This window comes from Mesorhizobium sp. LSJC285A00 (assembly GCF_000503155.1).
Classification (GTDB): domain Bacteria; phylum Pseudomonadota; class Alphaproteobacteria; order Rhizobiales; family Rhizobiaceae; genus Mesorhizobium.
On sequence record NZ_AYVK01000033.1, the window covers coordinates 1 to 55,803 of the forward strand.

Annotated in this window: 55 protein-coding genes and 3 pseudogenes; 32 read left to right on the top strand and 26 right to left on the bottom strand. The window is 63.0% G+C overall.

Annotated features, from left to right (window positions below; all coding sequences use genetic code 11):
• Positions 1 to 195: pseudogene (locus tag X726_RS1000000169530) on the bottom strand (lytic transglycosylase domain-containing protein); the annotation flags it as partial.
• 258 nt (positions 196 to 453) lie between these two features.
• On the opposite strand from X726_RS1000000169530, the gene X726_RS145765 reads away from it, so the two are divergent.
• Positions 454 to 1,035, top strand: a complete 582-nt coding sequence (locus tag X726_RS145765) for a methylated-DNA--[protein]-cysteine S-methyltransferase (protein WP_023671959.1) — start codon at positions 454 to 456, stop codon at positions 1,033 to 1,035.
• A gap of 148 nt (positions 1,036 to 1,183) precedes the next feature.
• Here the strand turns inward: X726_RS145765 and X726_RS145760 are convergent, their stop codons facing one another.
• Positions 1,184 to 1,510: a hypothetical protein gene (locus X726_RS145760; protein WP_023689728.1), complete on the bottom strand. Its 327-nt coding sequence runs from the start codon at positions 1,508 to 1,510 to the stop codon at positions 1,184 to 1,186.
• Positions 1,511 to 1,808: 298 nt separating this feature from the next.
• Between X726_RS145760 and X726_RS145755 the strand changes: the two genes are divergently transcribed.
• Together X726_RS145755 and X726_RS145750 are read left to right on the top strand one after the other, a co-directional pair.
• Positions 1,809 to 2,021, top strand: a complete 213-nt coding sequence (locus tag X726_RS145755; RefSeq protein WP_015316174.1) for a cold-shock protein — start codon at positions 1,809 to 1,811, stop codon at positions 2,019 to 2,021.
• Positions 2,022 to 2,251: 230 nt separating this feature from the next.
• Complete coding sequence (locus X726_RS145750) at positions 2,252 to 2,452, top strand: hypothetical protein (protein ID WP_023671961.1); 201 nt, start codon at positions 2,252 to 2,254, stop codon at positions 2,450 to 2,452.
• Positions 2,453 to 2,553: 101 nt separating this feature from the next.
• Here X726_RS145750 and X726_RS145745 read toward each other — a convergent pair whose 3' ends face one another.
• Entirely contained in the window at positions 2,554 to 3,414 is an 861-nt protein-coding gene (locus X726_RS145745) for an EAL domain-containing protein (RefSeq protein WP_023671962.1), read from the bottom strand.
• Positions 3,411 to 4,310 (bottom strand): EAL domain-containing protein, encoded by a 900-nt coding sequence (locus X726_RS145740; protein ID WP_023671963.1) that lies wholly within the window; start codon positions 4,308 to 4,310, stop codon positions 3,411 to 3,413. The genes X726_RS145745 and X726_RS145740 overlap by 4 nt, the downstream gene beginning before the upstream one ends.
• Positions 4,311 to 4,584: 274 nt before the next feature.
• On the opposite strand from X726_RS145740, the gene X726_RS145735 reads away from it, so the two are divergent.
• A complete protein-coding gene (locus X726_RS145735) occupies positions 4,585 to 5,787 on the top strand; it encodes a pyridoxal phosphate-dependent aminotransferase (RefSeq protein ID WP_023671964.1) in 1,203 nt (400 codons plus the stop codon).
• 60 nt (positions 5,788 to 5,847) lie between these two features.
• Here the strand turns inward: X726_RS145735 and X726_RS145730 are convergent, their stop codons facing one another.
• Positions 5,848 to 6,243 (bottom strand): cupin domain-containing protein, encoded by a 396-nt coding sequence (locus X726_RS145730; RefSeq protein WP_023671965.1) that lies wholly within the window; start codon positions 6,241 to 6,243, stop codon positions 5,848 to 5,850.
• A gap of 48 nt (positions 6,244 to 6,291) precedes the next feature.
• Complete coding sequence (locus tag X726_RS145725; protein WP_031215284.1) at positions 6,292 to 6,843, bottom strand: isoprenylcysteine carboxylmethyltransferase family protein; 552 nt, start codon at positions 6,841 to 6,843, stop codon at positions 6,292 to 6,294.
• A gap of 147 nt (positions 6,844 to 6,990) precedes the next feature.
• Here X726_RS145725 and X726_RS145720 point away from each other — a divergent pair, with 147 nt between their 5' ends.
• The 3 genes from X726_RS145720 to X726_RS145710 all read left to right on the top strand — a co-directional run bounded on the left by X726_RS145720 (position 6,991) and on the right by X726_RS145710 (position 11,373).
• Positions 6,991 to 7,851, top strand: a complete 861-nt coding sequence (locus X726_RS145720) for an alpha/beta hydrolase (RefSeq protein ID WP_023671967.1) — start codon at positions 6,991 to 6,993, stop codon at positions 7,849 to 7,851.
• A 247-nt stretch (positions 7,852 to 8,098) separates the two neighbouring features.
• A complete protein-coding gene (locus tag X726_RS145715; RefSeq protein ID WP_023683761.1) occupies positions 8,099 to 10,150 on the top strand; it encodes an elongation factor G in 2,052 nt (683 codons plus the stop codon).
• A gap of 725 nt (positions 10,151 to 10,875) precedes the next feature.
• Complete coding sequence (locus X726_RS145710; protein WP_023671969.1) at positions 10,876 to 11,373, top strand: isoprenylcysteine carboxylmethyltransferase family protein; 498 nt, start codon at positions 10,876 to 10,878, stop codon at positions 11,371 to 11,373.
• A gap of 22 nt (positions 11,374 to 11,395) precedes the next feature.
• Here X726_RS145710 and X726_RS145705 read toward each other — a convergent pair whose 3' ends face one another.
• A complete protein-coding gene (locus X726_RS145705) occupies positions 11,396 to 12,292 on the bottom strand; it encodes a LysR family transcriptional regulator (protein WP_023671970.1) in 897 nt (298 codons plus the stop codon).
• Between the two features lie 80 nt (positions 12,293 to 12,372).
• Positions 12,373 to 13,347: a thioredoxin-disulfide reductase gene (gene trxB / locus X726_RS145700; RefSeq protein ID WP_023671971.1), complete on the bottom strand. Its 975-nt coding sequence runs from the start codon at positions 13,345 to 13,347 to the stop codon at positions 12,373 to 12,375.
• A 256-nt stretch (positions 13,348 to 13,603) separates the two neighbouring features.
• Here trxB and X726_RS145695 point away from each other — a divergent pair, with 256 nt between their 5' ends.
• Positions 13,604 to 14,080 (top strand): Lrp/AsnC family transcriptional regulator, encoded by a 477-nt coding sequence (locus X726_RS145695; RefSeq protein ID WP_023671972.1) that lies wholly within the window; start codon positions 13,604 to 13,606, stop codon positions 14,078 to 14,080.
• 422 nt (positions 14,081 to 14,502) lie between these two features.
• Here the strand turns inward: X726_RS145695 and X726_RS145690 are convergent, their stop codons facing one another.
• The 5 genes from X726_RS145690 to X726_RS145670 all read right to left on the bottom strand — a co-directional run bounded on the left by X726_RS145690 (position 14,503) and on the right by X726_RS145670 (position 19,167).
• Entirely contained in the window at positions 14,503 to 15,483 is a 981-nt protein-coding gene (locus X726_RS145690) for a phosphodiester glycosidase family protein (protein ID WP_245260033.1), read from the bottom strand.
• Between the two features lie 206 nt (positions 15,484 to 15,689).
• Positions 15,690 to 16,343 carry an HAD family hydrolase gene (locus tag X726_RS145685; RefSeq protein WP_023671974.1) on the bottom strand — a complete coding sequence of 218 codons (654 nt, stop codon included), beginning with the start codon at positions 16,341 to 16,343 and terminating at the stop codon, positions 15,690 to 15,692.
• Positions 16,336 to 16,908, bottom strand: a complete 573-nt coding sequence (locus tag X726_RS145680; protein ID WP_023671975.1) for an SIS domain-containing protein — start codon at positions 16,906 to 16,908, stop codon at positions 16,336 to 16,338. Before X726_RS145680 ends, X726_RS145685 begins: the two co-directional genes overlap by 8 nt.
• 8 nt (positions 16,909 to 16,916) lie before the next feature.
• On the bottom strand, positions 16,917 to 18,410 hold the full coding sequence (gene rfaE1 / locus X726_RS145675) for a D-glycero-beta-D-manno-heptose-7-phosphate kinase (RefSeq protein WP_023671976.1): 1,494 nt from the start codon (positions 18,408 to 18,410) through the stop codon (positions 16,917 to 16,919).
• Between the two features lie 124 nt (positions 18,411 to 18,534).
• Positions 18,535 to 19,167, bottom strand: coding sequence for a LysE family translocator (locus X726_RS145670; RefSeq protein ID WP_023671977.1), 633 nt, complete (start codon positions 19,165 to 19,167; stop codon positions 18,535 to 18,537).
• 134 nt (positions 19,168 to 19,301) lie between these two features.
• Between X726_RS145670 and rfaD the strand changes: the two genes are divergently transcribed.
• Genes rfaD through waaC form a run of 3 tightly spaced genes read left to right on the top strand, consistent with a single transcriptional unit; the run spans position 19,302 to position 22,203 of the window.
• Complete coding sequence (gene rfaD, locus X726_RS145665; protein WP_023671978.1) at positions 19,302 to 20,252, top strand: ADP-glyceromanno-heptose 6-epimerase; 951 nt, start codon at positions 19,302 to 19,304, stop codon at positions 20,250 to 20,252.
• Positions 20,225 to 21,232, top strand: a complete 1,008-nt coding sequence (gene waaF / locus X726_RS145660; protein WP_031215287.1) for a lipopolysaccharide heptosyltransferase II — start codon at positions 20,225 to 20,227, stop codon at positions 21,230 to 21,232. Before rfaD ends, waaF begins: the two co-directional genes overlap by 28 nt.
• Positions 21,229 to 22,203: a lipopolysaccharide heptosyltransferase I gene (waaC, locus tag X726_RS145655; protein WP_023671980.1), complete on the top strand. Its 975-nt coding sequence runs from the start codon at positions 21,229 to 21,231 to the stop codon at positions 22,201 to 22,203. The genes waaF and waaC overlap by 4 nt, the downstream gene beginning before the upstream one ends.
• 24 nt (positions 22,204 to 22,227) lie before the next feature.
• Here the strand turns inward: waaC and greA are convergent, their stop codons facing one another.
• Both greA and X726_RS145645 read right to left on the bottom strand, forming a co-directional pair.
• A complete protein-coding gene (gene greA / locus X726_RS145650) occupies positions 22,228 to 22,701 on the bottom strand; it encodes a transcription elongation factor GreA (protein ID WP_023671981.1) in 474 nt (157 codons plus the stop codon).
• A 288-nt stretch (positions 22,702 to 22,989) separates the two neighbouring features.
• Entirely contained in the window at positions 22,990 to 23,526 is a 537-nt protein-coding gene (locus tag X726_RS145645; RefSeq protein ID WP_023733325.1) for a tetratricopeptide repeat protein, read from the bottom strand.
• 227 nt (positions 23,527 to 23,753) lie between these two features.
• Between X726_RS145645 and X726_RS145640 the strand changes: the two genes are divergently transcribed.
• From X726_RS145640 to X726_RS145630, 3 genes are all read left to right on the top strand, one after another.
• Complete coding sequence (locus X726_RS145640; RefSeq protein WP_023683751.1) at positions 23,754 to 24,179, top strand: DUF3775 domain-containing protein; 426 nt, start codon at positions 23,754 to 23,756, stop codon at positions 24,177 to 24,179.
• A 186-nt stretch (positions 24,180 to 24,365) separates the two neighbouring features.
• Complete coding sequence (locus tag X726_RS145635) at positions 24,366 to 25,442, top strand: extensin family protein (RefSeq protein WP_023748179.1); 1,077 nt, start codon at positions 24,366 to 24,368, stop codon at positions 25,440 to 25,442.
• Between the two features lie 132 nt (positions 25,443 to 25,574).
• Positions 25,575 to 26,369, top strand: coding sequence for an extensin family protein (locus X726_RS145630; protein WP_023671985.1), 795 nt, complete (start codon positions 25,575 to 25,577; stop codon positions 26,367 to 26,369).
• A 20-nt stretch (positions 26,370 to 26,389) separates the two neighbouring features.
• On the opposite strand, the gene X726_RS145625 is transcribed toward X726_RS145630, so the two are convergent.
• Positions 26,390 to 27,079, bottom strand: coding sequence for a gamma-glutamylcyclotransferase (locus tag X726_RS145625; protein WP_245272151.1), 690 nt, complete (start codon positions 27,077 to 27,079; stop codon positions 26,390 to 26,392).
• Positions 27,080 to 27,221: 142 nt separating this feature from the next.
• On the opposite strand from X726_RS145625, the pseudogene X726_RS01000000167325 reads away from it, so the two are divergent.
• Positions 27,222 to 27,934: pseudogene (locus tag X726_RS01000000167325) on the top strand (LssY C-terminal domain-containing protein).
• Between the two features lie 70 nt (positions 27,935 to 28,004).
• Positions 28,005 to 29,315: a hemolysin family protein gene (locus X726_RS145620; protein ID WP_023671989.1), complete on the top strand. Its 1,311-nt coding sequence runs from the start codon at positions 28,005 to 28,007 to the stop codon at positions 29,313 to 29,315.
• 28 nt (positions 29,316 to 29,343) lie between these two features.
• On the opposite strand, the gene X726_RS145615 is transcribed toward X726_RS145620, so the two are convergent.
• Entirely contained in the window at positions 29,344 to 30,222 is an 879-nt protein-coding gene (locus X726_RS145615) for a DMT family transporter (protein WP_023671990.1), read from the bottom strand.
• Positions 30,223 to 30,480: 258 nt separating this feature from the next.
• Between X726_RS145615 and X726_RS145610 the strand changes: the two genes are divergently transcribed.
• The gene (locus X726_RS145610) at positions 30,481 to 31,776 is read left to right on the top strand and encodes a glucoamylase family protein (protein ID WP_023671991.1); all 1,296 of its coding nucleotides are present in this window, start codon (positions 30,481 to 30,483) and stop codon (positions 31,774 to 31,776) included.
• A gap of 166 nt (positions 31,777 to 31,942) precedes the next feature.
• Here X726_RS145610 and X726_RS145605 read toward each other — a convergent pair whose 3' ends face one another.
• Positions 31,943 to 32,548, bottom strand: coding sequence for an NADPH-dependent FMN reductase (locus X726_RS145605; RefSeq protein WP_023671992.1), 606 nt, complete (start codon positions 32,546 to 32,548; stop codon positions 31,943 to 31,945).
• An 89-nt stretch (positions 32,549 to 32,637) separates the two neighbouring features.
• On the opposite strand from X726_RS145605, the gene X726_RS145600 reads away from it, so the two are divergent.
• Complete coding sequence (locus X726_RS145600) at positions 32,638 to 33,006, top strand: helix-turn-helix domain-containing protein (protein ID WP_023671993.1); 369 nt, start codon at positions 32,638 to 32,640, stop codon at positions 33,004 to 33,006.
• A 500-nt stretch (positions 33,007 to 33,506) separates the two neighbouring features.
• Here the strand turns inward: X726_RS145600 and X726_RS145590 are convergent, their stop codons facing one another.
• The gene (locus tag X726_RS145590; RefSeq protein WP_023671995.1) at positions 33,507 to 33,902 is read right to left on the bottom strand and encodes an acyl-CoA thioesterase; all 396 of its coding nucleotides are present in this window, start codon (positions 33,900 to 33,902) and stop codon (positions 33,507 to 33,509) included.
• A gap of 223 nt (positions 33,903 to 34,125) precedes the next feature.
• On the opposite strand from X726_RS145590, the gene X726_RS145585 reads away from it, so the two are divergent.
• Genes X726_RS145585 through X726_RS145575 form a run of 3 tightly spaced genes read left to right on the top strand, consistent with a single transcriptional unit; the run spans position 34,126 to position 37,867 of the window.
• Positions 34,126 to 35,742, top strand: a complete 1,617-nt coding sequence (locus X726_RS145585; protein WP_023671996.1) for a GMC family oxidoreductase N-terminal domain-containing protein — start codon at positions 34,126 to 34,128, stop codon at positions 35,740 to 35,742.
• Positions 35,739 to 36,953 (top strand): mandelate racemase/muconate lactonizing enzyme family protein, encoded by a 1,215-nt coding sequence (locus tag X726_RS145580; protein WP_023671997.1) that lies wholly within the window; start codon positions 35,739 to 35,741, stop codon positions 36,951 to 36,953. Before X726_RS145585 ends, X726_RS145580 begins: the two co-directional genes overlap by 4 nt.
• On the top strand, positions 36,950 to 37,867 hold the full coding sequence (locus X726_RS145575) for an NAD(P)-dependent oxidoreductase (RefSeq protein WP_023671998.1): 918 nt from the start codon (positions 36,950 to 36,952) through the stop codon (positions 37,865 to 37,867). The genes X726_RS145580 and X726_RS145575 overlap by 4 nt, the downstream gene beginning before the upstream one ends.
• Positions 37,868 to 37,959: 92 nt before the next feature.
• Here X726_RS145575 and X726_RS145570 read toward each other — a convergent pair whose 3' ends face one another.
• Positions 37,960 to 38,898 carry a diacylglycerol kinase family protein gene (locus X726_RS145570; RefSeq protein ID WP_023683740.1) on the bottom strand — a complete coding sequence of 313 codons (939 nt, stop codon included), beginning with the start codon at positions 38,896 to 38,898 and terminating at the stop codon, positions 37,960 to 37,962.
• 774 nt (positions 38,899 to 39,672) lie between these two features.
• Here X726_RS145570 and X726_RS1000000171895 point away from each other — a divergent pair.
• Complete coding sequence (locus X726_RS1000000171895) at positions 39,673 to 39,873, top strand: hypothetical protein (protein ID WP_023672000.1); 201 nt, start codon at positions 39,673 to 39,675, stop codon at positions 39,871 to 39,873.
• Positions 39,874 to 39,910: 37 nt separating this feature from the next.
• Here the strand turns inward: X726_RS1000000171895 and X726_RS145565 are convergent, their stop codons facing one another.
• Entirely contained in the window at positions 39,911 to 40,543 is a 633-nt protein-coding gene (locus X726_RS145565; RefSeq protein ID WP_023807272.1) for a hypothetical protein, read from the bottom strand.
• A gap of 286 nt (positions 40,544 to 40,829) precedes the next feature.
• Between X726_RS145565 and X726_RS145560 the strand changes: the two genes are divergently transcribed.
• Both X726_RS145560 and X726_RS145555 read left to right on the top strand, forming a co-directional pair.
• Positions 40,830 to 41,345 (top strand): hypothetical protein, encoded by a 516-nt coding sequence (locus X726_RS145560; protein ID WP_023672002.1) that lies wholly within the window; start codon positions 40,830 to 40,832, stop codon positions 41,343 to 41,345.
• 101 nt (positions 41,346 to 41,446) lie between these two features.
• Positions 41,447 to 41,941 (top strand): DUF2314 domain-containing protein, encoded by a 495-nt coding sequence (locus X726_RS145555; RefSeq protein WP_023691555.1) that lies wholly within the window; start codon positions 41,447 to 41,449, stop codon positions 41,939 to 41,941.
• Positions 41,942 to 42,057: 116 nt separating this feature from the next.
• Here X726_RS145555 and X726_RS145550 read toward each other — a convergent pair whose 3' ends face one another.
• Both X726_RS145550 and X726_RS145545 read right to left on the bottom strand, forming a co-directional pair.
• Complete coding sequence (locus X726_RS145550) at positions 42,058 to 43,026, bottom strand: DUF3137 domain-containing protein (protein WP_023672004.1); 969 nt, start codon at positions 43,024 to 43,026, stop codon at positions 42,058 to 42,060.
• A gap of 46 nt (positions 43,027 to 43,072) precedes the next feature.
• Complete coding sequence (locus X726_RS145545) at positions 43,073 to 44,119, bottom strand: CapA family protein (protein WP_023672005.1); 1,047 nt, start codon at positions 44,117 to 44,119, stop codon at positions 43,073 to 43,075.
• A 147-nt stretch (positions 44,120 to 44,266) separates the two neighbouring features.
• On the opposite strand from X726_RS145545, the gene X726_RS145540 reads away from it, so the two are divergent.
• The 4 genes from X726_RS145540 to X726_RS1000000171240 all read left to right on the top strand — a co-directional run bounded on the left by X726_RS145540 (position 44,267) and on the right by X726_RS1000000171240 (position 51,001).
• Entirely contained in the window at positions 44,267 to 45,532 is a 1,266-nt protein-coding gene (locus tag X726_RS145540; protein ID WP_023672006.1) for a hypothetical protein, read from the top strand.
• 122 nt (positions 45,533 to 45,654) lie between these two features.
• A complete protein-coding gene (uvrB, locus tag X726_RS145535; RefSeq protein WP_023672007.1) occupies positions 45,655 to 48,813 on the top strand; it encodes an excinuclease ABC subunit UvrB in 3,159 nt (1,052 codons plus the stop codon).
• A gap of 339 nt (positions 48,814 to 49,152) precedes the next feature.
• Positions 49,153 to 50,679, top strand: a complete 1,527-nt coding sequence (locus X726_RS145530; RefSeq protein ID WP_023672008.1) for an ABC-F family ATP-binding cassette domain-containing protein — start codon at positions 49,153 to 49,155, stop codon at positions 50,677 to 50,679.
• Between the two features lie 148 nt (positions 50,680 to 50,827).
• Entirely contained in the window at positions 50,828 to 51,001 is a 174-nt protein-coding gene (locus tag X726_RS1000000171240; RefSeq protein WP_023672009.1) for a hypothetical protein, read from the top strand.
• Positions 51,002 to 51,049: 48 nt separating this feature from the next.
• On the opposite strand, the gene X726_RS145525 is transcribed toward X726_RS1000000171240, so the two are convergent.
• On the bottom strand, positions 51,050 to 51,664 hold the full coding sequence (locus X726_RS145525) for a glutathione S-transferase (protein WP_023672010.1): 615 nt from the start codon (positions 51,662 to 51,664) through the stop codon (positions 51,050 to 51,052).
• A 200-nt stretch (positions 51,665 to 51,864) separates the two neighbouring features.
• Between X726_RS145525 and X726_RS145520 the strand changes: the two genes are divergently transcribed.
• Together X726_RS145520 and X726_RS1000000169545 are read left to right on the top strand one after the other, a co-directional pair.
• A complete protein-coding gene (locus tag X726_RS145520) occupies positions 51,865 to 52,293 on the top strand; it encodes a glyoxalase/bleomycin resistance/extradiol dioxygenase family protein (protein WP_023672011.1) in 429 nt (142 codons plus the stop codon).
• 71 nt (positions 52,294 to 52,364) lie between these two features.
• Positions 52,365 to 52,694: pseudogene (locus X726_RS1000000169545) on the top strand (DUF1428 family protein); the annotation flags it as partial.
• A gap of 30 nt (positions 52,695 to 52,724) precedes the next feature.
• Here the strand turns inward: X726_RS1000000169545 and X726_RS145515 are convergent.
• A complete protein-coding gene (locus X726_RS145515; protein WP_023672012.1) occupies positions 52,725 to 54,359 on the bottom strand; it encodes a sulfotransferase in 1,635 nt (544 codons plus the stop codon).
• Between the two features lie 203 nt (positions 54,360 to 54,562).
• Positions 54,563 to 54,745, bottom strand: coding sequence for a hypothetical protein (locus X726_RS145510; protein WP_023683727.1), 183 nt, complete (start codon positions 54,743 to 54,745; stop codon positions 54,563 to 54,565).
• Positions 54,746 to 55,068: 323 nt separating this feature from the next.
• On the opposite strand from X726_RS145510, the gene X726_RS145505 reads away from it, so the two are divergent.
• Both X726_RS145505 and X726_RS145500 read left to right on the top strand, forming a co-directional pair.
• On the top strand, positions 55,069 to 55,338 hold the full coding sequence (locus X726_RS145505) for a hypothetical protein (RefSeq protein ID WP_023672014.1): 270 nt from the start codon (positions 55,069 to 55,071) through the stop codon (positions 55,336 to 55,338).
• Positions 55,335 to 55,601 (top strand): hypothetical protein, encoded by a 267-nt coding sequence (locus X726_RS145500; protein ID WP_023672015.1) that lies wholly within the window; start codon positions 55,335 to 55,337, stop codon positions 55,599 to 55,601. The genes X726_RS145505 and X726_RS145500 overlap by 4 nt, the downstream gene beginning before the upstream one ends.
• The last annotated feature ends 202 nt before the right edge of the window (positions 55,602 to 55,803 follow it).

Consider the following 55,803-nt stretch of genomic DNA (forward strand, 5'->3'; position numbering starts at 1 on the left):
AAAGGCCGCGGTCGCGGCAACCGGCTGCGCAGCGGCATCGAGCGCTGGCGTGGCCGGCGCCGCTTCGGCCGCCTGGACGGGTGTTATGCCCGAGGATTGCGGCAGCACCGAAACCGTATCGGGCAGCGGCACGGTAAAGCCGGCATCGCTGCCGGCAGCGGTCGCGGTTTCGGTCAGCGCAGGCGTGGCCTTCATCTGCGAGGTCGATTGGCAGCCGCTGAGGGCAGCTGCGCCGACGATCACAGAGATCGCGAAAAGGTTGAATTTTGCTGGCAAGCCGCGCGGGTCCGATTTGTCGGTTGTTAAGAAGTCCTTACACCAGCGATTCCTGGTGGGCAATCGGGACCATCTGGTGGTTTTCGGGTGGCGAGAGCCGGGATCAGATGCCATATTGTTCTGCATATGTACCGGTTGGCATCCCGGTTTTCGCCGCTTTGCGGAAAGGAGCGCATCATGGAAACGGCATCTTCGATCACAGCCGGCCACGCAGTGTTAGAAACAGTGATCGGCTTCATGGGCATCGCCTGGAGCGAAAAGGGCCTGATCCGGCTCTGCCTGCCCGAAAGGAGCCGCGAAGCGGTGGAACGCCGGCTGATGCGGCATGCCGGTGTTGCCGCCAATACGACTGCGAACATTGGGCAGCCGCAATGGGTGGTCGAGCTGATCGCCTCGATCAAGGCGTATGCGTCAGGCGAGGACGTCGATTTCTCCGGTGTGCCGGTCGATCTCGACGGCGTCGACGACTTCCGTCTCGCCATCTACGACGCGGCGCGGAAACTGCATTACGGCGAAACCACCACCTATGGCGAACTGGCCAAGCGCGCCGGCCAAGCCGGCCTGCCGCGCGAAACCGGGGCAGCGCTGGGCGCCAACCCGGTGCCGCTGGTCATCCCCTGCCATCGGATACTAGCCGCGGGCGGCAAGATCGGCGGCTTCTCGGCGCCCGGCGGCTCGGCCACCAAGGAAAAGATGCTGGCCATGGAAGGCGTGCGCGTCGGCCCGCCGCCGGCGGCGCAGGTCTCGTTCGGGTTCTAAGAGCTTGAATGGTATGCCGGCTGGGTATGTTGAGATTCAGGTCAGGCCGCACCGAGAACTATGGTCTTCGAGAACCGGAGCGGAGCGTACTTAATGTACGTGGGCGCCGGAAGCGCAGAAGACCGGCCTCACTTGAATATCAATATGCCTAATGACGGCGCAGGAAGCGGCGGTGAAAATGGTCGTTCTCGATCCGCTTGCAGAGATAGACCGGGCAGGATTCGGTATCGGCGCTCGGCACATAGGCGCGCTTTCTGACCTCGCCGACATTGCAGAATTGCTGGCTCTGCACATAGCGGTCGAAGAGCGGCAGCCCCGGCACGCGCCTGGACTGATAGCGCAGGATGACCGCGCCCTGGCGGGCGATCGTGCCTTGCACCCTGTCGCAGCTCATACGAGTGGGGTCGTAGCGCGAGATCGCCTGCGCCTCGGCGGCCGCCAGCGTCAGGCAGGCGGCAAGCAGAATGGTTTTCACAACCGTTTTCATGACAGTCTCCCAAAACCGGACTAACGCCGTCGGGCGTCCCGATCTTCCCGATTGCTCGACGCTTTCATGCGATTGGGGCGGCCTTTGGGCGGCGCCACCGCAACGCCATTTTTCGAGCCATCTTGTTTTTGGTGCGAAACCCGCCTATATCAGCTCCATTGATATTTCGGCCGATCGATCCGGGCCTCGCGATCTTCGCGTTTGCTGACGTCTATCTCCAAAATCTCGATACAAACCGGCTGAACCTCGGTTCGGTCAAACCAAAGCAAATGCGAGGACTATTCATATGGCAACTGGTACGGTCAAGTGGTTCAATGCCACCAAGGGCTTCGGCTTCATTCAGCCTGATTCGGGCGGTGCGGACGTTTTCGTTCACATCTCCGCTGTCGAGCGCGCTGGACTGTCGACCCTGGTCGAAGGCCAGAAAATCAACTTCGAGATCGAGCAGGACCGCCGCACAGGCAAGTCGTCCGCTGGTTCTCTGAGCAAGGCAGCCTGATTTTGCGATAGCGCGCGCCGGACGAGAGTTCGGGGCGCGCGGCAAGTCACGGATGTACTGACGGTCGCGCGAGAAGCGCGCTGGAGCAGAAAGACCCGACAAGCTGGATCAGCAGATAGCTGCCGGCCCGGACTTAAAGCTCCGATCAGGCTACCGAAAATGGGAAGGCGGGATTTATCCCGCCTTTTTGTTTGTCTGGAATTGGACGATGGCCATGCTAGTTTCGCCCCATGACCAAGCTCGAACAGATTGAAAGATCCATCGCAGCCCTGAACACCAAAGAACTAAAGGCCTTTACCAAATGGTTCGCAGCGTATCAGGCAGAGGTGTGGGATATGCAGATCGAGGCGGACGCCAAGGCTGGCCGGCTGGATAAGTTTGCCGAGCAGGCTTTGGCTGAACTTCACGCGGGCCGAGTTCGCCCTCTTTGAATGCGCGCTACGGCCGAAGGCCGCAAGCCCAACCGGGCATCGCGCCCGTTGGCGTCCCGTCCGGAACGAGCCGCGAAGCGGCGGCAAGCGTGAGGACAAAATCAGCGCCGCAGATGCAGCGGCACCACCTTGTTGTCGGCGCCAAGCAGCGCCTCGATCGACAGCGGCTCCCGGTTGAAGATCGTGCCGGCCAGCGCCGGGCGGCCGAGATGGAACCCCTGTAGCAGGTCGACGCCGCCATCCAGCGCGACGCGCAGATGCACGGATTGCTCGATGCCTTCCACCAGCACCTTGGCGCCGCGATCGTGCAGCGACGAGACGAGCGGCCGGAAGAAGCGCTCGGCGGCAGCGTGGCGGCAGAATTCGGCGAACCAGCCGCCGTCGATCTTCACAATATCCGGTTGAAGCAGGCTCATCCGCTCCGCGGTCGAGTGGCCGGTGCCGAAATCGTCGATGGCGATGCGGATGCCGTGGCGCCGCATCTCGCGCACCAGCGGGGCCAGCACATTATCGTCGGCCGCCTGTTCGGTGATCTCGCAGACCAGCATGGCGGCATGCAGGTCGAGATCGCCGAGATGCCGCGTCATCAGCCGGATCTCGGCCAGCGCCCGCCCGAGATGATCGTTGATCATCGGGTTGTAATTGAAGAACAGGCCGAGCCCGTCGACGCCGATGTTGCGGAAGTTTTTCAGATGCAGCATCCGGCACATCGTCTCGACAAACAGGCGGTCGCCCGGCGCAACACTGTCGAAGAACATGGCGGGTGCAACCGGCATGGAAGCGCGCTGCGGTTCGATCAGCGCCTCGACTGCAACCGCGGCCAACGCGCCGCCGCGTGGCGCAAAGATCGGCTGGTAGGCGCTCTTCAGCCGGAACGTGCCGTAGACGCCGTATTCGATGCCGACCTCGTCGGCAAAGATCGCTTCGCCGATATCGCGACGCCTCTCGCGCTGCCCGGTCATGGCCCGGTCCTGCGCCCGAACACCCTGCCCGGCCGCGCCGGAGGCGCTGCAGTCGGGCCGGCAGGCGTCTTGCCAGGCTCGGCCGCCGCGACAGACGGCTGCCCATCCTTGCCGAAAGCGCGAAAGCTGGTCGGCGCCAGTTCCGGCTTCGCCAGCACGAAGCCCTGCACCATCGATGCGCCGGATTTCTCGGCCAATTCAAGCTGCCAGCCTTCCTCGATGCCTTCGAACACGGTGCGGATGCCCTGTAGTTCGAAGTTCGTCACCATGGCAGTCAGCAGGGCAAAGCCGGCGCCGGATTCCATGAGCTGCGTGATCCAGTGCGCATCGAATTTGACGATGTCGGGCTTGAGCTCCTTGATGCGGTTGATGTCGGATTCATCGGCGCCGTAATCGTCGACGGCAATGCGAAAGCCATTGGCCCGCAGCGCCTCGACAAAGCTGTAGAGCGTTTCCTGCGACGCCGACTTCTGCTCGGTCACCTCGCACACGATGCGGCGCGGATCGATCCCGGCTTCGTGCAGCACCAGCCGCATGTCGCGCAGCGCGTTATCGGCGATGGAGCGCTCGGTAAACACCGACGGATCGAAATTGACGAAGATCGAAGCTTCTTGCGGCAGGCAGGCGCCGGCGTTGAGCAAATGCAGCGTGCGCGTCAGCGCCTCGATGTGCAGGCGGTCGCCGGCCGGACAGGTGCGGAAGAAGTTCATTGGCGATTGCGGCTCGCCGTCACGAAACGGCCGGATCAGCCCCTCGAACGCTGCGATCGAGAGCTTGCTCTCCTTGAAGGCGAAGATCGGCTGAAAGGCGCTCTGCAGCGTGTAGGGACCCCAGACACCTGAAACGGTGCCGTCATCGTGACGGATGATGTGGGCAAGCCCGGTGCTGCGCGACAAGGGTCCCTCGCTCCGCGAGACAGGCGAAATGGCTGGCGATCCTGCCGTCAAAGGTTTTAGCGGCCGTTGATGAATTTAGTCTTGCTGGGGATAGGCGTCGATTGCAGAGCCCGCAACGCAGAGTGAAACCGTCATGCACGCGCTCCAAAAAGGCATCTTCACAGGTCCTTGAGCCCTGGCTCATCCGACAATGCTTGCACTTGCCGGGTCGATGCGACATGAGAAGCGCCGCAGCTGTTTGCGGTTGCGCCGACCCCTCTGGAGATATCTGGTCATGGCCTTTCTTGCCGACGCCCTTGCCCGCGTAAAGCCTTCCGCCACCATCGCGGTGACGCAGAAAGCCCGCGAGCTGAAAAATGCCGGCCGCGACATTATCGGCCTCGGCGCTGGCGAACCGGATTTCGACACGCCCGACAACATCAAGAATGCGGCGATCGAGGCGATCCGCCGCGGCGAGACCAAATACCCGCCGGTTTCGGGCATCGCGCCGCTGCGCGAGGCGATCGCGAAAAAATTCAAGCGCGAGAACAATCTCGACTACAAGCCCGAGCAGACCATTGTCGGCACCGGCGGCAAGCAGATCCTGTTCAACGCCTTCATGGCGACGCTGAACCCAGGCGATGAGGTCATCATCCCCCGCCCCTATTGGGTGAGCTATCCCGAAATGGTGGCGATCTGCGGCGGCACCTCGGTGTTCGCCGACACCTCGATCGACAATGGTTTCAAGCTCACTCCCGCCGCGCTGGAAAAGGCGATCACGCCGAAGACAAAATGGCTGCTGATGAACTCGCCGTCGAACCCGTCCGGCGCCGCATACACGGAAGCCGAGCTGCGCGCGCTGGCCGACGTGCTCTTGAAGCATCCGCATGTCTGGACACTGACCGACGACATGTACGAACACCTGACCTATGGCGACTTCGTCTTCAGGACGATCGCCGAGGTCGAGCCGAAACTCTACGAGCGCACGCTGACCATGAACGGCGTCTCGAAAGCCTACGCCATGACCGGCTGGCGCATCGGCTATGCCGCGGGTCCCGTCCAGCTGATCAAGGCGATGGACATGATCCAGGGCCAGCAGACCTCGGGCGCCTGCACCATCGCGCAATGGGCCTCGGTCGAGGCGCTCAACGGCCCGCAGGATTTCGTCGCCAGGAACAAGGCGATCTTTCAGGGCCGTCGCGACCTCGTCGTGTCGATGCTCAACCAGGCGCGCGGCATAACCTGCCCGTCGCCGGAAGGCGCCTTCTATGTCTACCCGTCCTGCGCCCAGCTGATTGGCAAGAAGACCAAAGCCGGCAAGATAATCGACACCGACGAGACTTTCTGCTCCGAATTGCTCGAAGGCGAGGGTGTCGCAGTGGTGTTCGGCTCGGCCTTCGGCCTCGGCCCCAACTTCCGCATCTCCTACGCCACGTCGGAGACGCTGCTGGAGGAAGCCTGCGCCCGCATCCAGCGGTTCACGGCATCGCTGACCTGAACTGGCGGCACCGAGACGTGAAACCCGGCTTCGAGCCGGGTTTTTTGTCAGGAGCAGACCTCAGCCGCCACACTGCTCGCTGGTGACCGCTTCCATCCAATCGGCATGGACGCCGTCCAGCGCTTCCTGCATGGCGACGTGGGTCATTGTCGTCTTTGGACCCGCGCCGTGCCAGTGCTTCTCGCCGGGCTCGAACGAGATCACGTCGCCCGCCTTGATCTCCTGGATCGGCCCGCCCCATGTCTGCGCAAGGCCGGCGCCCGACGTGACATAGAGCGTTTGGCCGAGCGGATGCGTGTGCCAGTGGGTACGCGCGCCAGGCTCGAAGCTGACCAGCGTGGCCCGCAGCCGCGCCGGCGCTTCCTTCTCGATGATGGGCGTCTGCAGCACGCGGCCGGTGAAATACTTCTCCGGTGCGATGATGGTCGGCACGCTGCCGCAGGCAATGATCTTCATCTCTGGTGACCCCTGAGTTCAGTAGAACCTACCCTGCCCCGGTGCTCGCTACCACCCCAGCCGAGGCCAGAACAGGCCGGCACGTACGCGATAGTCCGCGTAGGCTCCGGCCAGCGGCGTGCGCGAAAATTTCTTCTCTTCGTCCAGCGCCGCAAACACATAGAGGATAGCGATCACGGCGACCGGCACCAACGCCCAGACCGACCAGGTCGCGATCCCCCAGCCGATCCAGAAGACGATGTAGGACGTATAGAAGGGGTGGCGGACATGGCCGTAGGGGCCGTCGGTCAGCAGGCTGTGTGGATCGTCGGGTGCGAAGGCGAAGCGCAATCGCGCCTTGCGCGACGTGACAATCGCCCACCAGAACAGGGCAGAGCTCGCCAGTTCGACGGCAAGTCCGGTGAGCTTTGCCGAACCCGGCTGCGATTGGATCCAAAGGATGGCGAGAAGGAACAGCGCCGTGGCGATGACCGCCGCCGAAATCACCATGGCGCCTGGAGACATCGCCTGCGATTGGAAATGCGCCCGCATCGACCAGACATATTGGCCAAGCGTCGCGATGCTGCAGATCGAGACAAGAAGATCAAGGACTGGTTCCATTGTCGGGATTCCGCGCGTGATTGCCATGGAGCCAGCGATCGTGCCGGCTATCTCTTTAGAAATCCTTTCTTAACCACATGTTTAAAGAACATATAGAGCCAGCGATGCGATGTTGGCGGTCAGGCAAATCTCAAGGTCTAATCCAGCATGAGCATCACTCACCGCACCATCCGCACGCCGCAGGCCGACTTGCGCCTCAGCCAGTCGTCTGGGTCCGGCATGCCCATCGTCATGATCCATGGGTCGGGCAGTTCGCGCGCCGTGTTTGCCCGTCAGTTCGACAGCCCGCTTGCCGACGGCCATCGGCTGATCGCCTTCGACCTTCCCGGCCACGGCGAGTCCTCCGATGCCCGCGACCCGGCGACCGCCTATACGATTACCGGCCTTGCCCAGACCACAGCCCGGCTTCTCGACGCTTTGGGCATCGGCCACGCCATCATCTTCGGCTGGTCGCTCGGCGGCCATGTGGCGGTCGAACTGGCCAGCTTTCACCATGCGGTCAGCGGCCTGGTGCTGACCGGAGCGCCGCCGGTGTCGCGGGGGCCGCTTGGCATGCTGCGCGGCTTTCACGCCAACTGGGACATGCTGCTGGCCTCCAAGAAGGTCTACTCCGAACGCGACATCGAGCGCTTCGAGGCGCTTTGCTTCGGCGATACCGCCAGTCCGTCTTTCCGCGAAGCCATAAGGCGCACCGACGGCAGGCTTCGCGCCGGCGTGGCGCGCAGCATGTTTGCCGGCAAGGGCGCCGACCAGAAACAGGTGGTCGAGCACGCCCCGTTCCCGGTTGCGGTGATCAATGGAGAGCATGATCCGCTGGTGCGGCTGAGTTACTTCGAGACGGTGGCCTATGGCTTGCTGTGGGAACAATGCCATGTCATATCAGGCGCCGGCCATGCACCGTTCTGGGAACGCCCAGACCTGTTCAACCCGTTGCTGTCGCGCTACGCCGAGATGGTGGTGAAGCAGAGTGCAGCCGCCACGCCCACGCGCCGCACCCAGGCAAGCTGAAATCGCCGGACGGTTCTGATCCCGGGGTCTTGCCTCGGCCGCCTGACGGCGCACCGGATTCCTATTTTCCTTGCCCTGCCGGCTAACCCGTGGGACGATGGGCTTGGGCAGGTGGCTAAGAGAAACAACCCCGCCCCGCGACGGTCGAACAGGCCGGCCGCCGCTCACGACAGGGTGCGATCGGCGCAAAACCGTTTCCACTTTTGCTGATCGCACTCCAAGGGCCAAGCCTGAGTGGAGGTCAGCCATGGGTACTCGCGCCGGAGGACGACGCACGGGACCGAAATGCATTGCCATAGTCGGTCCCTTTGCAAGCGGTAAGACGACACTTCTCGAAGCCATCCTCGCCCGTACGGGCGCCATCCCCCGCCAAAATCCCGTTTCATCGGGAAGCACCGTTTCCGATCATTCGCCCGAGGCGCGGGCGCACGCCATGAGCGTCGAGGCGACCTTTGCCACCACCGAATTCATGGGCGAGCAGATCACCTTCGTCGACTGTCCCGGATCGATCGAATTCTCCTTCGAGGCCGAGCCGGTGCTGGCAGCCTGCGATCTCGCGGTGGTCGTCGCCGAGGCCGACGAGAAGAAGATCCCAGCCTTGCAGCTCATCATGCGCAAGCTCGACGATCTCGGCGTGCCGCGCATCCTGTTCCTCAACAAGGTCGACAAGGCAATCGCCGGCGTACGCGATACGCTGAAGATGCTGCAGCCGACGAGCGCGGCGCCGCTGTTGCTGCGCCAGATTCCGCTGCGCAAGGACAATGTGGTGATCGGTTCCATCGACCTGGCGCTAGAGCGCGCCTACATCTACCGCGAATATGCCGAAAGCCAGGTTGCCGAAATTCCAACTGACGACAAGGCGCGCGAACTGGAGGCTCGCTTCTCCATGCTGGAGACGCTTGCCGACCATGACGACCAGTTGATGGAGCAGTTGCTGGAGGAGATCGAGCCGCCGAAAGACGCGGTCTTCGACGATCTGTCCGCCGACCTGCGCGCCGGCGCCATAACGCCGGTGCTTATCGGCACCGCCGAAAAAGGCAACGGCGTGCTGCGCCTTTTGAAGGCGATCCGCCATGACGCACCGGATGTCGAGGCGACGCGCAAACGGCTCGGCGTCCCCGACGGCAATCACACCGTGGTCCAGGTGATGAAGACCATCCACACCGCGCATGGCGGCAAGCTGTCCGTGTCGCGCGTACTCTCCGGCCAGATCGCCGATGCAGCCGAACTCTATTTGTCGAATGGCGAGACGGCGAAGGTCTCCGGCATCTACAAGATGCTCGGCAAGGACCAGTCCAAGCTCACCGCTGCCAAGGCCGGCGACACGGTGGCGTTGGGCAAGCTGGACGAGGTCAAGACCGGCCAGACGTTGAGTTCCACGAAGGGCGGTATCAAGCCGCTGGTCACGCTTACGCCGCCGCAGCCGGTCTTTGCCTTTGCGCTACGGCCGAAGGAGCGCAAGGACGAGGTCAAAATGTCGGCGGCCATCCAGCGCCTGGCCGAGGAAGATCCCTCGCTCACCTTGCGCCACAACCAGGACTCGGCCGAGACCGTGCTGTCCGGCCATGGCGAGATGCATCTGCGGGTCGTGCGCGAGCGGCTGGAAGGCAAGAATCAGATTCCGGTCGAAGGCCATGCGCCTGCCGTCCCCTATCGCGAGACGATCCGAAAGACGGTGCAGCAGCGCGGCCGCCACAAGAAGCAGTCCGGCGGCCATGGCCAGTTCGGCGATGTGGTGATCGAGATCAAGCCGCTGCCGCGCGGCTCCGGCTTTCAGTTCTCGGACACCATCACCGGCGGCGTCGTGCCCAAGACCTACATCCAGTCGGTCGAAACCGGCGTGCGCGATTATCTGAAATCCGGCCCGCTCGGCTTCCCTGTCGTCGATGTCGCCGTCAACCTCTCCGACGGCTCCTACCACGCCGTCGATTCCTCCGACATGGCTTTCCAGATGGCGGCCAAGCTGGCCATGAAGGAAGGCATGGCGGCCTGCTCGCCGGTGCTGCTCGAGCCGGTCATGAAGGTCGAGATCGTCACGCCGTCCGAAGCCACTTCGAAGATCATCGCGCTGATCCCGCAACGGCGCGGCCAGATCCTTGGCTACGACGCGCGGCCTGACTGGCCGGGATGGGATGTCGTGGAGGCGACCATGCCGCAGGCCGAGATCGGCGACCTGATCATCGAACTGCGCTCGGCGACCTCCGGCGTCGCCAGCTATCGTTGCGCCTTCGATCACATGGCCGAGCTGACCGGTCGGTTGGCCGACGAGGCGATGAACGCCAACGGCAAGGCTGCCTGACAGGCCGAAGGATGATCCGCACAAAAAACGGCGCCCGGATGACCCGGACGCCGCTCTTATTGCGGACCGTCTTCTTGGGAGGAAAACGGCAGGTCCGCCGCACGTATCCGCCGCGCCATGCGGCACTGACAGACGAATAGGTTCGGACGCGGTAGCCGCCTGAGCCCGGATCTTCCGAGTGATGCCCCCATCTCCCGGTCGAACCACACCGCGTCCTATGATCTGCTTAAACGATGAATCGCGCCTGCGGCATGTTACCTGAGGTTACATGTCACTGTTACGCGGCGATTTTGCTCGATTTTTCGCTGGCTACGGCAGGCCCGGAAACAAAAAAGCCGGATCAATGAAGATCCGGCTGAGTTTGATTGGAAGTGCCTGTTAAGGCTAACCTCCAGAGGGGAACACTCGAGGGCGCTAATGGGAGGAGAACGCGCCCAGGAGATGATCTATATATGTGCTGTTCATGCCCAAGAAACAAGCATCTATTTTGCAACACACGCATGCAAAAAGGTACAGGCTGTGGTCTAACCCATGTCTAGGGGCCATAGGACCACGAAAAGTTGCCAAATGAATGGCGCGACCGTGCGGTTGCCTTCGCAGAACCGCAAGTCGGGCTGATTCTCGCGCTCGCGGGCAAAAAGCCGAATGACGTTGAATCGGGCAGCAGGCGTTTATTTTTGCGGCAGCGGGATGGGAAGGGTCGGCCGGAAGAAGGGAGACCTGACATGCGGACACCCCAGGCGATCGCCGGCAGCGCGGTCTTCTTCATCGCCGCACCTTGTGTCGTGGCCGGGCTGGTGCCCTGGCTGCTGACGGACCGCTACCGTCTGCCGCTGTCGACGGTGCCCGGCTTCGTGCCGGCTGGCTCCATCCTAATCGTCGCGGCCATCGCCCTGCTCGTCCATTCCTTTGCCCGCTTCGCGCTCGAAGGCATGGGCACGCCGGCGCCTGTAGCACCCACCGAGAGACTGGTGATCGGCGGCGTCTACCGCCATGTCCGCAACCCGATGTACGTCGCCGTGCTGTCGATCATCCTCGGCCAGGCGTTGCTGTTTTCAAGCTGGAGCGTCGCTGCCTATGCCGCCATCGGCGCGATCGTCATGGGCTCTTTCGTCAGGTTCTATGAGGAGCCGACTCTCGCCCGCCGCTACGGTGGCGAATACGAGACCTACCGCCGCAATGTTCCCGGCTGGCTGCCACGGCTGACGCCTTGGCGGGGGTGACCAGCACCTCCCAAGGGCATGTTTAAAATGACCAGCTGCGCGCTTTGGCGATGATGAAGTCGCGGAAGACGTGCAGCTTGGCCTGGTTCTTCATTGCATCGGGATAGGCGAAATAGGTGTCGAAGGACGGCACCTCGGTCTCCGGCAAAAGCTGCACCAAATCCGATTCCTTGGAGATCACGTAGTCGGGCAGCATGGCGATGCCGGCGCCGCCCTGCACGGCGCGCTTGATCGACAAGATGTCGTTGATCTGCAGCGTCGGCACCCTTTGCCCACCGTCGAAATCGCCGATCGTTTCCAGCCAGTTCAGCTCCGACAGATGCGACGGCACCGGCACACCGAAAGTGACGATGCGATGGTTCTTCAGATCGGCGACCGAGGTCGGCTTGCCGTGCTTGCCGACATAGGACGGCGAGGCATAGAGGTGGAAATGCACGGTGAACAGGCGGCGCTGGATAAGGTCGGGCTGCTGCGGCTGGCGCAGCCGTATCGCGCAGTCGGCCTGGCGCATGGTGAGGTCGAGTTCCTCATTGGCCAGGATCAGCTGCAGGCTGATTTCCGGATAGAGCTCGATGAATTCCTGCACCCGCTCGGTCAGCCAGCCGGCGCCGAGCCCGACCGTGGTCGTTACCCTCAGCACGCCTGAGGGACGGTCCTTGGCCTCGGTCAGCTTCGACTTGATGGTCTCCAGCTTCATCAGCACGTCATGCGCCGTGCGGAACAGCATTTCGCCCTGCTCGGTCAGCACCAGGCCGCGGGCATGGCGATTGAACAGCGGCACCCCGACATCATGTTCGAGCGCGCTGACCTGGCGTGAAATCGCCGATTGCGACAGGTGCAAAGTCTCGGCGGCATGGGTAAACGACCCAGCCTCCGCCGCTGCGTGAAACACGCGAAGCTTGTCCCAGTCCAACGCCATTGAGTTCCCCTCGTTCTGTTTTTGGCGTCTGAATGAAAAATCAGGCTTTTGAACGGCTTGCGACGCCGTCTTGATAGATTTTATTCCGCCGCTTCGCGGTGCACCTCGATGCCGGCCAGGTATTTTTCCGCCTCGAGCGCGGCCATGCAGCCGAGCCCGGCGGCGGTCACCGCCTGACGGTAGATATCGTCGGTCACGTCACCGGCGGCGAACACGCCGGGCACATCGGTGCGGGTCGAATTCGGCGCCGTCCACAGATAGCCGTTCGGCTTCTGCTTCAGCTTGCCGACAAACAATTCCACCGCCGGCGCATGGCCGATCGCCACGAACACGCCGTCCACCTGGAGATGGCTGACCTCGCCGGTCATCGCATTTCTGAGCTTCAGCCCTTCGACCGAAGGCGGCAGCGGCGTCTTGCCGGGCCGGCCGGTGATCTCGTCGACGATCGTGTCCCAGATGACTCGGACATTGTCCTTTTTCAACAGCCGCTCACGCAGGATGCGCTCGGCGCGGAAATCGTTGCGCCGGTGGATGACGGTCACGCTCTTCGCCAGATTGGAGAGATAGAGCGCCTCCTCCACCGCCGAATTGCCGCCGCCGATGACAGCGACATCCTTGCCGCGATAGAAAAAACCATCGCAGGTGGCGCAGGCCGACACGCCGAAGCCCATGAAGGTTTGTTCGGTGGGGATGCCCAGCCACTTCGCCTGCGCACCGGTGGCGATGATCAGCGCATCGGCCGTGTAGGTGGTGCCGGAATCGCCCGTGGCGCGGAACGGCCGCACATTGAGGTCGACCTCGGTGATGATGTCGTTGACGATGTCAGTGCCGACATGCTCGGCCTGCTTCAGCATCTGCTCCATCAGCCACGGGCCCTGGATCGGATCGGCGAAGCCCGGATAGTTTTCGACATCGGTGGTGATCATCAGCTGGCCGCCCTGCTGCAGGCCGGCGACGAGCATCGGCTTCAGCATGGCGCGCGCGGCGTAGACCGCCGCCGTATAGCCGGCCGGGCCGGAACCGATGATAAGGACAGGCGCGTGCTTGGTGGTCATCTAAAGCCTCTGCGGGGCAGACAATCGAGTGTGCCTTGGAAAAAGACGTGAAACGGTGCTGGTAATGTAAGGGTTGCCAACCACACCAGCAAGACGATCAGGCCGTCGTCCCCGGAAAGCTTCGGCCCACAGGCTTATTCGCGCAATGGCCGCTTCCGTTACGGTTGCGAAATCGCCCGACCAAAGGGCTGGCATCGACACAAAAGTCGTTTAAGGACGAGAGCGCGAAAGATTCTTGCGCTAAGCAGAGACCGCCATGCCCCTGAAAGCCGACCTCGACGCCATCGACTGGAAGATTCTGCGCGAGCTTCAGGCCGACGGGCGCATGACCAATGTCGAACTGTCGAGCCGCGTCGGCATTTCCGCGCCGCCCTGCCTGCGCCGTGTCCGGCGGCTGGAGGAAACCGGCATCATCAAAGGCTATCGCGCTTTGCTCAACGCGCCGGCGCTCGGCATGGATGTCGTCGCCTTCTGCCTGATCGGCCTGCATCACCAGGCCGACGCGGAACTCAAAACCTTCGCCGAGCGCACTCGCGGTTGGCCGATCGTGCGCGACGCCTGGATGGTCTCGGGCGAATCCGACTTCCTGCTGCATTGCGTGGCGAGTGATCTCGGCACCTTCCAGACCTTCGTCATCGAAGAACTGGCTTCGGCGCCGAATGTCGACACGGTGCGCACCGCGCTGACCATCCGCCGCGTCAAGGACGAAGGGCTGGTGGCGTTCAGCGCCTGATAAGCGAGATTAACTTCGAAAAAGCATGTGCGACGCCGACCAAGACATACCCCAACAGACACACTGCTACCTCTCCGACAACTGGCAAAAGAATGAAGCCGTCCCCAGGGCCGGGGCTCTCACCAGGGGACATCTCCGGCAAAGCTAAAAAGGCCAGCAAAATAGGTGAGCAAGCAAGCCAGACGAATGTGATGACATGCGGCAACCATTTGAGACGGAAAATGTTTTTTGACGTGAGAACGCCGCGCCGATCACAATCATGTTGACGACGAATATGAGCCAGAAAGCGAATTCTGGCGCCGAAATCGTAGGGTATTCCGGGTCAGATTGCGTGAACATGAGCGGCCAAGGTTGAATATGCCATCCGGTTTCAGCTACGGAATCGGGAGTACTTTGACCCACCCTGCCAAGGGCAGGATCTGCTACCTGCGCTCCACCGTGAGAACAACAGGCAATCCCCAGGGCACATCTAGCGGTGCTTGAAGCAGTGAGACGTCGCCATCCGCGACCTGGGCTTCCCACTTGGCATAGTGTTTCAACCGGTAGTTCCCGGAGCGGACGCTGAGGCAGGCAACAGGCCCGCCATCGAGGTTTAGCGCCGTCTTGAGATCGAGGTCGGTCTGCAACAGGAAGTTTGCTAGCCGGTCCAGCGAGAAGAAAGCGTCCTTGGTCGAACCGACGATGATCCAGCCCTGACGATCTTCCGCGATAAAGGTGCGGTTGGCCAACCAGTTGCTCTTGGCGCGTACATTGTTGCGGCCGTCCTCACCGACAAGCAATGGATAGGAAACCATAGCGTTTTCGGCATTCTCCGTGACTGCGCGCCAGTCACGTGAATTGAGATCGACCACATGCGTGCCGGAGGCATTCACGAACCAGGCGCCGGCCTTCGCATCGTATTCATCCGGCCCGAGCCTCGCACCCATGCTGACAAAGGGCGTGTCGGCTTCGCCCTTCAGTCCGAAATAACTGCCATTGACGATCAGAACGGTGCCGCCTGTGCCTTGTGGATTGAGTGCCGCTTCCCACTGGTCGATGTCCTTGGCACCACTGGGCTCGTTACGGGCAACGAAACGGAATTTGGCTGGATCGAAACGGTTGAGATAGAGCCGGTCAATTTCACGGTCGCCCGCCATGACGGGGATTTCTCTGACCTGGAATCCAGGCTCGGTTTCATTCCATGAGCTGGCTCCAGCGGTCACATCAGGAATTTCCGATTTCAACGCAAGCTGCATGGCAGGCGAGAGACGCGCATCGTCGGGTGCAACGGCGATCCAGTAGCTTCCGCCGCGGCGAAGAAGTGCATTGAGCCCATACACGCCGTGTTTTTGCCAGACATACCCCACGGCTGAAAGCACAGCCAATATCAACAAGACAACGGCAACAGAGATTGCTTTCTTCAATGAATTCCCCTCGTTCTTCGATGGAATGACATCTGCAAATTTCTTGCTTGAATGATGTCTGATCTCTGCAGTTTTTCCGCAAAAGAGCGTGGTGCTTTCCTGGGGAATAGCGTCAAAGCAAAGAAATGGATCGGCTCGCCGTTTCTGCGAAACGGTGAAACGCTCAAGCTAACCCATTGAGATTGCGTCGCAACAGATCCGGAAAGCTAAATCAGTCTCGATCCGAGCGACTCGACAGCTCTCAAAAGCCGTTCCAGATCATCGGGGTTGCGCAGCGGCAGAACCTCGAAGCCCGGCTCATTACTTCCCTCGCCATCCACCAGCCAGCCGCGCGGCAGGCCGGCACGTTGTCCGGCCTGCATATCCGCGGCCTTGTCGCCGACTATCAGCGAGCGCTTGAGATCGAGGCCGAGACGCTGCCGGGCCTGTAGCAGCATGCCCGGATTGGGCTTGCGCATTGGATGGTCGGCGACCGCCAGTGGCCCGCTGCCCGCCTCGTGGTAGGCGCAGGCCAGAACCATGTCGACGAAGGCATCGCCGGCGGCAAGCAGCTTGAGAACCCGGCCGTTGACCGCGGCAAATTCCTTCCAGCCGAAATAGCCGCGCGCGATGCCGGACTGGTTGGTGACGATGACCACCGGGATGTTGCCCCGGTTGGCCGCCGCGATGACCGGCACGATGCCGTCGCGCAGCGCCATTTTGGCTGGATCGTCGGGATAGCCGGTGTCGACATTGATGGTGCCGTCGCGGTCGAGGAACAGCGCCGGCGCGTTGGCTGGAAACACCCGCGAACCCACCCGCTCAACCCACAGGCCGGGCTCAGCCAGCGGGTATGGACCGTAGGCCCCGGTGTCAGCCATTCGACAGACGGTCTTCCACCACCTCGCAGAGATAGTGGTAGAGGCAGAGATGTCCCTGCTGGATGATCGGCGTCGAGGTCGAGGGCACGTTGAGCAGTATGTCGGTGAGCGGCTTGAGTTTGCCACCGCTGTCGCCGGTGAGGCTGACCACCGTCATGCCCATCATCCGAGCCTGTTCGGCGGCAGCCAGAATGCTCGGCGAATTGCCGCTGGTCGAGATGGCAAGCAGCACGCCGCCGGGCGCGCCATGCGCCTCGACCTGGCGCGAAAACACGGTGTCGAAGCCATAGTCATTGCCCCAGGCGGTCAGCATGCCCGCGTTGGCCGGCAGCGCAATCACATTGTAGGCCTTGCGCTCCTTAAGGAAGCGGCCGACCAGTTCGGTGGCAATGTGGATGGCGTCGCTGGCCGAGCCGCCATTGCCGCAGACCAGCAGCGCCTTGCCCGAGGAAAGCGCGGCGACGACCGCACTCACAGCACGTTCCATCTCGGCGGTCAGGTCACGCTCGACTGTCGCGGTGATCGCGGCCGCCGAGCGGACCAGATAGTCATTCAGTCCGGACATGAAATCCCTCAGTTAGTACCGCCGCCGGCGCGCAATTTGCCGATCGTGCCGGTGGTGCTCTTGCCGGCGACAAGGTCGACCAGGACGACGCGCCCGCCCGCCTTCTGCACCACATCGGCGCCGACAACGGTTTCGACCGTGTAGTCGGCGCCCTTGACCAGAATGTCGGGCAGAAGCGCCTCGATCAGCGCCAGCGGCGTATCCTCTTCGAACACCACGACCGCATCGACCGAGGCCAGGGCGGCGAGCACGCAGGCACGATCATGCTGATCGTTGACCGGGCGCCCTGCGCCTTTCAGCCGACGCACCGAGGCATCGCTGTTGAGGCCCAGCACCAGCCGGTCGCACTGGCTGCGCGCCGCGTGGAGAAGACTGACATGGCCGGCATGCAATATATCGAAGCAGCCATTGGTGAAGCCGACGCTCAGGCCCTCGTCCTTCCACGCCGCCACCATGCGCGCGGCCGATGCGGCATCGAGGATGGCGTCCTTATGGGCGGTGGGGCCGTGCGAGCGGAACAGCGCGCCGGTGAGTTCCTCCACGGTCAGCCGCGCGGTGCCGCGTTTGCCCACCACCACACCGCCGGCGGCATTGGCGATGGAGGCGGCCATGACGCGATCGGCGCCCGCGGCCAGAGCCAGCGCGAAGCTCGCGATTACCGTATCGCCGGCGCCCGAAACGTCGAACACTTCGCGCGCCTGGGTGGCGATGTGGCGCGCCTCATCCGCGCCGACGACGCTCATGCCCTTTTCGCTGCGGGTGGCGACGACGAAGTCGAAGCCATGTGCCGAAATCAGCTGGCGTGCCGCCGCGACGATCTCGTCGTCGGCGAAAACCGGGCGACCGACAGCTTCGCCAAGCTCCTTGCGGTTGGGCGTGATGGCGGTCGCGCCGGCATAGCGCGCATAGTCGCGGCCCTTGGGATCGACCAGCACCGGTTTTCCCGCCTCGCGGCAGATGGCGATCAGGTCGGCGGCGACGCCGTCGAGCAAGATGCCCTTGCCATAGTCGGACAGAATGACGATGTCGGCGCGCGTGAGTGCGGCGCGAAAATGCCGGACCAGGTCCGCCCGTTCCTTGTCGTCGAGCGGCTTGATCTCTTCCTCATCGAAGCGCAGCACCTGCTGATTGAGCGCGCTGAAGCGGCTCTTCGACGACGTCATGCGACCGCGCTCCTGCGCCATATCAGCCGTATCGGCGCCGAGTTCGCGCAGCATGCGCACCAGATTGTCGCCGGCCACATCGGTGCCGATCACCGATATGGGAATAGCGCTGGCACCCAGCGAGACGATGTTGGCGACAACGTTGCCTGCGCCGCCCATCGTCGAGGTCTCGCCGCGCCCGTGCAGCACCGGGATCGGCGCTTCCGGCGAGATGCGCTCGATGACGCCGTTGACGAAACGGTCGAGGATGAAGTCGCCGACCACCAGCACGGCAACGTCGCCAAAGCGGGCAATGGCGCGGTGCAAAGGTTCGGGCGAAGGCGGATTGTGCTTGATCATGTCACTGGCAATGCGAGGGAAAGGCCGACCTCAATCACGCTGAAAATTGTCAATTTACGGGCCGGATCGTTCATGGCGAAGCCGATATACCGCAAATCCGCGCAGCGCAACGTCAGGGCGGCCGTCAGCTCTTCTGCAACGCGACGTGGACGCCCAGTCCGACCAGCACCGCCCCGCCCGCCCTCTGCATGATGCGCTGCGCACGGCTGGAGCGCTTCAGCCGGGCGATCACCATGCCTGCCAGCAACACGCAGACAATATCTGCCGAAGAGAACATTAAATTGACGATGGTGCCCAGCACGACGAATTGCAGCCACACCGGGAAACCCGCCGAGGCATCGATGAACTGTGGCAGGAACGCCATGAAGAAGATCGCCGTCTTCGGATTGAGCACTTCGACGGTGATGCTCTCGAAAAATGCCCGGCGCGCCGATTTGCGCTCGATCGCCGGCAGCGCCGTGTCACCGTCCCCGCGCTTGCGGAACAAGGACACGCCAAGCCAGATCAGATAGAGCGCGCCGATGAGCTTGACCGCCATGTAGAGCGGCGGCACCGCATGGAAGAGCACCGACAGCCCGGCGGCAGCCGCAAAGACATGGAAATAACCGCCAAGATGGATGCCAAGTGCCGCCGTCAGCCCCGACCAGCGCCCGCGCGCCATGGTCTGCGCGGCGGCATAGAGCATCGCCGGTCCTGGAATATAGGCAAAGATCGCCGTGGTGGCGAAAAACGCAATGAGCAGTTCGGTCGACGGCATTTTTTGTCCCCTAGCTTGCGGGCCTCGAATAAAGCGGGCCGCTTCGCGGTCTCACTGTGGCGTCGTGGTGCTTCATCGACAGTACGCTTGGCCTCCCTTATAAGGACCGGAATCGCAAGCAACCAGAGGCATTCATGATCATCGTCACGGGCGGGGCCGGCATGATCGGCTCCAACATCGTCGCCGCACTCAATGCCGAAGGCCATGATGACATCCTCGTCGTCGACGACCTCACCGACGGCCACAAGATCGCCAACCTGGCCGATTTGCAGATAGCCGACTATCTCGACAAGGACGAATTCTTGGCCACCTTGGAAGCCGGCGACCTAGGCCGCGTCGAGGCCGTCTTCCACCAGGGCGCCTGCTCGACCACCACGGAATGGAACGGCAAGTTCATGATGGACGTGAACTACGCCTTCTCAAAGCGCTTGCTGCATGGCTGTCTTTCGCTGCGCATACCGTTCCTCTATGCCTCCTCGGCTTCCGTCTACGGCGGCGGTTCGGAGTTTCGCGAGGACCCCGCACTTGAGCGGCCGCTCAACGTCTACGCCTATTCGAAGAAACTATTCGACGACTATGTCAGGCGCACTGTGTTCGACACCGATCATTCGCAGGTCGCCGGCCTGCGCTACTTCAACGTCTATGGCCCGCGCGAGGCGCACAAGGGCGCCATGGCCTCGGTCGCCTTCCATCTGTTCAATCAGGTCGGGCGCGGCGAAAACCCAAAGCTGTTCGGCGCCCATGACGGCTTCGGCCCCGGCGAACAAAGCCGCGACTTCATTCATGTCGGCGATGTCGCCGACGTCAATCTGTGGCTGTGGAAGCGCGGCTCGAGCGGCATCTTCAACTGCGGCACCGGCCGCGCCCAGCCGTTCCGCGCCATTGCCGAGACCGTGATCGATACGCTGGGCAAGGGCGAGATCGAGTTCATTGAATTCCCCGATCACCTCAAGGGCAGCTACCAGAGTTTTACCCAGGCTGATATGTCCCGTTTGCGTGCAGCCGGCTATAATGGGCAATTCCGCACAGTGGAAACCGGCGTCAGAGACTATGTCGAATGGCTGAAAGCCCAACGATCCTCGTGATCGGCCCACGCTGGGTGGGCGATATGGTCATGGCGCAGTGCCTGTTTTCAGCGCTGAAGGACGTCCATCCCAACGCCGCCATCGACGTGCTGGCCCCGGCCTGGGCGGCCCCGCTGGTCAAGCGCATGCCCGAGATTCGCCAGCAGATCGATTTCCCGCTGCAACCGGGCGCGCTCGAATTCACCATTCGCCGCCGCTTCGGCCGCCTGCTGCGCGGCCGCTACGACATGGCCTACGTCCTGCCGGGCAGCTGGAAATCGGCGCTGATCCCGTTCTTTGCCCGCATCCCCCGCCGCTTCGGCAATCTCCGGGAAATGCGCTACGGCCTGCTGACCGACATCGTGCCGCTGCCCGATGCCGTCAAACGGCGCACCGCGCAGGCCTATTTTGGCCTCGCCCAAGGCGGACATTTCCGGCCGCCGCGGCTCACCGTCGACGCCGGCAATCAGAAAGAACTGCTCGCTCGCTTCACAGTGCAGCCGGGAAAATTCGTCGCCATGATGCCCGGCGCCGAATTCGGTCCGGCCAAACGCTGGCCTAGCGAAAGCTATGCCGGCCTCGCCGGAGAGATGATGGCGAAAGGATTCAAGGTCGCGTTGTTCGGCTCGAAGAACGATCGCGACGTCACCGCCGAGATCGCAGCACTCGCGCCCGGTGTCGTCGATCTGGCAGGAAAGACACGGCTGGAGGACGCCATCGACCTGATCGCCGCGGCCAGGCTGGCGGTGTCCAACGACAGCGGGCTGATGCATGTCGCGGCCGCCGTCGGCACGCCGGTCGTTGCCGTCTACGGTTCGACCTCGCCGGAAAACACGCCGCCGTTGGCTGAACAGCGCGAACTGATCTGGTTGCATCTGTCCTGTTCGCCCTGCCACCGGAAGGTCTGTCCGCTCGGCCACCTCAACTGCCTGAAGACGCTGGACGTTGCCCGAGTGGCAGCGGCGGCGGACAGGTTGCTGGAACTCCCGGCCGCCGCATGAAGGTGTTGATCGTCAAGACCTCCTCGATGGGCGACGTCATCCACACCTTCCCCGCCGTCGAAGATGCACGCCGCAAGCGCCCCGATATCGCCTTCGACTGGTGCGTCGAAGAGGCCTTTGCCGGCATCGTCGCGCTGCATCCGGCGATAGCAAAGATCCATACCGTCGCCATCCGGCGCTGGCGCAAGCATCTGTTCAACGCCGGCACATGGCGGGAGGCGACAAGCTTGCGCCGCGCTCTGCAAGCAGGCGAGTACGACCTCGTCATCGATGCGCAGGGGCTGCTGAAATCGGCCCTGGTTGCGAAACAGGCAGCGGCACCAATCGCAGGTTTCGACCGCGCAAGCGCGCGGGAGCCCTCGGCAACGTTGTTTTACCAGCGCAAATACGCCGTGCCGCGCAACCTGCACGCCATCGAACGCACGCGCCGGCTGTTCGGGCTGGCGCTCGGCTACGAGCCCGATCTTTCGGCGCTCGCATCCGGGATTGTGCCGCCTCCCGGCGGCCTGGCCGGCATCGACGGCAAGACGGCCTTCCTGCTGCACGGCACCAGCCGCGAGGACAAGAAATGGCCCGCCGAAGACTGGATCGAAACGGCTCGCCTGCTGGTTGGTAGCGGAATGACGCCGGTCACCACCTGGTCGAACGAGCGTGAGAAGGCGGTGGCCAAGGCGATCTCGAAAGCCGTGCCGTCAACGATCGTGGTGCCGAGATCGCCGCTGGCAGACATTGCCGCGATCCTTGGCCGCTCGACGCTGGTTATCGGCGCCGACACCGGTCTGACCCACCTCGCCAGCGCCTTCGGCCTGCCGACGGTCGCGGTGTTCCTGGCGACCGAGCCGGGTTTGACCGGCCCGCGCGGGCAATATGCCTCAACGTTGCTGGCCGCATCGGGGGAGCGCCTAACGCCGGCGAAGGTGGTGGCGGAAGCTAAGAAGCAACTGGCGCTCAAATCACGAGCACCAGCCTAGAGCCTTTCAGAAGTATCTGAGGTGCTAGATAAATTGCACCTGGACGATCTCATAACCCCTGGCGCCGCCAGGCGCGTTGACCTCGATGGCGTCGCCGACTTCCTTGCCGATCAGCGCGCGCGCGATCGGCGATGAGATCGAGATACGGCCCGATTTCACGTCCGCTTCCTGGTCGCCGACAATCTGGTAGGTCTTCTTTTCCTCGGTGTCCTCGTCGACCAGCACCACCGTGGCGCCGAACTTGACCTTGTCGCCGCTAAGCTTGGTGACGTCGATCACCTCGGCCCGAGCAATATAGTCTTCCAGTTCGTTGACACGGCCCTCATTGAGGCTCTGCGCCTCTTTGGCGGCATGATATTCGGCATTTTCGGACAGGTCGCCATGCGAGCGCGCTTCGGAGATCGCCTCGATGATGCGTGGCCGCTCCTCCTGCTGGCGCCAACGCAGCTCTTCCTTCAATGACGCGAACCCCTCGCCTGTCATCGGGACCTTGTTCATGATGCCTGACCTTTCCTGCCGCCACCCCCGCATTTCGGGGAAAGCCTTGTCGATGGGTATAAAAAGAAAACGGGTCCGGCAGCCTCGGGCTAACGGAACCGTTTCACCGCAATTTTCCCCAATATAGCGATCCTCGCGCGTTTTTCACGCTGAAAAAGCAGGCTCTTTGAAAAATCATGAGCCGACTTGCGCAATTGCCGTCACGGCATGTGCAGCGTGTTGCAGTTGCGACAACAAAAACCGGCTGCGATTGCTCGCAGCCGGCCCAGAGAAGCCGTTGGGGTGGGGTCAGCTTCTCATGAAATGGTAGATCTGTTCGGCCAGCATGCCGTATTCGCGGGAACCTTTGCCGGTCCGCTTCTCGATCTCGGCCAGCTGCTCCTGGGCGCCGGCCAGGTCGCCGATCTGCAGATGGGCCTCGCCGAGATATTCGCGCACCAGCGTGTAATCCGGGTTGATGCGCAGCGCTTCCTCGTAATAGCCGAGGCCGACGGTGACACGGCCGGAATGGCGATGCGAATAGCCGAGATAGTTGAGGATGCGCGGATCCTGCTTGTTGGCGGCAAGGCTGAGTACGGCGATTGCCTCATCATAACGCCCGGCCATGGCCAGGTCGTGACCAGCATCATAGATGTTGTCGTCGTCCAGCATGCCGTACTTCGGCGCGACGCATTTCTGCTTTTTCTTGTCCCAGACCTGCCCCTTCTTGCACTGGGTGGTGGTCTCGGTACCACCGCCACCGCCGCCGGCCGCAAACACCGGAACCGCAAAGAACTGCAGCGCGACAACCGCCGCAGCCGCCTGGATCAACACTCTTTTATGCATCGAAGCCTCCTTGAGGGATAATGACGATCTTGAGGGAAAATGACGATAATGAAAAGCTAACGCCGGGATGCAGACTTTTCATCCCGGAAACCCGCAGCCGCCGAAACTATTTGTGCGGCCGTGCCTAACCTGAATTCCGTCAAGGCGGGAGCCAGGGATCAGAACATGACGTGACGCGCGCTGCAAATCAGCTATCATTCGGGAAGATCAGCGGGGGTACCCCGAGAGTGCAACAGCGCCGTGAGCGGGAATGGGAGCTATCTATCGGCCCGGACACCGTGCGCCTGTTCATTCTCAAGGCAAAGGGACTGAGTGCTGCCGTCAACGAAGACTATGCCGACGGTGCCGAGCATGAGGTCGAGCTCGATGGTGAATCACATGCCAATCACCACCATGACGGTCTGGCGGAGGAAAGCGCGGAAGACCTCACCGAGGAAGAGCTGCGCGAGCTGATCAACGACCTCAACGTCGACGAAGCGGCCGAGTTGATCGCGCTGGCCTGGGTCGGCCGCGGCGACTATGACGCAGCGGAATGGTCCGATGCGGTTGCCGCCGCGCGCGACCGCGCCAACAAGCGCACGGCGAAATACCTGCTCGGCATGCCGCTTTTGGCCGACTGGCTGGAAGAAGGGCTGGAAGCGATTGGCGCGTAACGACGTCGTTACCGTTCGTGATGGGCCGCAGGCAACCTCCGGGCGTTCGCGCCGTTGAGGACGATGGGGTCTGTTGTACTTTCCCGAACATGCAGGGTTGCACTAGTCATGGTCGTCACGGCTCTGCTGCTGACGCAAGCCGACGCCAAACAGCGCAAGAAGCATTACACGCCGCTGTCACAGCGGTTGGAGCAGTTGTTTTCACCGCGGGTCGACTCGCATCCTAAGCCGCGCAGCAAACACCGCCAGAAGCCCAGGCCACAGCGGCACATCACGCCAAAGCAGGTGGAACAAAAGACCCCGGATAAAGAGCCCTCGCCCGCCGATGTTCCGGTGCAGCCCTCGCGCGTTGTCCCGCTGCCCGAGGCGCGTCCTTCAGAGGCGCCGAAGACCGGCGCGGCACCGATCGAAAAGCAAAAGGCCGAAGGTCCGAACCCCCTTGGCGCGCCCAACCGGTCCAATGACGATCGATTCAACGAAGAAAAGTCCCGTTTTAAAAAGCAGGCGCGGCCCGGACCGTCAGCCCCGAAGCCGTCGACCGATAAGCAAAGCGAGCCCGAGCCGCCGGCCGCGGTGCCGATTCCGACACAAAAGCCAGACACTTCGGAACCTGAAGCTCAGCCGCTGGCCGTTGCTCCGCAACCACCTGAAAAACCCGATGCCGGCGACAAGAAGATGCTGCCCGATGCGCGCTCGGCCGATGTGCCCGATGCAAAAATGCCGGCGGCGGAAGTCGCCTGTCGCGAGCGGCTGACGGCCCTTGGTGTCGAATTCGAGGAGCATAAGGCGGAAAGCAATCCCGACATCGGCTGCTCGATCCCCTATCCCCTGGTGCTGAAGTCGCTCGGAAAATCCATCGCCATCGGCCCCGCGACCGAACTCAACTGCCCGATGGCCGAGGCGGCAGCCCGCTTTGCCGCCGAAATCATCCAGCCTGCGGCGAAAGCCGAATTCGGCGCCGACCTGAAATCGATCAACCAGGCATCGGCCTTTGTCTGCCGGCCGCGCAACGGCACGCGCCATCTGTCGGAACATGCCTTCGGCAACGCGCTCGATATTGCCAGCTTCACGTTGTCGGATGGCAGAAAGGTCGAAGTCGGTCCAACGCCGCCCGAGAAGGACGGCAAATTCCTCAATGCGGTGCGCAAGGCCGCCTGCGGACCGTTCAAGACCGTGCTTGGACCGGGCGCGGACCCGGACCATTCCCTGCATTTCCATCTCGATCTCGAACCGCGCCGGAATGGTGGCACTTTCTGCCAGTGATGGCCCTCCAGTGATCGTCATGCCGGTGATGGTCTGGCTGCCGCATTTCGGCCGCAGGCATGAACGCGGACGCTGAGTTTTCCTTTACCCTTGATCGTTAAAATCCCACCGATCAAGGACAGGATTCCGCCCATGGCCGCAATATTTCGCGCCGCCGCGAAGGCAAAAAGCACAGCGATACTGGCCGCCGGTCTTGCGCTGGCCGCCGTTTCAGCTTGCAACACGGGCAGCGTGCTGTCGCTGCAGCCGGCCGTCGATGTTGGCTCGCAGACCGCGGCCGTGCCGCAATATGAAGGCATGCAGAAGCTCGTCCCGTCCAATCCCTATATGACTGCCGCCTATCCGCGCATCGACGAGCCGATGTCGGAGTCGGAGCCGCAGCAGATGCCGGCCAGCGAAACCGATTGCCGTGGCGAGCTGAAGCGCCTTCGCGTCGTCTACACCGATGTCCAGCCGATCCACGAGGGACAGTGCGGCATAGACTGGCCGGTCAAGGTCTCCGCCATCGGCGGCATCCAGATGAAGCCCGCCGCAACATTGACCTGCGACATGGCCGCAAGTTTCGCCGCCTGGACCAGCAACGAACTGGTTCCCTCCGCCCGCTGGCGCTATTTCTCGGGCGTCAAGACCATCCACCAGGGCTCGAGCTATTCCTGCCGCAACATCGCCGGCGAAGGTGTCCTGTCCGAGCACGGCAAGGGCAACGCCCTCGACGTCATGAGCATCGAGCTCAACAACGGCGACGACATCGACGTGCGCAAGCCCGGCCTGTTTGCCTTCCGCACCCGCGGCTTCCTCAACAATGTGCGTGCCGACGGCTGCCAGTATTTCACCACCGTGCTCGGTCCCGGCTACAATTACGATCACCGCAACCATTTCCATTTCGACATCAAGAACCGCAAAAGCGGCTACCGCGCCTGCCGCTAAAGCGTTTCACCGTTCAGAAATCAGTCGGGATTGGCGTTCCTGGTGGAAGCGATGATTTGCTGGGCCACCAGATCCTGGATGCGCCAAAGGTTCCTGTCGCGGATACCGCTCTCTTCCAACTTGCTGACGGTTCGGAACAGGTATTGAGCCGACGAGCCCCAATGCCCGGCAGCCCGCGCCAGCGTGTCGGCAACCTGCTCCAATGGCAGCCGGCCGGCATAGGCCCTGCCGTCTGGCGCGGCGACGAAAGCCAAGGCCCGCAACGGCCCATCCTTGGTCTTGACCTTGATCCAGCATGGCACGTTAGTCGGCGGGTTGGCATCGATCTCGCGGCGCATCAACTGGCCAAGTTGCCCGAAATGGTCTTCCGCGGGCAGCCGATAGACGATGCCGTTGCAGCTGCCGCCTCGATCGAGCGCCAGCATCAGCGCCGGCAAATCACGGGTTCCGCGCCAACGGGTCAGCGTCAGGCAGAACGAGCGGTGCCATCCTGGCGCCGTGGCCGGGCGCTGCTCGACATGGGCAAATTCGGGGTTCCAGATCAGCGACCCGTAGGCAAAGACCCATAGCGCTTCAGGCCGATGCTCCGACAGAAGTTGCTCGACAAGACTATCGAACTCCGCGTCTGTATGCTCGGTTGTTCCGGGCTCGGGACCCGCATCCGGTTCGACACGCTCGACCCTTGCGACAAGGTCCGCGGTCAATGCCATCGAGCTGCGACCCACCGGCTTCTTATCCATTCCTGCTCACCCCCCGCAAAAACGATGGCCGACGATAGAACGGCTGCTCGCCGCTGGCCATTGATTTCCGGGGTCCGTCAGGCACAGATACCGCACGGATCGAGCCGCTTTCATGAGCCGACGAAGCCTGCAACGACGCGCATTGACCTGGCTCGCCGCTCTTCTGGCGGTCTGGCTGGCCCTCGCCTATGTCGCTGCGCCGGAATTCTGGACGGTTCGCGACCGCGGCTTTCGCACGCAGACTTTCGAGATGGTGACACACACGCCGCAAGGCATTCCGGGCGACCCGATCAATATCGGCCTTGTCGGTACCGAAAAAGAGATGATCCATGCCTTCGCCATGGCCGGATGGGATACGGCCGATGGCGTGACGCTAAAGACCGCGATCGAAATCGGTGAGAGCGTGCTGTTCGATCATCCCTATCCTGACGCCCCGGTCAGCCGGCTGCTGTTCGAAGGCCGCGCCCAGGATCTCGCCTTCGAAAAGCCGGTCGGCGGCAGCGCCGACCGGCGCCATCATGTCCGCTTCTGGCGCAGCGATGCGACCGGCGACGACGGCCGAACGCTCTGGATGGGCTCGGCCAGCTTCGACCGCGGCGTTGGTCTCAGCCACGATACCGGCGCCATCACCCACCATATCGCCCCTGACATCGACGCCGAGCGCGATCTCGTGATCCACGACCTGTCGGCGGCCGGCATGGTGATNTGATCTCGGTGAGCGACATCCCGGGCATCGGCGCCACCAGGACCGGACGCAACGGCGGCGGCGATCCCTATTTCACCGACGGCAAGGCTGTTGTCGGGGTGCTCAGGCAATTCCCCTGAACCACTGTCATTTTCCAAAAATCATCGCGGACTATTTTCCTGCGGCCCGCCGCAATGCTATTGAGCCCTGATGCTATACGTCGAAATCGCCACCGTGGTCGTCCTCATCTGTGTGAACGGCCTTCTGTCGATGTCCGAGCTCGCCATCGTGTCGTCGCGCCCGGCGCGGCTCAAGGCGATGATCGACCGCGGCGTCAATGGCGCCGGGCGTGCGCTGACGCTCGGCTCCAATCCCGGCAAATTCCTGTCGTCGGTGCAGATCGGCATCACTCTGGTCGGCGTGCTGTCGGGCGCCTTCTCCGGCGCCACGCTGGGCGACAGGCTTTCGGTGTACCTGGCCACGACCGGCATGCGCGAAAACATCGCCGACCCGCTCGGCGTCGGGATCGTCGTCGCCATCATCACCTATTTCTCGCTGATCGTCGGCGAACTGGTGCCCAAGCAGATCGCGCTGCGCGATCCCGAGCGTGTTGCGGCCCGCGCAGCGCCTGCGATGACCATCCTCGCCACCGTCTCGGCGCCGCTGGTGTTCCTGCTCGACATTTCCGGCCGCGCCATATTGTGGTTGCTCGGCCAGCGCGGCGAGAGCGAGGAAAAAGTCACCGACGAAGAGATCAAGATGCTGGTCGCCGAGGCCGAGCACCACGGCACCATCGAATCTGACGAGCGGCGCATGATCGCCGGCGTCATGCGGCTCGGCGATCGCGCCGTGCGCGCCGTGATGACGCCGCGCACCGAGGTCGACTGGATCAATTTGCAGTCCGATGAGGGTGCCATCCGCAAGCTCTTGATGGAGACCCAGCATTCGCGCCTGCCGGCCGGCGACGGCGGCGTCGACGTCATGGTTGGCGTTGTTCAGACGCGCGACGTGCTGGCCGCCCTGCTCGCCGGCCGCGCACTCGATCCGAGCAAGCATGTGCGCGCCGCCCCCATCGTCTACGACCAGGCCGACGCGCTGGATGTGCTGCAGAAGCTGAAGGAATCCGACGTGCCGATGGCGCTGGTGCATGACGAATACGGCCATTTCGAAGGGATCGTCACACCTGCCGACATTCTCGAGGCCATCACCGGCGTCTTCCGCGCCGACCTTGATGCCGGCGACGAGGGAAACGCCGTCAAGCGCGAGGACGGCTCATGGCTGCTCGCGGGATACATGCAAGCCGACGAGATGGCTGACGTTCTCGGTATCGACCTGCCGGAAAACCGCGACTACGAGACCGTCGCCGGTTATGTGCTGTCGCACATGCACCATCTGCCGGCGACCGGCGAATGCGTCGACGCGCAAGGCTGGCGTTTCGAGGTCGTCGACCTCGATGGCCGCCGCATCGACAAGCTGATCGCCACCCGGCTGCCCAGCGGCCATCGCGAAGTGGTGCGTTGACGCTCTGCCGTCAAAGCGAATAGCGCCCTCAGACCGCGGCTTCGATCGGTTCGGCAAGCTTCGGATTGGAGCGCGAGGCGATCAGGCAACTGGCCACGATCAGGGCCGCTCCAGCCAGCGTGGTCCAGGTCGCCGCCTCGTCGAAGAACAGCCAGCCAAACACGATCGCCCAGATGAAGGCGGAATACTCCGTCGGGATTAGATATTGCGCTTCGGCCCGCGCGTAGGACCAGCTCATCAGGAACTGGCCGGAGAGCGACAGCCCCGTCACCCCGGCCAGTGGAAGCCAGAGATTGCCCGGCAGGGCAACCGCGAGCCAGGGAGCGGCGGGGAGAAGGACGGCGGCAACGCACAGGTTCTGGAACAGCATGATCTCGACTGGTTTGGCTACCAGCGCCTGCCGCCGCGAGAGGATCAGATTGTAGGCGTAGAACACCGTCGATGCGAGCACCGCCACCGTGCCAAGCAGGGCATCCCCGGTATAGTTCCCTTGCCCGAACTGTCCGGCCATGATGATGACGACGCCGGCGATGCCCGCCAGCGACGCCCAGATCGCCTGGCGCTGTATGCGTTCGCCCAAAAGCAGCGCCGCCAGCAGGAGAGCGAACAGCGGCGCGACGAAACTAAGCCCGATCCCATCCGCTAGCGGCAATCTGGCAAGGCCCCAGAAGAACGACAGCAGAACGATGCCCACGATCACGGCGCGCAGCGCGTGTAGCCGCAGCACGGAAGGCGTGGGAAGGGAACGCGGCCCCGCCGCCCAGGCCGTGCCCGCGACCACGCTCGCAAGCATGCTTCGCCACAGCACCGTGTTGTAGACACCGACGGCGATCACCAGGATTTTCATCGCCGCATCCATGGCGGACAGAAGGAAGATCGCAAGTGCACAGACCAGCACCGGGGTCATGGGGGAAACGACGCCTGACAGGCTGGGTGACTTCACGGGGCATGCTCATGTGATGGATCGCAGCCGGATATATCAGGGGAGGACGGCCAGGCCAGATGGCAGGGCCGTGCATATGGCGGTCCAACCGATCTTCGCAGCCCCTCGATTTGAATTCGGTGCGTCGGCAGCGCCTTTCGCTATCGGCCCCAGCCTGCCCTCACCCATGATTGATCCGCTGGAAGAATGGCAAAAGCAGCCAAAGCCTCTATATCGATTGTCATGGATGCATCGAACGAACACGCGCTAAACGACGAGCTTCTCCAAGATATCCAGCGCCTGTCCTTCGAGTATTTTCTCAACGAGGCCAACCCTGCCAACGGCCTGGTCGCCGACCGCAACACGCCAACGTCGCCTGCCAGCATAGCCGCTGTCGGGCTCGCTTTGTCGTCCTATCCCGTCGGTGTCGAGCGCGGTTTCATGACGCGCGATGCCGCAATCGAGCGGACGCTCGCCACGCTTCGCTTCTTCTGGAACGCCCCGCACGGGCCGGAGCCCGATGCCACCGGCTACAAGGGTTTCTACTATCATTTCCTCGACATGAAGACCGGCCGCCGCGTCTGGAATTGCGAACTGTCCACGATCGATACCGCACTTCTGCTTGCCGGTGTTCTGGCTGCCGGCGCTTATTTCGACCAGGACGATGAGCTCGAACTGGAAATCCGCCAGCTTGCCGATGCGCTCTACCGCCGTGCCGACTGGCGCTGGGCGCAGAACGGCGGCGCCACCGTCACCCATGGCTGGCGGCCTGGAAAAGGCTTTCTCCGCTACCGCTGGGAAGGATTTGACGAGGCGCTGATCCTGTACGTCCTGGGTCTCGGTTCGCCGACCCACTCGCTAACTCCCGAGAGCTACGCGGCCTGGCTGTCCACTTACAAATGGAAGACCATCTACGGCCGCGAGATGGTCTATGCCGGCCCGCTTTTCATCCACCAGTTCTCGCATATCTGGATCGATTTTCGCGCCATCCGCGATACCTTCATGCAGGGTCACGACATCGACTATTTCGAAAACAGCCGCCAGGCGACGTATCTGCAGCGCGATTACGCAATCCGCAATCCGAGGGGGTTCGCGGGCTATGGCGAGAATTGCTGGGGCGTCACCGCCAGCGACGGCCCAGGTCCGATCGCGCGGCGAGCCGATGGACGCCGCTTCTTCGGTTATCTCGCCCGCGGCGCACCGTTTGGCCCCGATGACGGCACGCTGTCGCCATGGGCGGCAATCGCCTCCTTGCCTTTTGCGCCGGAAATCGTGCTGCCGGCGCTGCGCCATTTCCACGAGATGGACCTGCGCGACGGCAACCCTTACGGCTTCACCGCGAGCTTCAACCCGACGATCGCTGCCGACGACGGCCGCGCCTGCGGTTGGGTATCGCCGGACCATGTCGGCATCAACCAGGGGCCGATCGCCCTGATGATCGAGAACTACCGGTCGGACTTCCTGTGGCGATTGATGCGCCGCGTGCCGGCCATCACCACAGGACTGCGCCGGGCCGGGTTTTCCGGCGGTTGGCTGTGACAGGCGGCGATCCTTTGCGCGGGATCGTCAAGGCATCAGCACGACCTTGCCGGTCCGACTGCACCATCCGGCCGGGGAAGGCCGAGAGCGCCTCTTCACGTAAATGAAAAAGGGCGGCGCAAACGCCGCCCTTTGGAAAAATCATCGGTCCTTGGGAGGATAAGGCTCAGGCCGCCTGGGCTTCGCCGGCAATCGCGTCGGCCTGACGCGCTGCCTTGAGCACGCGGGCCCACCAGGCAACGTCGTTCACCAGCGCCGTGGCAGCCTGGTTCAGATGCTCGATCTCCTCGAGCTTCTTCTCGCCCTGGCGCACCGCCAGGAAATCGCTCCAGGCAATGTGAACGGCGGATTTGACCGGCGCCATCTGCAATTCGACCGCGGCAAGACGCAAATGTTCGACAGCGCGCGAGCCGCCGACGCTGCCATAGCCGACGAAACCGGCCGGCTTCTTGTTCCATTCATTGGCGGCGTAATCGATGGCGTTCTTCAGCACGGCCGTCGGGCCATGGTTGTATTCGGCGGCGGTGAAGATGAAGCCGTCGAATTCGGCGACCTTCTTCTGCCAGCGCTGGGCAACTTCGTTCTGCGACGGCGCCCAGGCGGACGAGGCGACCTCGTCGAAGAAGGGCAGCGGCCAGTCGCGCAGGTCGACGGTCTCGACGTCGATGTCGGCATGGGATTTCGCGATCTTGGCGATCCACTGGGCGGGCACATCGGCGAAACGCGCGGCGCGTGTCGAACCGACGACGATGGCAATTTTGGGCTTGGACATGGGGCTCTCCATATATGCAGAAGCTGGTATCGTCTGGATACCGGCGCTATATGAGATACTGACAAATGGCAGCGCAAGGAGGCACCGTTATGTTACTGAGGCACCCGCACAACACCGAAGACTGCCGAGCCGTCTCGGAAATCCTGCAGCGCGTCGGCGACAAATGGACCGTTCTGGTTGTCGGCAAACTGGGCGCCGGACCGCTGCGTTTCAATGAGTTGCGCGCCGCTGTCGGCGGCATTTCCCAGAAGATGCTGACCACCACCTTGCGCGGTCTTGAGCGCGACGGCTTCGTCACCCGAACCGTGTTCCCGACCATCCCGCCACGCGTCGACTATGAGCTGACGGAGCTCGGCCATGAGCTGCTGGTCCCGGTCGGCGCGCTCGGCGAATGGGCACGCAGGAACACCGTTCGGGTCCAGGCGGCGCGCGAAAGATTCGATGGCGTGCACGCCTGAAAACCGTTGTCCAGCAACGGTTTACGGATTTTGCCGCCGACGACGCGTACCCGGGTTTAACTGGATCCGCCCTTGCATCGTTGGTCACGCCATCGCGACATAGCTGCAGCGTTTCGTTCGCCGGCGCATGATCATTTTGAGGCTGACGAGGTCTTCCGCTGACGGGCCCTCAGGCCTTTGACGCAGGGTTGCTGCAACACACTGCGCCGCACGTCTCTACCCTTGCAGACCGCTGGGCAGTCCGCTCGTTGCCAACCGTCCGGTCGTGCGTGCAGGCAACGCTTGGAAGCTCTTTCCTGATCTCGGTATAAGCGGTCGTGCCAAGCAGGCAGATCACCGCGACGAGGGCCGCCACGAGCCAGCCGTTCAGCATGTGTTGACGCATTGTCTTCCCTCCGCCGCCCGCAGAATCGGATGTGAAGGCAACCATTGGATGTCGCGCAGCGCATCGCCCGCGCGGGGGATGTTACATAAGCGCAAGCTTGGCAGAATCGACGATGTCAACTTTCGGTTGGAATCGGCTTCGGCTTGCCGTCGCTATCCAGCGCCACCATGACGAAATCGGCGTGGGTGACCTTCTCCATCAGGTCGGAGAGGTAGCGTTGCGCCCAGGCCTCGACCTTGAGCGTCATGGAGGTGCGGCCGACGCGCTCGACATGGGTGTAGATGCACAGCGTGTCGCCGATCTTCATCGCCTTGGCGAAGGACATTTCCTTGACCGCCGCCGTCACCACGCGGCCCTTGGCCCGCTCGGCCGCACGGATGCCGCAGGCAAGATCCATCTGCGCCATCACCCAGCCGCCAAAGATGTCGCCGGCCGCATTTGCATCGGCCGGCATGGCGAGCGTACGCAAGGTCAGATCGCCGATCGGCCGTCCGTCCGCGTAATGCACCATCCGAGATTCCCCTAAAGCGATAGCCCTTGATCCCGTAGCGTCACGGGCCCAAGAGGTCAACGCGACGGGCGAGGCTCCCGGCGCAATGTCGGTTCCATGGTGGCTTTTCCGACCAGGCGTCTCACGGTCGCTTTTTTCACAAGCCATGCCGGAAGCCGCAGGGGCGCGGCCAAGCCGTCGCGGATAGGCTGCGCTCAGTTTTGCGGAGCCGCCAACACCAATCATGCAGACTTATGACTTCATCATCGTCGGCTCCGGCTCGGCCGGCTCGGTTCTGGCCGACAGGCTGTCGATTTCGGGCCGCTTCTCCGTGCTGGTGCTGGAGGCCGGCGGCAGCGACCGCCGCTTTTATGTCCAGATGCCGCTCGGCTACGGCAAGACCTTCTTCGATCCGGCGGTCAACTGGAACTACAAGCCCGAGCCGGACCCCGGCCTTGCCGGCAATGTCGACCATTGGCCGCGCGGCAAGCTGCTTGGCGGCTCCAGCTCGATCAACGCCATGGTCTGGATCCGTGGCGCGCGCGAGGACTTTGACGACTGGCGCGATGCCGGAAATCCCGGTTGGGGCTATGACGATCTGTTGCCGGGCTTCAAGGCGCTTGAGGACAATGAGGCCGGCGCCGACAGATGGCGCGGCACCGGCGGGCCGCTGCATATCACCGACACGACGAACGCCGTCCATCCGCTGACCAGGCGCTACCTCGCAGCCGGCCAGCAGGCTGGGCTGCCGCTCAACCCTGACTTCAACGGCGCCGCCCAGGAAGGCGTCGGCGTCTACCAGATCTCGACCAGGAATGGCCGCCGCATGTCGGCCGCGCGCGCCTTCCTGCGCCCGGCGATGAAGCGCGCGAATGTGCGCGTCGAAGCCAATGCGCTGGCGACCAGAATCCTGTTCGAGGGCAAGCGAGCCGTCGGCATCGAATATCTGCAGAACGGCGAGACCAAGACGGCGCGGGCCGGCCGCGAGGTGATCCTGTCCGCCGGTTCGATCAACTCGCCGCAGCTGCTGCAACTGTCCGGCGTCGGCCCCTCGTCACTGCTCAAGGGGCTTGGCATCCCGGTCGTCCACGGCAACGAAAATGTCGGCGCGCATCTGCAGGACCATGTCGGCATCAACTATACCTTCAAGGGAAACGTGCCGACGCTCAACCAAATCCTGCGGCCCTGGTGGGGCAAGCTGCTGGTCGGCATGCGGTACATCCTCACCCGCTCCGGCCCGCTGTCGCTGTCGATGAACCATGGCGGCGGCTTCTTCCGAACCGACCTGGCGTTTTCGCGCCCCAACATGCAGCTTTATTTCCAGGCTTTCTCGACCGTCGTTCCGAAGAGCGGCGAGCGGCCGATCCTGACGCCGGATCCGTGGCCGGGCTTTTCCATCGGCCTCTCCAACTGCCGCCCGTCCAGCCGCGGCGAGATCATGATCCGCTCCAGCAATCCGCTGGACTATCCCAGGATCGTCGCCAACGCCTATTCCACCAACGCCGATGTCGACGAGATGCTGGCGGCGGTGAAATTCGTGCGCAAGATAGCCTCGATGCCCGCCATGGCCGAGATCATCACTGAGGAGGTTTTGCCGGGCCCATCGATCCAATCGGATGCCGATCTGATCCAGGATTTCAGGAAGCGCTCAGGCACCGTCTATCACCCGGTCTCGACGTGCCGCATGGGGCCGGGCGCCGGGGCCGCCGTCGTCGACCCGCGCCTGAAAGTGCACGGGCTCGCAGGTCTGCGTGTCATCGACGCCTCGATCTTTCCCGCCAACATCACCGGCAACACCAACGCCGCCTCGGTCATGACCGGATGGAAGGGCGCCGAACTGGTTCTGGAGGACCAAAAATGAAGATCACCGACGTCAAGACCTGGGTAGTCGGCAACCCGCCGCCCGGCATCGGCGGCAAGTATTTCATCTTCGTCAAGCTGACCACCGATGGCGGCGTCGTCGGTTACGGCGAGGCCTACAACGCCACCTTCTCGGCTCACATAACAGCGAAGCTGGTCGAGGACATGGCCGAGCGTTACCTGATCGGCCACGATCCGCATGACATCGAGACCTTCTTCCGCCGCGCCTATTCCTCAGGATTTACCCAGCGCCCCGACGTTACCGGCATGGGCTGTTTCTCGGCGCTGGAAATGGCCTGCTGGGACATTGTCGGCAAGGAAGCCGACAAGCCGGTCTACAAACTGCTCGGCGGCCAGGTGCACGAGACGCTGCGCTCCTACACCTATCTCTATCCGCACACCGGCAGCGTCCATTCGGAGGACGCGCCGGACGGCCGGAACGTCTACAATGACCCCGAATTGGCGGCCGCCTGCGCGCTCGAATATGTCGAGCAGGGGTTCAACGCCGTCAAGCTCGACCCGGCAGGCCCCTACACCGCCTTCGACGGCCACCAGCCGCGCCTGATCGACATCGATGTCTCCACCCGCATGGTCAAGGCGATCCGCGAAGCCGTCGGCACCCGCGCCGATATTCTGTTCGGCACGCATGGCCAGTTCACCGCATCGGGTGCGCTGCGCATGGCACGCGCCATCGAGCCCTACGATCCCTTGTGGTTCGAAGAGCCGGTGCCGCCCGACATGCCCGAAGTGATGGCTCAGGTGGCGCGAGGCACGTCGATCCCGATCGCCACCGGCGAGCGGTTGACGACCAAGTTCGAATTCGCCCGAATCATCGAGAACCGCGCCGCCACCATCCTGCAACCGGACCTTGGCCGTTCCGGCGGCATTCTCGAAACCAAGAAGATCGCCGCCATGGCCGAGGCATACCACATCCAGATCGCGCCGCACTGCTATTGTGGGCCGATCGTTGGGGCCGCCAACATCCAGCTGGCGGTGACGCTGCCCAATTTCCTCATCCTGGAATCGCTGAAGCAGTGGGACGGCTTCCACGCGACACTGCTCAAGAAGAAGATCGAATGGCAGGACGGCAATGTCATTCCATCGAAGGAGCCGGGCCTCGGCGTCGAGCTGGACGAAGCGGTCTGCGACGCGCATCCCTACACCGGCAAGGACCTGCATTTGCAGATGATGCAAACGCCGCTGATGCCGTGAGCGAACGCTACGCCTTCATCGGCCTTGGCCATCTCGGCGGCAACCTTGCCGCCAGCCTGTTGCGCAACGGTTTTGTCGTCATCGTCTTCGACCGCGACCCCGCCGCCGTCGAGCGCCTCGTGGCGCTCGGCGCCACGGCCGCAACCAGCCCGGCCGAAGCGGCGGCACAGGCCGGCAATGCCATTACTTGCCTGCCCTCGCCCAAGGTCAGCGAAGCGGTGCTGGCTAATGCCGGCGGCCTGCTCGAGGGTCTGCCCAGGGGCGGCTCCTGGATCGAGATGTCGACCAACGGCCGCGACGAGATCCTGCGCCTCGCCGCCCTCGCCGCGGCCAAAGGCATCGAGACGCTGGAGTGCCCGGTCACCGGCGGCGTGTATCTGGCCGCGGTCGGAAAGATCACCGCGCTTGTCGGCGGCGATGCTGCGCTTTACGAGCGCCATCGTCCGGCCATCGAAGCGATGTGCGCAAAGTCGTTCCTGATGGGTCCGGTCGGCTCCGCGGCGGTGATCAAGGTGATCACCAACATGCTGGCCTTCATCCATCTCGTCGCCGCCGGCGAGGCGCTGATGTTGGCCAAGCAAGGCGGCCTCGACCTCGCGCAATCCTACCACGCCATCGTCGCCTCCTCCGGCAACAGCTTCGTCCATGAGACCGAAAGCCAGCTCATCCTCAACGGCTCCTACGACATTGGCTTCACCATGGACCTGGCACTGAAGGACCTCGGCTTTGCGCTTGCGATGGGCAGAGAGTTCAGACTGCCACTCCAACTGGCGCCGCTTGTGAGTGAGATTTTCCTGATGGGCAAACAGGAATATGGCGGCGGCGCCTGGTCGACCCAGATCGTCAAACTGCTCGAGGATGCCGTCGACATGGATCTGCGCGCGCCCGGTTTCCCAGCCAAGCTGGAAAGCTAAGCCGGGTAAATATGTCCTGCGATTTCAGGCCTTTGGCCGGTTCGCCGGAATCGCCGCTCAAACCACCTGAATCAATCCCTCAACGCCTTGATTCAATATCTCAGCGTCAGCGCTCCGGGCAGGATCTCAAACGTCGCGGGTATACGCCCCGGCGACTCGCCATCTATGTCGACCAGCGCGCCGTTCTTCTCGACATCGCCGATAGGTTCGACCACCACTTTCCGGCCACGCAATATGGTGATGGCCGGATGGTTGCGGTGCCGGCCGCCATAGAGCAGCCGAATATCCCAGATCAGCTTCAGCTTGCCGGCCGCGCGCAGGATGACGATGTCGAACTGGCCGTCGGCGAGTTCGGCGTCCGGGGCGATCATCATGCCGCCGCCGAAGAACTTTCCGTTGGCGACCGCCACCAGCGCCATGCGCGCCTCGACCGGGGTGCCATCGTCGACGGTGATCCTGACGTCCTGGAAGCGGTAGCGGATGAACTCGACCACGGTGCGCCAGAAAAACAGCGCCTTGGCCGACATCCTGCCCTTGCGCTTGTCGGCATTGACCGCACGGTCCGTGGCGCCGGATAGGCCGAGGCTGGCGATATTGATGAAGTGCCGGCTGGCCAGCGCGCCATGGTCGTCGATGTAGCAGATGCGCCCTGCATCGACCTTGCGCGCCTTGGCTTCGGCGATCCGCTTCAGCACCGCATCCACCTCTTTCGGCAGCCCGAGCCCGCGCGCGAAATCGATGCCGGTGCCGCAAGGCAGCAAGGCAAGTTCGGTTGTCCGGCCGCTCTCATCGAAAGCCTGCAGCAATCCGTCGGCCACTTCGCTGGCGGTGCCGTCGCCGCCGGCCGCGATCACCAGCTCGAAGCCGCTTGCCGCGAGGTCGAGCGCCAGCCTTTCGGCGTCGCCCTCGGCCTGCGTCTCGCGCAGCTCGAATTCGCCGAAATGCTTTTTCAGCGAAGCAGCCACCTCCGGCCAATGCCGTTTCAGCCGGCCGCCGCCGGCAATCGGATTGAGCACCACCCCGACTTTCAATGCGCACCCTCCCCGAACCGAGCCGATAGGCTCGATGCTTTGCCTGCATTGAAGCCCGCGCCAGCCGGCGGAGCAAGGGGCACAGCCGATCAGGCGCCAAAAAGCGGGCGGGCTGTCTAATGCAGCTGGAGTCGAAATTCCGAGCTTTGTGGCAAACCGTCCCCGATAATCCCGTTATCCACAGGCTCACGCCCATTCCCCAAAACCCTTACCCGGCGTAAGTTTAACTCATCTCAGGCGGCTACCGATCGCCACGCCGAAAGGCAAAGCGAAAAGGCGGATTTCCTGAGGCCCGTACGGCCCGAAGCGAGAGCAGGCTTGCTTGTTCGAGGGACGGATGCCGAGACCTACGGGGCCGCGGAAAGCGTGCGAACGCCAACGGCGGACCGATGCTGCCATGAAGGACGGCGAAAACCTTCGATGGCGCGCCGAACGAAGCTCGCAAGGGTGGAGAACGGCGTGGTCTGGAACGGGCACTGCCCTCGGGCGGTGACTGGCAGGACCGTCAAAATCAAGGCCGGCATGGCGCGACGACTTTACGGAAGTTGCTGCCGCGACCGTGTCCTGATCTGACAGGGAGGCGCTGGGAGAAATCCCGGCGCCGACTGTCTTTTGGGCCAAGGGTCCGGTCGGCGAAGCGACGCGTAAGAAGCCGATACTTTGCTGGAACGCGATTTCGGCGCTGACGGCACCACTTCATCACCAGGCGCGGTCAGCAATTCACCGACATGATCCCGCGCCTGATCGACAGAGGCGTGTCCTTCGTCGAGATCGGTGGCAACGACGCGATCATCCTCACCGTGTTTCGGCGGCGGACTTCGCTCCGCCCAAAGGCTCCCGCACGCCGTTCAGCCAACCGGTTCCGATCGATCCGGCCACCCGTCGCACCGGCTGATCGTCGCCGTGCGCAAGCTGCACATCGTGCTGCCGGCGCTGTTCGAAGCAGGCGCCAGGCTGGAACACCTCTCCGACTGAAGACGCGCCCTGCACGCGGCCTGCCCGGCGGGCCGAGCTACTTCTTCGGGCCGATGCCCGGGATCAAATTGAGGCCAGCGTTTATATATTCCGGCCGTATGGCGCCGCTGATGAGCGTGAAGGTGGCGAGCATGATGCTGGCCAGCGCACCGTCATGCCATGGCCTGAGGGCCAGCGCGTTGACGGCATAGGCCCAGAATGGGAAGGCGAGCATCGACATGACGATGTTGGCTCCCGGAGCCTCCGCATTGTCGGCTGAATCGCTGACCGATTTCAGATACACCGGCGTCATCGCCAGCGCGACGATCAACATGATCCATGAAATGGTCCAGACGCTGATACCGGCCATTTCAATCTTATAGATGGCTGCCTGCACCTTACCCGGAATGTCCCCCGGATCGCCTTTGGTCTCTTCCGCCACCGCATCGGTCAACGCCTTGGCAACCGGCTGCTCAGTGGCATTGACCAGGATGGAGTTGACGAAGATGAAAAATGCCACGACTTCGGCAGGCACGTACTTCGCAACCCGGTCGAGATAGCCGTCGCCGCCTTTCGATCCTTGATCTTCTTGCTTGTCATCGTCGACGCCGAGCGGAGCATCGCCTGGAATGCCCTCGAGCGTTGAATCCCTTTTCGGCACAGGCTCGGCGGACCGGACAATTCTTCCCATGACAAACCCCTCCTATATTGTTGTATCGCCCCGTGAGTATCGTAGTAGAAAACCGGGCCAAGAAACAGTTGTCGCGGCCATAGCCGACAAGATTTATTCAGGCTTCTTCCTGCAAATGCATCACGCTCCCGCCCTATCTGCTACCGGGTGTCTCGAAATCCACCTATAGTGAGCCGTACCCGAAAAACGCATCCCCCGGCTCATCGCGTGATCGCGGCCAAAATCCCGCCTTGTTCGCGCGCGATGGAAGGACTGGCTGCCGGGGGGCAATCCGAAGGACAAGACCGTGATCAAGACCGCCCTTGTCGCCATGACCATTGTCGGCTGCGACTGCGACGCCAAGCTTTGCGAATATATCGGCGAGACGCCGGCGAAGTGGGCGACTATCGCCGACTGCGAAGCGGCGATGAAAAGCCAGATGCTGCACCAGAAGAACTTCGACTATCCGCTGGTCTCTGGCATCTGCCGCAGCAAGGGGTCGGCGTCTTCTTCGCAACTGGCGGCGGCCGCATCCCGCCCGGAACTGAAGCCGGCCAGCCGGAATGTCCAAACCCCGTTGCCGCCGGAACTGAGCCATCGGCCGAGCGTTCCCGTCGGCTCCCCGACGACGGCCATGGAGGCAGCAGCGGTACGGCCCGTCGCCTACGAGCAAGTGGTCGATGGCGGAACAGGCGTGCTCTACCGCACCAGGAACGGCTACGCCGTGGTCAAGACAGATCTCGGCCGCGTCGCGTCGGCAACGGTCGGCATTGCCAAGCGGTCCGCGAACTGGCTGGCGGGGCTGGTGCCGAGCGGGTTGTGAGCGGCCTGCCGTTCGGACCATACCACGCTGTCGCACTGCCGTTGAAAACTCCAGATAGATGCATGATGGTGTCAGGCATCGACACGCAGGAGCGCCATTTCATGAAGCATGCAGTTCGAACCGTGCTGTCCCTGGTGCTGGCCTTGGCGCCGATTCCGGCCGGTGCGCAGGATTCCGGCCAGGGCGGCGACAAGGTTGTAGGCGTCGCCAGGGACGATCCGGACATGGCGGCGGCCATTGCGCAGGCGCGCGCCAGCCTCGATGAATTCCTGTCCTTGTCGGATGCGCCGCCAGCCGGGACAACCAGCTACAAATTGAAAGTCGAGGTCAGGGACGGAGACGCCTCGGAGCATTTCTGGATCATCCCCTTCCACAAGACCGCGACCGGCTTTGCAGGAACATTGGCCAATGAGCCGCAAGCGGTGCACAATGTCGTGGCCGGCCAGGAACTCGAATTCAACCGGGACGATATTTCCGACTGGGGCTACACCAGAAACGGTCGCCAGGTAGGCAGCTTCACCGTCTGCGTGATGTTCAAGACGATGGCGCAAGAAGACGTCGAATATTACCGCCAGAACTACGGCTTCGACTGCTGAGGCGCGGCAGCCTGGCTAATGCATGCGCCCAAACAGGACCGCCGTTTTGGGGCAACGATATGCATGAAAACAAGACCTGAAGCGCGTCGCATGAATTCGTTTCGACGCGCGGCGCTTTAGGCCTCGCCATCCGTCGCGCCGATCTTGCGCACCAGCGCCGCGGTCGCCAAGATCGCGCCCATATCGGCGATCATCGGCGCGATGTGCTTGGTGTAATCGAGCGGCACGGAAATGGCGGGCAGTTCGAAGAAATTCTTCGGCTGCGGCAAGAGCAGGAAACCATCGCTGCCATTAAGTGCCACCCGCGCCGGATCATCGCGCCATGTCTCGTGCAGCCATTTCAGCGCCTGCGCCAGCCGGCCGCTCACCAGCGGCTGCGCGGCGGCGACATTGTCGGTGCGAAATTCGTAGTCGCCGTCGAGCAGCGGATCGCCGCTGGACAGTTCCTCCATCTTGCCGGCGAAGATGCCGCGGAAGAAACCGACCACCGCGTTGCTGCGGCGCGTCGCGACCAATATGCCGGGGAACGGCGCAATGGTCTCGAAGGCGACGACGACGCCCTTGAAGACCGTCGACGAGCCTTTGCCCGACCCTTGGCGCAACTCCGCCTCGTAGAGCTCGAACGGAAAATCCTCGTAGCGGCCTGATACGATGTCGTCGAAGCTCTGCCGGTTGAAGGCGCCGACCACGGCGCGCGGCAGCCGGTCGAAGGAATTCGGCGTCACGCTGTGCTGATAGCGCACATCCCTGATGAAGCCGAAGATGATCGGCAGCAGCGTGTCACGGAACGATTGCTGCAGCCGCGTCGCCGGCCTGATCGCCAGGAAGTACAGCAGCAGCGCCGCGAAGAAACCGCCGACATAGAGGAACACATGCGGCGTCGAGAACCATTGCTCGTTCAAGTCGGCGACCTTGTTGAACAGCCAGGCCACCAGCACGACAAAAACCAGCAGCAGCCCCAGAAACACCGGCACCCGCCAGCGCACCTGGCGGTAGGCCGAAGCCCGTCCAGCCTCATAGATCTCGATATTCTTCCTGATGCCGGCGACCACCGCTTCATCAGGCATGAACTCAGCTGCTTCCATCGCCCCCTCGCAAAGTCCGTTTATGCCTATAATAGCGGGAAAGTGGTCAGTCGCCAAAGATCGCCTTCAGCCTGGCTTCGACCTTGCCCTTCATCCGGCCAGTCAGCGCCTCGACCGGAACCAGCCGCTCATGCCCGCCTGCGCGCAACCGCATGAAGGCATGCATCCGGTAGCCGCCGATCGCGCCGCGCTTGCCGAGATCTGCGCTGACATCGACGACGAAAATGCCGGCGATGCGGCCGGGCCAGGGCTGCCGCGCCAGCGCCGTGCCGAGGAAGTCGCCAAGCCCGTAAGCCACGAGCGTCTTGCCGACCCATTGCACCGGCTGCACGACATGGGCGTGGTGCCCGGCAATCAGCCCCACGCCGTGACCGGCCAGCAACCTCGCCAGCGTTTGCGTTTGCGGCTGCGGAAAATGCCGGAACTCCCAGTCCCAGTGCGGCACCGCACAGGTGAGGTCGATGTTCTTGTCGGCCGCGCCTCTCGGCCATGCCGCCGGATCGCTTTGCATCGACACACGCTCATTGAAAACTGCGGCGTCGGCATTGCGCCACAGTGTGAAGGCGGCAAAGCCGATCGTCAGCGGCCCGGCCTTGACCTGCTCGACCGGTCCTTTTTTCGCGGTGCCGATGGTGCGGATGCCAAGCCGCTTCAGCGCCGCAGCCGTCTCGTCGAAACCGGCGACGCCCTGGTCGAGCACATGGTTGTTGGCCAGCGACAGCACGAGCCTTTCGCGCGCGATGCCTACGGCGGCAAGCGCCGCGGCAAGAAACCGCTCGCTCATCGCATGGTGAGTGCCAAGCCGCGTGCCAAACGCCACGCTCGGCCGCTCGACGACCGGACTTTCGCAATTGCCGATCACCAGATCGGCGGAGCCCAAGAGCTTTGCGATCTCCGGATCGCATTCCGGCGCACTATGGTTGGCCACCGCCGAAATATCGCCGACAAAGGCCAGCCGCACCTTCCGCCCTGGCGGTGGATCGATGAGTGTCGTTGCCGCGATCGGCGCAAAATCCCTGACATCGCCGCCAAGCGACGGTTTCAGGAAGCGCGGCAGCCATGACAGTGTGTAGGAAAGCGGATAGTTCGACACGCGACGCCCAATCGTTTGCCCAATCGGTTAGCTTGTGTAGACGGTCTGCCCGGGGAGTGTCGACCGTCAGTCCTTGAAACACTGCCGCCGGCAGACACGGCGCCAAATGCGTGTAATGTCTGCGCAATGGCACAGTGGAGGAATGAGATGACACGTTTTGCAGGCCTGCTGGCGTCCGCCTTCCTCCTGTTGCTGCCTTTATCGTCGGCCCGCGCCGCCGCGCCCGAAGCGGCGACCGCGCTGTTCGAGGCCAAAACGGTGGCTGAGCGCAACCGTGCGCTCACAACGCTTGAGTCTGCAGCGAAAGGCGATCCGGCGTCAGCCTACGCCGCCGGCGCCGGCGAATTCTTCACCGCCCTGGAAATCCTGGCCGGCGGCCTGCACCGCCACGGGTTCGAAAGCCCGCAATCCTTCATGCTGCCGCTGATGCGGCTGCCGATTCCGGACAATCCCAATCCCGAACCGCTGACCTATGAGCAGTTCCGCGCCATTCTGGTCGCCTTTCGCGACCGGTTGGAAGAGTCGGCGGTGACACTGGGTTCGGTGCCCGCGGGAGCCGATATCGGCATGGTCATCGACCTCACCCATCTCGGCATCGATCTCAACGAGGACAGCAGTATCACGCCGGATGAAAGCATCGCGGCGGTCATGGCCTCGCTGTCGCGCGGCGGCATCTCGTCGGACGCCGCCGCTCCCTCGCTCGCCTTCCGCTTCGACCGGGCCGACGGTTTCTGGCTGCAGGGCTATGCCGAATTCCTGATGGCGCAGGCCGATTTCTGGCTGGCGCATGATTTCAGGACCATGTTCGACGGCTCGTTCCACATGCTGTTCCCGCGCGCCAAACTGCCGCTGCAGGATGTTCTCGTACCTCCCGCCGGGGACATGGGCAGCAGCATCTTCTCATCGGAATGGCGCATTGCGGATTTCATCTCCATGGTTCACCTCGTCAATTGGCCGGTGGTCGAGCCCGAGCGCCGTCAAGCGGCGCGCCGCCATCTGCTCGAAATGATCCGGCTGTCGCGCCAGGACTGGAAGGCGATCCGCGCCGAGACCGACAATGACCGCGAATGGCTGCCGGGACCGCAGCAGAAGGGCGAGAACCCGCTCACCGGGCTCGAAGTCGGCGAGGAGCAGGTCGAGGCCTGGCTCGCCACTCTGACCATGGCCGAAGACCTTTTGGAAGGCCGCAAGCTGCTGCCGCATTTCCGCATCACGGTCAGCACCGGCCAGGGCATCAACATGAAGCGTTTCTTCGAAGAACCGAAGCCTTTCGACCTAGTGCTGTCGATTACCGGCCCGGCCATCGCGCCCTACCTCGAGAGCGGTGAGATCGTAACCAGCGGCGAGTTCGACCAGATCCAGCGCCAGTTCGGTGGCGGTGGGTTTTTGACCTTCGCGCTGTGGTTCAATTGAGCAGGCGGCCTGGCTTCGCGTAACACAGCTCCTGACACCCTTGTGTCAGGAGCTTCGACCCGCTTAGCGCCCTTCGCCACTGCACTCTTTCCATTTTGGCGGACTCTGCCCATATTTGGGGCATGGCCAAACTCCCTGACAAAAAGACACCGTCTCCGGCGGGTGACAACGGCGCTTCGCCGCCGAAGCGGCGCAGCCCGCTGACCGATTTCCTCGATGCCTCGGAGCCTCTGCACAGAGGCGGCTTCGCCGAGGCGCCGCAGGCCGACTTCACCGGCACGCCGCTGAGCGGCTCGATTGCCGACTGGGCAGAGCAGATAGAGCAGGAGGCCGAGAAGGAAGGGCGTAGTTCCGGCGGCGCCAAGCCGCCGAAGGTGGCGAAGAAGATTCCGGAACGCTCAACCTCCCCCGGCCGCAGTTCGCGCGGCACCTCGATGGGCGGCGCGGCCACGGCCCGCGAGCGCACCGCCGCCGGCCTCAACCCGGTCGCCGGTCTCGACATCTCGCTGGAAGACGCCGAGACGATGGCCTCGGGCAGCGTCACCGCGACGGTCGCGGCGCTGTCGGCGCTGATCGAATCCGGCAACCCGCTGCACAAGGACGGCGTGCTGTGGACGCCGCACCGCCCTGCCCGCCCGGAAAAATCCGAAGGCGGCATCGCCATCAAGATGGTGTCGGATTTCGAGCCGGCCGGCGACCAGCCGACCGCCATCAAGGATCTTGTCGAGGGCGTCGACAACAATGATCGCACTCAGGTGCTGCTCGGCGTCACCGGCTCCGGCAAAACCTTCACCATGGCCAAGGTGATCGAGCAGACGCAGCGCCCTGCTTTGATCCTGGCGCCCAACAAAACGCTGGCCGCGCAGCTCTATTCCGAGTTCAAGAAATTCTTCCCCGACAATGCGGTCGAGTATTTCGTCTCCTACTACGACTACTACCAGCCGGAAGCCTACGTTCCGCGCACCGACACCTTCATCGAGAAGGAATCCTCGATCAACGAGCAGATCGACCGGATGCGCCATTCGGCCACGCGTTCGCTGCTCGAGCGCGACGACGTCATCATCGTCGCCTCGGTGTCCTGCATCTACGGTATCGGCTCGGTCGAGACCTACACGGCGATGACCTTCCAGATGCAGATCGGCGACCGGCTCGACCAGCGGGCTCTGCTCGCGGATCTCGTCGCCCAGCAATACAAACGCCAGGACATCAATTTCGTCCGCGGCTCGTTCCGCGTGCGCGGCGACACGATCGAAATCTTCCCGGCTCACCTTGAAGACCGGGCGTGGCGCATCTCGATGTTCGGCGACGAGATCGAGGCGATCACCGAATTCGATCCGCTCACAGGCCAGAAGACCGGCGAGCTGAAGAGCGTCAAGATCTACGCCAACTCGCACTATGTGACGCCGCGTCCAACGCTCAACCAGGCGATCAAGTCGATCAAGGAGGAGCTCAAGCACCGGCTGGTCGAGCTCGAGCGCGCCGGCCGCCTGCTGGAGGCACAGCGGCTCGAACAGCGCTGCCGCTTCGATCTTGAGATGCTGGAAGCCACCGGCTCCTGCGCCGGCATCGAGAACTATTCGCGCTATCTCACGGGACGCCAGCCGGGCGATCCGCCGCCGACTTTGTTCGAATATATCCCCGACAATGCGCTGGTCTTCATCGACGAAAGCCACGTCACCGTGCCGCAGATCGGCGGCATGTATCGTGGCGACTTTCGGCGCAAGGCGACACTGGCGGAGTATGGTTTTCGCCTGCCCTCCTGCATGGATAATCGCCCGTTGCGCTTCGAGGAATGGGACGCCATGCGTCCGCTCTCCGTCGCGGTTTCTGCGACACCCGGCGCCTGGGAGATGGAACAGGCCGGCGGCGTGTTCGCCGAGCAGGTCATCCGCCCGACCGGCCTGATCGATCCGCCGGTCGAAGTCCGCCCGGCGAAAAGCCAGGTCGACGATGTCGTCGGCGAAATCCGCGACACCACGGCCGCCGGCTACCGCACGCTGGTCACCGTTTTGACCAAGCGCATGGCCGAAGACCTGACCGAATATTTGCATGAGCAAGGCGTGCGCGTTCGCTACATGCACTCCGACATCGACACGCTGGAGCGCATCGAGATTCTGCGCGATCTCCGCCTCGGCGCTTTCGACGTGCTGGTCGGCATCAACCTGCTGCGCGAAGGCCTCGACATTCCTGAATGCGGTTTCGTCGCCATCCTCGACGCCGACAAGGAGGGTTTCCTGCGCTCCGAGACGTCGCTGATCCAGACCATCGGTCGCGCCGCCCGCAACGTCGACGGCAAGGTCATCCTCTATGCCGACCAGGTCACCGGCTCGATGGAGCGGGCGATGGCCGAGACCAACCGCCGCCGCGAAAAGCAGATGGAATGGAACGCGGCCAACGGCATCACCCCGGAATCGGTGAAGTCGCGCATCTCCGACATTCTGGACTCGGTCTACGAGAAGGACCATGTCCGCGCCGATATCTCGCAGTTCACCGACGGCGCCGGTGCGATGATGGGCAACAATCTCAAGGCTCATCTCGACGCCATGGAAAAGCAGATGCGCGACGCCGCCGCCAATCTCGACTTCGAGAAGGCCGCCCGCATCCGTGACGAGATCAAGCGGCTGCGCGAGATGGAACTGTCCATCTCGGAAGACCCGCTGGCCAAATACGCCGACATGGAAAGCCCGGTCTCCGGCCGCGAGAAGGGCAAGCACAACAAGGGCGTGGCCAAGCACCGTACGGCTGAGGAACAGGAGCGTTTCCGCAAGTTCGACGACGCACGCGCGGCTGAAGAGGCGGCCAGGGCTGCCCGGTCCAACCTCTTCCGCAAGCCGGCGCTCGACGAAATGGGTGCCGAGGGCGCCGTGCCGGTGAAGAAGCCGCTATTTGCCAAGCCGTCGATCGACGATATGGGGCCTGGTACCGACATGCCGACGCCGTCAGGCGCGGTGTCGCGCTCGCTGTTCAAGAAACAGTCGGCGCAGGAAGCGCACGGCTCCGACTTCGGCATTCCGGGCGACGCGACTAGGCCCCTGTTCAAGAAGAACTCACTGGACGAGATGACGGTTCGGCGGACCGAAAAGCCGGTCGAAGGAAAAATGCCGGCCAAGCCCCAGCCAATCTCCCCCCAGCTGGGGGAGATGTCCGGCGGGACAGGCGCGAAGGATCGCGACGCCAAGCCAATGATTCGCCAGCGCGCCGGCATCGGCTCCTACGAAGACCCAGGCGACGCCCGCCGCGAAAAGCGCCGGCCGGGCAAGACGGGACGGCCGGGGAAATAGACCTCTTCCCTTCTCCCCTTGTGGGAGAAGGGAAGAGCGCTCCACCACCGCCGCATCCGTCGCCCACTTGCCTCCACCCCCGCCTTTGGTGTAATCGCTCCACACACTCAAAGTTTTGTCTTGAAAGGAGGGCTGCGTGTCTATCGATCACCATCGTCAGCGTGGCCCGATTTCTGCCCTGCGAGTTCGCTTGCAGGGCTGACCAGGGACATCACGGGTTTTTTCCCGCTTCGATTTTTTTGGTCTGCCCTTCGTGGTGCGCAAAGCTGAGCCTGATGGCCGGCACGCGCACCGTCAAAGTGCATTGAGCCGGACACCGGCAAGACCAGAGAAATCACAATGGCCCTGATCAGCCTCAAATCCCTCGGCGTCACCATGAGTGCGCCGCTGTTTTCCAACCTCGACCTCACCATCGGCACCGGCGACCGGCTCGGCATCGTTGCCGCCAATGGCCGTGGCAAGTCGACCTTGCTGAAGTGCCTGACCGGCGCAATGGAGCCGACCTCCGGCGACATTTCCCGCACGCGCGGCCTGCGCGTCGGCCATGTCGAACAATCCGTTCCTCCTGCCCTTCTCGGCCGCAGCTTCCACCAGGTGGTGGCCGACGCCTTGCCGGCGGGGCAGGCCGACAGCGAGATGTGGCGGGTCGACGTGGCGCTGGATTCGCTCGACGTGCCCGAGCCGATGCGCGAACGGCCGATGCAGGCGCTGAGCGGCGGATGGCAGCGGCTGGCGCTGATTGCCCGCGTCTGGGTCACCGACCCCGATGTGCTTTTGCTCGACGAGCCCACCAACCATCTCGACCTCGCCAAGATCAGCCAGCTGGAAAGCTGGCTGAACGCCCTGCCTCGCGAGGTGCCGGTGGTCATCGCCAGTCACGACCGCGCCTTTCTCGACGCCGTCACCAACCGCACGCTGTTCTTGCGCCCGGAGGACTCGCCGGTGTTTGCACTGCCCTATTCCAGGGCGAGGCAAGCGCTCGACGACCTGGACGCTTCGACGGCGCGCCGGTTCGAGCGCGACATGAAGGTGGCGCAGCAACTGCGCAAGCAGGCCGCCAAGCTCAACAACATCGGCATCAATTCCGGCAGCGACCTTTTGACGGTGAAGACCAAGCAACTCAGGGAACGGGCGGAGAAGCTGGAAGACGCCGCGGTATCGGCGCATCGCGAGAAATCAGCCGGCGCGATCCGGCTGGCCAACCGCGGCACCCATGCCAAGGTGCTGATTACGCTGGACGACGCCACGGTGGAAACGCCGGACGGCATGCTGCTGTTCAAGACCGGCAAGCGCCACATCTGCCAGGGCGATCGCATCGTGCTGCTCGGCCGCAACGGCGTCGGCAAGTCGCGTTTCGTCAACCTGATCCGCAATGCCATCTCCGAGCCTGACACGGTGCCGAACGTCAAAGTGACGCCGTCGACGGCGCTCGGTTACAGCGACCAGGCGCTGGCCGGCATCAGTGGCGACGACACGCCGCTGGCCATGGTCTCGCGCCGCTACGATGTCGGCGAGCAGCGCGCCCGTTCGCTGCTTGCCGGCGCCGGCGTTGTCATTGAGATGCAGGAGAAGAAGATCGGCGTGCTGTCCGGCGGCCAGAAGGCGCGGCTGATGATGCTGGCGCTGAGACTCGCCAACCCCAACTTCTACCTGCTCGACGAGCCGACCAACCATCTCGACATCGACGGCCAGGAAGCGCTGGAGGAGGAACTGCTCAAGCACCAGGCGAGCTGTGTGCTCGCCTCGCACGACCGTTCCTTCATCCGCGCCATCGGCAACCGCTTCTGGCTGATCGACAAGCGGAAGCTGACCGAAGTCGAAGACCCCGAGGATTTCTTCCGCTCAGTGGCTGAAACGGCGGGCTGAGGAACTACCACCATGGGCCGCACTGTGTTGCGGCCCATGGTTTCACATCTCCCAGAATATTTTCAGCGCCTCTGTCGGATCGCCTGAACCTGCTGCGTCCTTGGGATGCCGACACGATGATGCCGGCTTCATCTGAGGAGAACGCATCATGTCCATCCTGTCATCCATAGGCCGCGTCGCCGCCCGTTACGCACAGAACCGCGCCCGCTATCGCAGCGAGCGCGAGCTTCTGGCCCTGCCGATCGAACTGCGCAAGGATATCGGCTGGCCGGAAATCCTCATCGACGCGCAAAACGGCCCGCGGATCTGCAGGGCGCCCTGACCATGGGTCGGGAAAGATCGATGCAGGCCGCCGCGGGGCGACCGTTGCTCAGTCATGCGTATCGCCCGACAGCGGCGTCGCCTGCATCGATCGACGCTTTTCGAACGCCTCGAACCAGCGCGTCAGCCGCGCCCGCGCGCGAAAGGACGGCAGCTGGCGGAACGCCATCCAGGACAGCGTGGTGGCAAGCGCTATATGGCCGACATGGAGCGGTGTCTCGTCGTCCAGCGCGCTTTCGATCCAGTCATAACTGGCCTCGATTTTTTCCCGGTAGCCTTCGGCAAGCGCTGCATAGCGCAACTGTTCGGGCCGCCTTTCCGTCTCCCAGCGCAGGCCTATGCCCGTCTGCGCCAGGCCTTGGGCGACCGCCTGCAACCGCAACGCCTGCCAGCGCGCTTCGCCGTCCTGCGGCAGCAATTTGCGGCCGTCATGCAGCGTATCGAGATAGGCGCAGATGACATCGGAATCGAAGAGCGGCGGCGCATCCGGCCGCAGCAGCACCGGCACCTTGCCGAGCGGGTTTTCGGCGTAGACACTGGCATTGCGCAAGGTCGGGCTGGTCTCGTGATGAATGACCTCGAGCCGGTCGGCAAGCCCGACCTCATGGGCGAAGACGAGCGCTTTGCGCGCAAAGGGCGAATGGGTCTGGTAATAGAGGATCATTGTCGTCTTAGCGGGGTTAAAGGAGCAGTCCCCTTTCTAGCCTGCTGACAGCGAGCATTGCGCTCTGATTGGGCGCCGCCGACGCAAGTTCGTTTCGCCAGAAAATCGCATCAGACATGTAGGATCGCGGCCGGCTCGTTCGTCCTGGGGTTCGCAAGGCCAAACCAAATGCCCAGACCAAACCCAAAGAGGAACAAGACATGACCGACCAGACCCCCATTCAGCCGGCCGCGAAAGTTCTCGGTGGATTGACCCCCTATCTGCAGCTGGACGGCGCCTTCAAGGCCGCCGAATTCTACAAGAAGGCTTTCGGCGCCGAACAGGTGTTCTTCTATCCGCCCGATGAGCAGGGCCGCACCATGCACATCCATCTCCACATCAACGGCTCGACGCTGATGATTTCCGATTTCTACCCCGAAAACGGCATGCCTGCCGTCAAGCCGCAGGGCTATACCATGCAGCTCCATCTCGGCGCCGACGAGATCGATGACTGGTGGAAGCGCGCGGTCGATGCCGGCTGCGAAGTCGCAGTGCCGCTGCAGCTGATGTTCTGGGGCGACCAGTGGGGCAACATGCGCGATCCCTTCGGGGTCGAATGGGCGATGAACGCGCCGGCGAAGAAAGACTGACCACTGCTGACAAAGCTCCTCACCGGCTGACGCCGGTAAGGAGCTTTGTGAGATACTCCAAGGAGAACCTGATGTCCTATGTCGATGGTTTCGTGCTCGCCGTGCCGAAGGCAAATATCGATGACTACAAGAAGCTGGCCAACCTCGCAGGCCCGATATGGAAGGAACACGGAGCGCTCGCCTATGTCGAATGTATCGCCGACGACGTGCCCTATGGTGAGTTGACCTCGTTTCCGCGTGCCGTTCAGGCAAAAGACGACGAGATCGTCGTCTTTGCTTGGGCCGTCTATTCGTCCAGGCAAAGCCGCGACGCGGTAATGGCCAAGGTGATGGCCGATCCCCGTTTGACACCCGATTTGGGGCCCATGCCCTTCGATATGAAGCGCATGATCTTCGGCGGCTCCAGCCCTTCATCGAGCTTTAGCCGCTGCTCAGTCCAGCTTGTCCAGCAGCGGCTTCAACCTGTCGCCATAGCGCTTCCAGAGATCGACCGAGCCCTGATACATCGGCTGGCGCACCTGCGCGGCCGAGGCCGTGCGCACCGGGCGGTCGGTCTCGTGGAACGACAGCGCCTTGTCGTCCCAGGACAGGCCGAGATGCCCGATCAGCGCCCGCGTCTGTCCCTCCTGGTCGGCCACGAAATCCTCGTAACGCACGTCATGGACGACGCCCGGCAGAACATCGTGCCAATGCGCCATGATGTCGGTGTAGATGTTGTGGAAATCGGCGAGCTCGCCCAGATCATAGCCGTAGCGGTGGTTGTCGCCGCGGAAATGCACCTTGTAGATCGAAAGGCAGGTCGCCGCCGCATCGCGCGCGCAATGGATGATCTTGGCTTTCGGCAGCATCATATGGATGAAGCCGATGAGCAGGAAGTTGCCGGGCATCTTGTCGGTGACATGCCTGAAGTTGGGATAGCGCTCATGCAGCATGTCGAGATAGGCTTGGCCCGCCTCCGCAAACTCCGCGTCGGATACATCGACCAGTCCCCAGGGGAACCCTCCCGGCATGGTCAGCGGAAATTGCTTGCCGACCGCGGTTTTCAACATGCTGAGCTCGCCCGCGCCATAGACTTGTGGATGGCTGGCGATGATCTGTTCGACCAGCGTGGTGCCGGAGCGCGGCATGCCGACGACGAAAATCGGCGTGTCGTCGGAGATTGCACTTGGCTTGTGCTTTTCGAAAAAGCCGGCGTTGAACACCGTCTTCATCGCCTCGAATTCGGCCCGCGTCCTGACCGGATCATAATCGATGCCCTTGCGGCGGATCGCATTGCCTTCAGCGAAATAGTCGAAGGCCCTGTTGTAGTCCTTCAAATCGTCATTGGCCTTGCCGAGACCGAAGGACAGCTGCATGCGCGCCAGGCTGTCGGCCGGCGCCTTGGCATGCTGGGCCTCCATGCCGGCGAGTTCGGCGTCGCGCTCCTTCTGGCGCTTGACCTGCGTCAGCATCAGCCAGGCTTTTGCCATGCCTGGCGTGATCGCCAGCGCCTGCCGGAACAGGTCGGCCGCCTCATCGAGCTTGCCTTTTTCCATCAGCCCGACGCCGAGCCCGTGCAACAGGTCGGCATCCCTGGGCCGGATCGTCAGCGCCTCGCGAAAGGTCGCCAGCGCCTCGTCCAGACGACCGGCTTCCTGCAACGTTTCGGCAAGCCCGATGCAGGCGCGGACATGGAAGGGATTGCGCCCGATTGTGCCGCGATAGATGTCCTCCGCAGCCTCGAACTGGCCGAGCTGTTTCAACGCCGAACCCAGATTGTCGCGTGCCGCGAGCTGGTCGGGCTTGAGATCTACCGCGCCGCGGAAGAAATCGGCGGCCGCTGCGATGCGGCCGAGATCGCGCATCACCGTGCCGAGATTGTTGAGGAAATCGGGATTCTTCGGCTGCAGACGCACAGACTGCTCGATCAGCTCCAGGCCTTCGGGGTTGCGCCCGGTCTGGTGCAGCAACAGGCCCAGGAAATGCGCCGCTGCCGGGTGATTGGCCTTGCGCGCCAGCACCTGCCGGTACAGCGTCTCGGCCTCCTGCCGGCGCCCGGCCTGATGCAGCTGCAGCGCCTGCTGCACATATTGGTCGAGGCCCAGCGGCGGCTGTCCGCCAGCTCCAGCACCCGCCGCTCTTCTCTGATCTCTGTTGATGGGAAACCTGCCGTGTTTTGTCCGCTTGCCGCGATCTAGGCCATCGGCGCTGCAGGTTCAAGGGAAGAGTGGGCTCGCCAAGGGCGCGGACCTCTTCGAAACTCTAGAGGAATTCCAGGAAAATGTAGCGTTCAAATCAGCCGGTTGCTCTCGGCGAGCCGGCGCTCCCGCCGTTGCGTGCCGTCGGTGTCGGCAATCTTGCGCCGTGCCGCTTCGTCGCTTCTTATCGTCAGGCGCACTGATATTGCCTTGGGGAAGAGGACGATTGGCTCGATTGTTGCGGTCGGACGATCCGGCGTTTTCATGAATCTCATATATTTTTGCCTTTCGTAAAAAATAATCTTAGGGGCACCGGAATAATTATTCCGATGCGCTCTAAATAAGAAATTGGCTGATATTGTTCCACGATAGCAGATTTATTAGGGGTTTATACGAGAAATTTTTTATACCGGTCGAGCCGTGGCGGAAATCAGCTTGAATAGCCAACAATTTCGGATTATTGATCTGAGATCGTTTTTTGGGTCAAGCTTGGCATATAGCGGCGTCGGAGATACTCGACCCGCCAAACTCATTCCAATCGCCGATGGTTGAGTTCCCGGTTGATGCCGGAAAGCATCGACGAACCAGAGCCAAGCCAATGCCGGATCGCACCACCCGTTCCATCGCCCATTTCGCGGCACCCTTCGTGCTTGGCGGGCTGGAAGGGCAACTGCCGGCCGGCGACTATGACATCGATCACGACGAAGAGCTGATCGAGGGCATGTCGCGGCTTGCCTGGCGTCGCGTCGCCACCTTCATCCATTTGCCGGCAAGGGCGGTGAAGAACCCGGCCACCAGCCAGCTTGTCGCCATCGACTACCTCGAACTCGAAACAGCGCTGAGGCGCGACCAGGAGAACGCAGCATGATCCGCTTCCAGCAGAATGCGCGTCCGCGCACCGACACGCCCTCGCACCTCTTCGCCATCGGCCAGACCGTGCGCATGAAGAGCCGCAGCGGGCTCGCCCAGAAGACCGCCGAGCTGTTTCAGATCAAGAGCAGATTGCCGGTCAAGGATGGCTCGCCGCAATATCGCATCCGCAGCGAGGAGGAGACCTATGAGCGGGTCACCACGGAAGACAACCTCGAAGTAGCGGACGCCCCGGCTGTCCCCGACAGCCAGGCAGTCTGACACCGCACCCACCCAGCACGTACGAAGGAGCAGACAGATGGCCAAGGGTCAGCAGCGCAGCAATCGCGAAACGCGCAAGCCCAAGAAAGACAAGGTGGTGGCCAAGGCCGCCTCCCCGTTCGGTTCCTCGGTCAAGCAGCCGAGAGCAGCCTGAAGCCGAAGTCGAAGGGCTGACCAGGCAGGGCGCGCCTGGCGCACCTGC

What these genes read in the sequence shown, in the direction of transcription:
- X726_RS145765 (WP_023671959.1), top strand. Translation starts at nt 454, where the DNA reads ATGGAAACGGCATCTTCGATCACAGCCGGCCACGCAGTGTTAGAAACA.
- X726_RS145755 (WP_015316174.1), top strand. Translation starts at nt 1,809, where the DNA reads ATGGCAACTGGTACGGTCAAGTGGTTCAATGCCACCAAGGGCTTCGGC.
- X726_RS145750 (WP_023671961.1), top strand. Translation starts at nt 2,252, where the DNA reads ATGACCAAGCTCGAACAGATTGAAAGATCCATCGCAGCCCTGAACACC.
- X726_RS145745 (WP_023671962.1), bottom strand. Translation starts at nt 3,414, where the DNA reads ATGACCGGGCAGCGCGAGAGGCGTCGCGATATCGGCGAAGCGATCTTT.
- X726_RS145735 (WP_023671964.1), top strand. Translation starts at nt 4,585, where the DNA reads ATGGCCTTTCTTGCCGACGCCCTTGCCCGCGTAAAGCCTTCCGCCACC.
- X726_RS145730 (WP_023671965.1), bottom strand. Translation starts at nt 6,243, where the DNA reads ATGAAGATCATTGCCTGCGGCAGCGTGCCGACCATCATCGCACCGGAG.
- X726_RS145725 (WP_031215284.1), bottom strand. Translation starts at nt 6,843, where the DNA reads ATGGAACCAGTCCTTGATCTTCTTGTCTCGATCTGCAGCATCGCGACG.
- X726_RS145720 (WP_023671967.1), top strand. Translation starts at nt 6,991, where the DNA reads ATGAGCATCACTCACCGCACCATCCGCACGCCGCAGGCCGACTTGCGC.
- X726_RS145715 (WP_023683761.1), top strand. Translation starts at nt 8,099, where the DNA reads ATGGGTACTCGCGCCGGAGGACGACGCACGGGACCGAAATGCATTGCC.
- X726_RS145710 (WP_023671969.1), top strand. Translation starts at nt 10,876, where the DNA reads ATGCGGACACCCCAGGCGATCGCCGGCAGCGCGGTCTTCTTCATCGCC.
- X726_RS145705 (WP_023671970.1), bottom strand. Translation starts at nt 12,292, where the DNA reads ATGGCGTTGGACTGGGACAAGCTTCGCGTGTTTCACGCAGCGGCGGAG.
- trxB (WP_023671971.1), bottom strand. Translation starts at nt 13,347, where the DNA reads ATGACCACCAAGCACGCGCCTGTCCTTATCATCGGTTCCGGCCCGGCC.
- X726_RS145695 (WP_023671972.1), top strand. Translation starts at nt 13,604, where the DNA reads ATGCCCCTGAAAGCCGACCTCGACGCCATCGACTGGAAGATTCTGCGC.
- X726_RS145685 (WP_023671974.1), bottom strand. Translation starts at nt 16,343, where the DNA reads ATGGCTGACACCGGGGCCTACGGTCCATACCCGCTGGCTGAGCCCGGC.
- X726_RS145680 (WP_023671975.1), bottom strand. Translation starts at nt 16,908, where the DNA reads ATGTCCGGACTGAATGACTATCTGGTCCGCTCGGCGGCCGCGATCACC.
- rfaE1 (WP_023671976.1), bottom strand. Translation starts at nt 18,410, where the DNA reads ATGATCAAGCACAATCCGCCTTCGCCCGAACCTTTGCACCGCGCCATT.
- X726_RS145670 (WP_023671977.1), bottom strand. Translation starts at nt 19,167, where the DNA reads ATGCCGTCGACCGAACTGCTCATTGCGTTTTTCGCCACCACGGCGATC.
- rfaD (WP_023671978.1), top strand. Translation starts at nt 19,302, where the DNA reads ATGATCATCGTCACGGGCGGGGCCGGCATGATCGGCTCCAACATCGTC.
- waaF (WP_031215287.1), top strand. Translation starts at nt 20,225, where the DNA reads ATGGCTGAAAGCCCAACGATCCTCGTGATCGGCCCACGCTGGGTGGGC.
- waaC (WP_023671980.1), top strand. Translation starts at nt 21,229, where the DNA reads ATGAAGGTGTTGATCGTCAAGACCTCCTCGATGGGCGACGTCATCCAC.
- greA (WP_023671981.1), bottom strand. Translation starts at nt 22,701, where the DNA reads ATGAACAAGGTCCCGATGACAGGCGAGGGGTTCGCGTCATTGAAGGAA.
- X726_RS145645 (WP_023733325.1), bottom strand. Translation starts at nt 23,526, where the DNA reads ATGCATAAAAGAGTGTTGATCCAGGCGGCTGCGGCGGTTGTCGCGCTG.
- X726_RS145630 (WP_023671985.1), top strand. Translation starts at nt 25,575, where the DNA reads ATGGCCGCAATATTTCGCGCCGCCGCGAAGGCAAAAAGCACAGCGATA.
- X726_RS145625 (WP_245272151.1), bottom strand. Translation starts at nt 27,079, where the DNA reads ATGGCATTGACCGCGGACCTTGTCGCAAGGGTCGAGCGTGTCGAACCG.
- X726_RS145620 (WP_023671989.1), top strand. Translation starts at nt 28,005, where the DNA reads ATGCTATACGTCGAAATCGCCACCGTGGTCGTCCTCATCTGTGTGAAC.
- X726_RS145615 (WP_023671990.1), bottom strand. Translation starts at nt 30,222, where the DNA reads ATGACCCCGGTGCTGGTCTGTGCACTTGCGATCTTCCTTCTGTCCGCC.
- X726_RS145610 (WP_023671991.1), top strand. Translation starts at nt 30,481, where the DNA reads ATGGATGCATCGAACGAACACGCGCTAAACGACGAGCTTCTCCAAGAT.
- X726_RS145605 (WP_023671992.1), bottom strand. Translation starts at nt 32,548, where the DNA reads ATGTCCAAGCCCAAAATTGCCATCGTCGTCGGTTCGACACGCGCCGCG.
- X726_RS145600 (WP_023671993.1), top strand. Translation starts at nt 32,638, where the DNA reads ATGTTACTGAGGCACCCGCACAACACCGAAGACTGCCGAGCCGTCTCG.
- X726_RS145590 (WP_023671995.1), bottom strand. Translation starts at nt 33,902, where the DNA reads ATGGTGCATTACGCGGACGGACGGCCGATCGGCGATCTGACCTTGCGT.
- X726_RS145585 (WP_023671996.1), top strand. Translation starts at nt 34,126, where the DNA reads ATGCAGACTTATGACTTCATCATCGTCGGCTCCGGCTCGGCCGGCTCG.
- X726_RS145580 (WP_023671997.1), top strand. Translation starts at nt 35,739, where the DNA reads ATGAAGATCACCGACGTCAAGACCTGGGTAGTCGGCAACCCGCCGCCC.
- X726_RS145565 (WP_023807272.1), bottom strand. Translation starts at nt 40,543, where the DNA reads ATGGGAAGAATTGTCCGGTCCGCCGAGCCTGTGCCGAAAAGGGATTCA.
- X726_RS145555 (WP_023691555.1), top strand. Translation starts at nt 41,447, where the DNA reads ATGAAGCATGCAGTTCGAACCGTGCTGTCCCTGGTGCTGGCCTTGGCG.
- X726_RS145550 (WP_023672004.1), bottom strand. Translation starts at nt 43,026, where the DNA reads ATGGAAGCAGCTGAGTTCATGCCTGATGAAGCGGTGGTCGCCGGCATC.
- X726_RS145540 (WP_023672006.1), top strand. Translation starts at nt 44,267, where the DNA reads ATGACACGTTTTGCAGGCCTGCTGGCGTCCGCCTTCCTCCTGTTGCTG.
- uvrB (WP_023672007.1), top strand. Translation starts at nt 45,655, where the DNA reads ATGGCCAAACTCCCTGACAAAAAGACACCGTCTCCGGCGGGTGACAAC.
- X726_RS145530 (WP_023672008.1), top strand. Translation starts at nt 49,153, where the DNA reads ATGGCCCTGATCAGCCTCAAATCCCTCGGCGTCACCATGAGTGCGCCG.
- X726_RS1000000171240 (WP_023672009.1), top strand. Translation starts at nt 50,828, where the DNA reads ATGTCCATCCTGTCATCCATAGGCCGCGTCGCCGCCCGTTACGCACAG.
- X726_RS145525 (WP_023672010.1), bottom strand. Translation starts at nt 51,664, where the DNA reads ATGATCCTCTATTACCAGACCCATTCGCCCTTTGCGCGCAAAGCGCTC.
- X726_RS145520 (WP_023672011.1), top strand. Translation starts at nt 51,865, where the DNA reads ATGACCGACCAGACCCCCATTCAGCCGGCCGCGAAAGTTCTCGGTGGA.
- X726_RS145510 (WP_023683727.1), bottom strand. Translation starts at nt 54,745, where the DNA reads ATGAGATTCATGAAAACGCCGGATCGTCCGACCGCAACAATCGAGCCA.
- X726_RS145505 (WP_023672014.1), top strand. Translation starts at nt 55,069, where the DNA reads ATGCCGGATCGCACCACCCGTTCCATCGCCCATTTCGCGGCACCCTTC.
- X726_RS145500 (WP_023672015.1), top strand. Translation starts at nt 55,335, where the DNA reads ATGATCCGCTTCCAGCAGAATGCGCGTCCGCGCACCGACACGCCCTCG.